The organism is Flavobacterium sp. 123, assembly GCF_003634825.1.
GTDB lineage: Bacteria > Bacteroidota > Bacteroidia > Flavobacteriales > Flavobacteriaceae > Flavobacterium.
Map to the genome: position 1 here is coordinate 115344 of NZ_RBXD01000001.1, position 57671 is coordinate 173014.

The 57671-nt window shown below is 32.7% G+C and carries 42 protein-coding genes, 1 tRNA gene and 1 pseudogene (1 of these 44 only partly in view); 28 read left to right on the forward strand and 16 right to left on the reverse strand.

The window, feature by feature from the left end; genetic code table 11:
- Positions 1-289: 289 nt before the first annotated feature.
- Both C8C88_RS00530 and C8C88_RS00535 read left to right on the forward strand, forming a co-directional pair.
- Positions 290-2017: an ATP-binding protein gene (locus tag C8C88_RS00530; protein WP_121336270.1), complete on the forward strand. Its 1728-nt coding sequence runs from the start codon at positions 290-292 to the stop codon at positions 2015-2017.
- A gap of 484 nt (positions 2018-2501) precedes the next feature.
- Positions 2502-3227, forward strand: coding sequence for a DUF4339 domain-containing protein (locus C8C88_RS00535; RefSeq protein ID WP_121336271.1), 726 nt, complete (start codon positions 2502-2504; stop codon positions 3225-3227).
- Between the two features lie 33 nt (positions 3228-3260).
- Here the strand turns inward: C8C88_RS00535 and C8C88_RS00540 are convergent, their stop codons facing one another.
- Positions 3261-4115: a DMT family transporter gene (locus tag C8C88_RS00540; RefSeq protein WP_121336272.1), complete on the reverse strand. Its 855-nt coding sequence runs from the start codon at positions 4113-4115 to the stop codon at positions 3261-3263.
- A 293-nt stretch (positions 4116-4408) separates the two neighbouring features.
- Between C8C88_RS00540 and C8C88_RS00550 the strand changes: the two genes are divergently transcribed.
- The 4 genes from C8C88_RS00550 (at position 4409) to C8C88_RS00565 (ending at position 12261) form a co-directional block, all read left to right on the forward strand.
- The gene (locus tag C8C88_RS00550) at positions 4409-7825 is read left to right on the forward strand and encodes a DUF2126 domain-containing protein (RefSeq protein ID WP_121336274.1); all 3417 of its coding nucleotides are present in this window, start codon (positions 4409-4411) and stop codon (positions 7823-7825) included.
- A gap of 74 nt (positions 7826-7899) precedes the next feature.
- Entirely contained in the window at positions 7900-10491 is a 2592-nt protein-coding gene (locus C8C88_RS00555) for a circularly permuted type 2 ATP-grasp protein (RefSeq protein WP_121336275.1), read from the forward strand.
- Positions 10481-11347 carry a transglutaminase family protein gene (locus tag C8C88_RS00560; protein WP_121336276.1) on the forward strand — a complete coding sequence of 289 codons (867 nt, stop codon included), beginning with the start codon at positions 10481-10483 and terminating at the stop codon, positions 11345-11347. The genes C8C88_RS00555 and C8C88_RS00560 overlap by 11 nt, the downstream gene beginning before the upstream one ends.
- Before the next feature lie 95 nt (positions 11348-11442).
- On the forward strand, positions 11443-12261 hold the full coding sequence (locus C8C88_RS00565; protein WP_121336277.1) for a protein-glutamine glutaminase family protein: 819 nt from the start codon (positions 11443-11445) through the stop codon (positions 12259-12261).
- A 69-nt stretch (positions 12262-12330) separates the two neighbouring features.
- Here the strand turns inward: C8C88_RS00565 and C8C88_RS00570 are convergent, their stop codons facing one another.
- From C8C88_RS00570 to C8C88_RS12895, 5 genes are all read right to left on the reverse strand, one after another.
- On the reverse strand, positions 12331-13788 hold the full coding sequence (locus C8C88_RS00570) for a magnesium chelatase (protein ID WP_121336278.1): 1458 nt from the start codon (positions 13786-13788) through the stop codon (positions 12331-12333).
- Positions 13789-13936: 148 nt separating this feature from the next.
- Entirely contained in the window at positions 13937-15055 is a 1119-nt protein-coding gene (locus C8C88_RS00575; protein ID WP_121336279.1) for a VWA domain-containing protein, read from the reverse strand.
- Between the two features lie 67 nt (positions 15056-15122).
- Positions 15123-15503, reverse strand: a complete 381-nt coding sequence (locus C8C88_RS00580) for a YchJ family protein (protein WP_121336280.1) — start codon at positions 15501-15503, stop codon at positions 15123-15125.
- 6 nt (positions 15504-15509) lie between these two features.
- Complete coding sequence (locus C8C88_RS00585) at positions 15510-15737, reverse strand: hypothetical protein (RefSeq protein ID WP_121336281.1); 228 nt, start codon at positions 15735-15737, stop codon at positions 15510-15512.
- A 15-nt stretch (positions 15738-15752) separates the two neighbouring features.
- Positions 15753-15902: a hypothetical protein gene (locus C8C88_RS12895; RefSeq protein WP_199711370.1), complete on the reverse strand. Its 150-nt coding sequence runs from the start codon at positions 15900-15902 to the stop codon at positions 15753-15755.
- Between the two features lie 259 nt (positions 15903-16161).
- On the opposite strand from C8C88_RS12895, the gene C8C88_RS00590 reads away from it, so the two are divergent.
- Positions 16162-19005: a PAS domain S-box protein gene (locus tag C8C88_RS00590; protein WP_158588977.1), complete on the forward strand. Its 2844-nt coding sequence runs from the start codon at positions 16162-16164 to the stop codon at positions 19003-19005.
- Complete coding sequence (locus C8C88_RS00595; protein ID WP_121336283.1) at positions 19002-19400, forward strand: response regulator; 399 nt, start codon at positions 19002-19004, stop codon at positions 19398-19400. The genes C8C88_RS00590 and C8C88_RS00595 overlap by 4 nt, the downstream gene beginning before the upstream one ends.
- A gap of 41 nt (positions 19401-19441) precedes the next feature.
- On the opposite strand, the gene C8C88_RS00600 is transcribed toward C8C88_RS00595, so the two are convergent.
- Positions 19442-19990 carry a hypothetical protein gene (locus tag C8C88_RS00600; RefSeq protein WP_121336284.1) on the reverse strand — a complete coding sequence of 183 codons (549 nt, stop codon included), beginning with the start codon at positions 19988-19990 and terminating at the stop codon, positions 19442-19444.
- A gap of 93 nt (positions 19991-20083) precedes the next feature.
- Between C8C88_RS00600 and C8C88_RS00605 the strand changes: the two genes are divergently transcribed.
- From C8C88_RS00605 to C8C88_RS00630, 5 genes and pseudogenes are all read left to right on the forward strand, one after another.
- Positions 20084-20332: a hypothetical protein gene (locus C8C88_RS00605; RefSeq protein WP_121336285.1), complete on the forward strand. Its 249-nt coding sequence runs from the start codon at positions 20084-20086 to the stop codon at positions 20330-20332.
- Positions 20333-20493: 161 nt separating this feature from the next.
- A complete protein-coding gene (locus tag C8C88_RS00610) occupies positions 20494-20934 on the forward strand; it encodes a KTSC domain-containing protein (protein WP_099715348.1) in 441 nt (146 codons plus the stop codon).
- A gap of 203 nt (positions 20935-21137) precedes the next feature.
- Positions 21138-21908 carry a DUF4369 domain-containing protein gene (locus tag C8C88_RS00615; protein WP_121336286.1) on the forward strand — a complete coding sequence of 257 codons (771 nt, stop codon included), beginning with the start codon at positions 21138-21140 and terminating at the stop codon, positions 21906-21908.
- 18 nt (positions 21909-21926) lie between these two features.
- Positions 21927-22313, forward strand: a pseudogene (locus tag C8C88_RS00620) (TlpA family protein disulfide reductase); the annotation flags it as partial.
- Between the two features lie 176 nt (positions 22314-22489).
- A tRNA-Tyr gene (locus C8C88_RS00630) sits at positions 22490-22570 on the forward strand.
- 58 nt (positions 22571-22628) lie between these two features.
- Here C8C88_RS00630 and C8C88_RS00635 read toward each other — a convergent pair.
- Positions 22629-23318: an SIMPL domain-containing protein gene (locus C8C88_RS00635; protein WP_121338512.1), complete on the reverse strand. Its 690-nt coding sequence runs from the start codon at positions 23316-23318 to the stop codon at positions 22629-22631.
- 52 nt (positions 23319-23370) lie between these two features.
- On the reverse strand, positions 23371-24009 hold the full coding sequence (locus C8C88_RS00640) for a rhomboid family intramembrane serine protease (RefSeq protein WP_121336289.1): 639 nt from the start codon (positions 24007-24009) through the stop codon (positions 23371-23373).
- 115 nt (positions 24010-24124) lie between these two features.
- Between C8C88_RS00640 and C8C88_RS00645 the strand changes: the two genes are divergently transcribed.
- The gene (locus C8C88_RS00645) at positions 24125-24994 is read left to right on the forward strand and encodes a lysophospholipid acyltransferase family protein (protein WP_121336290.1); all 870 of its coding nucleotides are present in this window, start codon (positions 24125-24127) and stop codon (positions 24992-24994) included.
- A 19-nt stretch (positions 24995-25013) separates the two neighbouring features.
- On the opposite strand, the gene C8C88_RS00650 is transcribed toward C8C88_RS00645, so the two are convergent.
- Both C8C88_RS00650 and glmM read right to left on the reverse strand, forming a co-directional pair.
- Complete coding sequence (locus C8C88_RS00650) at positions 25014-26501, reverse strand: aminotransferase class V-fold PLP-dependent enzyme (RefSeq protein WP_121336291.1); 1488 nt, start codon at positions 26499-26501, stop codon at positions 25014-25016.
- Positions 26502-26656: 155 nt separating this feature from the next.
- Positions 26657-28045, reverse strand: a complete 1389-nt coding sequence (gene glmM / locus C8C88_RS00655) for a phosphoglucosamine mutase (protein ID WP_121336292.1) — start codon at positions 28043-28045, stop codon at positions 26657-26659.
- A gap of 117 nt (positions 28046-28162) precedes the next feature.
- Between glmM and C8C88_RS00660 the strand changes: the two genes are divergently transcribed.
- From C8C88_RS00660 to C8C88_RS00710, 11 genes are all read left to right on the forward strand, one after another.
- A complete protein-coding gene (locus C8C88_RS00660) occupies positions 28163-28747 on the forward strand; it encodes an ACP phosphodiesterase (protein WP_121336293.1) in 585 nt (194 codons plus the stop codon).
- Complete coding sequence (gene ggt / locus C8C88_RS00665; RefSeq protein ID WP_121336294.1) at positions 28744-30426, forward strand: gamma-glutamyltransferase; 1683 nt, start codon at positions 28744-28746, stop codon at positions 30424-30426. The genes C8C88_RS00660 and ggt overlap by 4 nt, the downstream gene beginning before the upstream one ends.
- Before the next feature lie 9 nt (positions 30427-30435).
- On the forward strand, positions 30436-31104 hold the full coding sequence (locus tag C8C88_RS00670; protein WP_121336295.1) for a DNA alkylation repair protein: 669 nt from the start codon (positions 30436-30438) through the stop codon (positions 31102-31104).
- Positions 31105-31143: 39 nt separating this feature from the next.
- On the forward strand, positions 31144-32928 hold the full coding sequence (locus tag C8C88_RS00675; protein ID WP_121336296.1) for a chloride channel protein: 1785 nt from the start codon (positions 31144-31146) through the stop codon (positions 32926-32928).
- 88 nt (positions 32929-33016) lie between these two features.
- Entirely contained in the window at positions 33017-35848 is a 2832-nt protein-coding gene (uvrA, locus tag C8C88_RS00680) for an excinuclease ABC subunit UvrA (RefSeq protein ID WP_121336297.1), read from the forward strand.
- A 51-nt stretch (positions 35849-35899) separates the two neighbouring features.
- Positions 35900-36628, forward strand: coding sequence for a TIGR00730 family Rossman fold protein (locus tag C8C88_RS00685; protein ID WP_121336298.1), 729 nt, complete (start codon positions 35900-35902; stop codon positions 36626-36628).
- Between the two features lie 112 nt (positions 36629-36740).
- Positions 36741-39569 (forward strand): aminopeptidase, encoded by a 2829-nt coding sequence (locus tag C8C88_RS00690; RefSeq protein ID WP_370453774.1) that lies wholly within the window; start codon positions 36741-36743, stop codon positions 39567-39569.
- Between the two features lie 188 nt (positions 39570-39757).
- Positions 39758-42166, forward strand: coding sequence for a thiamine pyrophosphate-dependent enzyme (locus C8C88_RS00695; protein ID WP_121336299.1), 2409 nt, complete (start codon positions 39758-39760; stop codon positions 42164-42166).
- Positions 42167-42305: 139 nt separating this feature from the next.
- Entirely contained in the window at positions 42306-42983 is a 678-nt protein-coding gene (locus C8C88_RS00700; RefSeq protein ID WP_121336300.1) for a peptidoglycan DD-metalloendopeptidase family protein, read from the forward strand.
- A 5-nt stretch (positions 42984-42988) separates the two neighbouring features.
- On the forward strand, positions 42989-43480 hold the full coding sequence (locus C8C88_RS00705; RefSeq protein WP_121336301.1) for a hypothetical protein: 492 nt from the start codon (positions 42989-42991) through the stop codon (positions 43478-43480).
- A gap of 63 nt (positions 43481-43543) precedes the next feature.
- Positions 43544-44017, forward strand: coding sequence for a nuclear transport factor 2 family protein (locus C8C88_RS00710; RefSeq protein ID WP_121336302.1), 474 nt, complete (start codon positions 43544-43546; stop codon positions 44015-44017).
- 227 nt (positions 44018-44244) lie between these two features.
- On the opposite strand, the gene C8C88_RS00715 is transcribed toward C8C88_RS00710, so the two are convergent.
- The 5 genes from C8C88_RS00715 to C8C88_RS00735 all read right to left on the reverse strand — a co-directional run bounded on the left by C8C88_RS00715 (position 44245) and on the right by C8C88_RS00735 (position 55205).
- Positions 44245-44649: a cytochrome c gene (locus C8C88_RS00715; protein ID WP_121336303.1), complete on the reverse strand. Its 405-nt coding sequence runs from the start codon at positions 44647-44649 to the stop codon at positions 44245-44247.
- 168 nt (positions 44650-44817) lie between these two features.
- Positions 44818-45813, reverse strand: a complete 996-nt coding sequence (locus C8C88_RS00720; RefSeq protein WP_121336304.1) for a PorP/SprF family type IX secretion system membrane protein — start codon at positions 45811-45813, stop codon at positions 44818-44820.
- A gap of 11 nt (positions 45814-45824) precedes the next feature.
- A complete protein-coding gene (locus tag C8C88_RS00725) occupies positions 45825-53021 on the reverse strand; it encodes a PKD domain-containing protein (RefSeq protein WP_121336305.1) in 7197 nt (2398 codons plus the stop codon).
- Between the two features lie 242 nt (positions 53022-53263).
- Positions 53264-54844, reverse strand: a complete 1581-nt coding sequence (locus C8C88_RS00730; RefSeq protein WP_121336306.1) for an NADP-dependent glyceraldehyde-3-phosphate dehydrogenase — start codon at positions 54842-54844, stop codon at positions 53264-53266.
- A gap of 49 nt (positions 54845-54893) precedes the next feature.
- A complete protein-coding gene (locus tag C8C88_RS00735) occupies positions 54894-55205 on the reverse strand; it encodes a rhodanese-like domain-containing protein (protein ID WP_121336307.1) in 312 nt (103 codons plus the stop codon).
- Between the two features lie 294 nt (positions 55206-55499).
- Between C8C88_RS00735 and C8C88_RS00740 the strand changes: the two genes are divergently transcribed.
- From C8C88_RS00740 to C8C88_RS00750, 3 genes are all read left to right on the forward strand, one after another.
- Complete coding sequence (locus tag C8C88_RS00740; protein ID WP_121336308.1) at positions 55500-56126, forward strand: Crp/Fnr family transcriptional regulator; 627 nt, start codon at positions 55500-55502, stop codon at positions 56124-56126.
- 74 nt (positions 56127-56200) lie between these two features.
- Positions 56201-56989: a sulfite exporter TauE/SafE family protein gene (locus C8C88_RS00745; protein WP_121336309.1), complete on the forward strand. Its 789-nt coding sequence runs from the start codon at positions 56201-56203 to the stop codon at positions 56987-56989.
- An 82-nt stretch (positions 56990-57071) separates the two neighbouring features.
- Positions 57072-57671 carry the start of a rhodanese-like domain-containing protein gene (locus C8C88_RS00750; protein ID WP_121336310.1) on the forward strand. The gene runs 816 nt beyond the window's last position, so 600 of the gene's 1416 nt are visible here — the first part of the coding sequence; it begins with the start codon at positions 57072-57074; the stop codon falls past the right edge of the window.

Sequence of the window (57671 nt, forward strand, 5' to 3'; positions counted from 1 at the left end):
TTGTACCATTATTGCACCATACACGATAGCGAGGATTTGCAATCCGTGTCCACAATCAAATTCAAAACAAATCTAACAAAATAATAGCTAAATTATTATCTAAACCAGCATAGTTTCTTGCAGATTACTCAACTTTGCAGGCACGGATTGCAAATCCGTGCTATCTGGGAACAATAAAGTTACAGTGGTAGCGAGTGATCTAAATATTACTATACCATCCACTAAACCACGTTAAAAAATTAATGAAGTAGGTTTATTTTTATTTAATTAATTTCTGTAATTTCGGGAAATGAATCTCAATAAAGACCATTTCCCGATTTATATTTTAATAATAGTATTGTTTTTTACTTTGCAATCCTGCGAAAAAAAAATATTAAAAACACCCGAAAAAAAAAGTAATCTAAAAGAAATTGATCGTCTCATTGACCTTGGCGACTACTATTTAGAAAAAACAAAATACGATAGTGCCTTCTATTATCATAATAAGGCAAAGTTTCTTTGTAATCCTAGAACAGACAACACCCGAATTATTTATTCTTTGGAAAGAATGTCAGAAATCCAACAAAACCAGGGCGATTATTACGGAAGTGAGACCTCTATAACAGAAGCCATCCCGTACCTTAATAAAGCTATGGACGGAACATATGAATGTGGCATTTATACTTATCTTGGGATTATTAATCTGAGGCTATTTGATTACGAAAATGCACTTTATTTTTACAATAAGGCACTAAATTCAAAAATAGACGACGTTCGGAAATTAAAATTAAAACATAATATTGCAGTAGTGTACATGGCTAAGAAAGACTACAATCGAGCTATAAAGTTTCTTCTTCCCATGACTTTGAGAAAAAAAATTATAAATGATCCCGCATCATTTTCAAAAGTACTTGATAATTTAGGCTATTCTTACTTCAAAGTGGGGAATCCTAAAGGAATTGATTATTTGAACCGTGCCTTAAAAATAAAGGAACAAATAAAAGATGATTGGGGAATGGCAGCTAGTTATCTTCACCTTTCTAATTATTATAAAGAAAGTAATTTGAAATTATCAAATAAATATGCCCAACTTGGTTATGTTAAGGCTACTAAAGTGAATAGTATTGATGAGCGTTTAGAAGCATTAGCCGCATTAATACAAACCAGCACGGGAAATCAATCGAAGAACTATTCCGAAAAATACATTCAATTAAATGATAGTATTAATAAAGCAAGGCAAAAATCACGAAATCAATTTGCAAAAATAAAATATGATTCCAGAATAGCCAAAGAAGAAAATCTAAAACTAAAATCAAATAAAATTATAACCGAGCTTCAATTAGAACAACAAAAAAACAGAAATCAACTCTTGTATTTTCTTGTTGCTATAGGTATTACTATTACGGGATTCTTGTCCAATTATTTAATTACAAAAAACAAAAAAGACAAGATTAAAATCTCCTATGATACTGAAATTAGAATTGCAAAAAAACTACATGATGAACTAGCAAATGACGTTTTTCAGACAATGGCTTTTGCTGAAACACAGGATTTGTCTTCTAACCAGAACAAAAATGTAATGCTGAATAATTTATATGCAATCTATTCCAGAACACGAAATATTTCTAACGAGAATAACAGCATTGCTATTGGAAGTGAATTTATCAATGGATTTAAAGAAATGATTTCGGGATTTAATTCAAAAGAAGTGACTGTTTTAGTTAATGGAATGAATCTTATTGAATGGATGAAATTAGAAAGTAATAAAAAAATTGTTGTTTATAGGGTTGTTCAAGAACTACTAGTCAACATGCGAAAACACAGTAAATGTAGTTTAGTAGTATTAAGTTTTAAAAATAATAAAAATAAATTACAGATTGATTATAGTGATAACGGGATTGGAGCTACTTTAGATGAACAAAATTTGAGAAATGGACTACGTAACATAAAAAATCGTATTGAAGCGGTAAAAGGAAGCATTGCTTTTGACACTAACTCCCACAAAGGATTCAAAACAAGTTTTTCAATTCCAATTTAAGATTACCTACTTATATAGAAACCCTATCTGCTTTTATTTGGGTGCTTTTAACTCAAGTTTAATATAAAAACTAATTTACTTACTCGTTACATTTTTACTGCTTCTATCTTATTCATCAGGTGGTAGTTCGGATAGTTAAGCAATCACTTCGTTCGTCAGGTTAACTTGGCATTTTCTCAATTTGACGTCTTTCTTTTTTCTTTTTCAAAAGCATTATGTTTTTAAATTAAGATATAAACACTTATTATATAATATTATATTTGTATGAAATACTTATATCGATTACTAAGAAAAGCTCATTGAAAATAATTGTCTTTTCTTGTTCGGAAGTTTTTGTTTTTATATTTTTAGCTAGCTATTTCTTAACCAATATTAGTTAAATACTATAAAAACTATGGCAACTTCAAATATTGCATCGGAAAGTAAGTTATTTATGTATTTTTAAAATTATTTTAAAGCTTGAAAAAACTATCATAATCCAAAAATGAAAAAATATTTTCTACACCTCAACAACGAAACTATCGGCCCTTTTGCCCTTGAGGAATTAAAAGCTAATCATATAACTCCATCAACTCCAGTGTGGTTTGAAGGAATGGAAAACTGGCAATATGCAACTGATATTCCTGAATTAAAATCAGTCTTAATTGCAACTCCACCACCTATAAAATCGTTTAATGCGAATGCGACTCCTCCTGCAGCCAGAATAACACATGCTGAAAAACCTTCAACTATTTTAGGATTGTCAAAAAATGCTTTTTGGGGAAGTATTGTATTGTTACTTTTAACTATTGGAACCATAGCTTTTGATAACTATCAAGATACTCGTAGCGAAGAATTGGAACGTAAAAACAAAATAACAGAAAGAGAAAACCAACAGTTTTTACTGCAACAAAAAGAAATTGAAGAACAAAAAGCGCGTATTGCTCAAACTGAAAAAGCAGAAGCGGAACGACAGTTAAATGAACGCAAGCAAACTATCAACAGCCGACTTATTGAGATTAAATCCTTGCTTACTGAAAACAAAACCAATTTAGAAGAAGCCAAAAATAAATTAGTAAAAGCTAAAGATTTTAAAATTCTACGCACTAGCAACGAAAGAAATGAAGAAATTAATACGTTGCAAACACAAATTGATTTTTTGAAAGACGAAATCGTAAAACTAGAAGAAGAGTCAAATCAATTGAATTTAGAATTAGAAAGGATTAATTAAAATATCTGATCTTTTGGTTTAACCAAAAAAATATTAGACCGTTTGTGAGACTGCAATTAAAACTATTGCCAATAACGCAAATAGCAGTCCTAAATAATTCCAATTGGATAGTTTTTCCTTAAAAACCAATACTCCTACTACACTTCCTATTATAATTACACCCATATTCATTCCTGCAAAAACAGTTGATGGGTTTTGAGAAAATTCCTGATGCGCCTTGAGGTAAAAAAGAATATTACCAAAATTTACAATTCCTACCAAAGCTCCAAAAAGAATACTTTTAAGGTCAAATTTTACTTTCCTTAAAACTATTTCGTAAGCAACTACCAAAAACATTATGCTCATAGCAATTCCAAAAACAAAGAATAATGATGTCGTATAAGGCAAAGTTGTATAACTAGCAATTTGCTTAAAAAGAATATCAATAACCCCAAAACCAATAAAAACTACAACTGGGTATTTCCATTTATTTTTGGTGTTTTCTGAAGGCTTAGCAAGTATCAACAAAAGAGCTGGAAATCCAATTAGAAAAGCTATAATCTTAATTACGCTGAAATCTTCTTTGAATAAAAGCCAGGCTGCCAAGATTGGAATAAACAAAGAAAGCCGTTGCGCTGCATCTGTTTTTACAATTCCCATATGCTTTATGGAAGCCACTAAAAAAAGAAAAACTGTAGGCAATAAAACACCTAATGCTAAATAAATAAACCAAGGAGCATCTGATTGCAATTCGGTAAAATCTGGTTGAAAGGAAAAGTAACAAAGTATAAGAGCAAACACATAATTAGAAGCTACAATTTGGGTAGTACTACGTATATTTTTTCGTGCAATTTTAAAAAGAACACCAACAGTTACGCTACAAAAAATACTTAAAACTAGGTATAACATGACTTTATATTTATTGCGCTAAAGTACTATTTATATGTTTATTCAAAACTAGAAATAAAGCCAAATGAAGATGCTCCATTCAAGTTTTCATTTTTGTAAATCAAGTCTATGAGTATTGGGTTTTTTATGATTTTTATAAATTTTAAATTATTCGCAATTAAAAAGAGTAAAATTATCAAATTAAAGATATACAAATAAAAAACACTTGCATTATTATTATATAATTTCAATAAATAGTGATTTTTTTTCAATATTTGTACATAAGAAATAATCATAAAAATAATCCTAATACTATGTCTATAAAAATAGCCATTTCACACAAAACAACATATAAATTTGACCAAAGCGTTAAATTATTCCCTCACGTTTTTAGACTTCGTCCTGCTGTACATTCAAGAACTGCTATCGAGGGATATTCTTTTAAAATTAGTCCCGAGGATCATTTTATAAATTGGCAACAAGACCCTTTTGGAAATTATCAAGCTAGAGTTATTTTTCCTGATAAAATCAAGGAATTAAAAGTCGAGGTCGAAGTAATAGCAAAACTTCAGGTCATTAACCCATTCGATTATTTTGTAGAAGAATATGCTCAGAAGTATCCATTTAAATATGATAATTCACTCGAACAAGAATTAATTCCTTATTTAAAATTAAGCGAAGAAAGTCCCATATTCTTAAAATATATTGAAAGCATAAAAATAAATGATTCCATAGAAATAAATGATTTTTTAGTTTACCTCAATCAAAGTGTTTATAAAACGCTTACTTACAATCTGCGGATGGAAGTTGGTGTGCAAACACCCGAAGAAACATTAAGGATAAAAAGTGGGTCTTGCAGAGATTTTGCTTGGCTATTAATTCATATTTTACGACATTTTGGTTTAGCTGCACGATTTGTTTCTGGTTATATTGTACAATTAGCGCCCGATATAAAATCGCTTGACGGACCATCAGGACCCGAGAATGATTTTACCGATTTACATGCTTGGGTCGAAGTTTATCTTCCAGGAGCTGGTTGGATTGGATTAGATCCTACTTCGGGACTTTTCGCTAGCGAAGGACATATTCCATTATGCTGTACTCCTCATTATCAAAGCGCTGCACCTGTTACTGGTGCAACAGAAAAATGTGAAGTAAGTTTTGATTTCGAAAACAAAGTAACCCGCATTCATGAAGATCCAAGAGTAACTAAACCTTATTCTGACAGACAATGGGAAGATATAATGGCGGTAGGAAATGTTGTTGAAAACGATTTAATTCAAGGTGATGTAAGACTAACTATGGGTGGAGAACCGACCTTCATTTCTATTGATGATTTTGAGGGAGCCGAATGGAATACAGCTGCAGATGGACCACTAAAACGAAAACTAGCCTACGATTTATCACTTCGTTTAAAACAGCGATTTGCTCACGGAGGTTTACTACATTTTGGTCAAGGAAAATGGTATCCCGGAGAATTATTCCCGCGTTGGCAATATGGATTATACTGGAGAAAAGACGGATTTCCTTTGTGGAAAAATGATGCTTTAATAGCAAAAGAAGGAGAAACTCAATTTACTTTTCACGATGCTGAAAAATTCACTATCGAATTAACCAAATTTTTAGGAATTGATACTAAAAATATATTACCTACTTACGAAGATCCCATTTATTGGGCTCTTGAAGAAGGTAAACTTCCGGTGAATTTAGATCCAATGAAAGTGAATTTAAAAGATTCTATCGAAAGGCATAATCTTGCTAGGGTTCTAGAAAAAGGCTTGAATAATCCATCAGGATTTGTTTTGCCAATACAAAAAAATTACGCTCAGGATAATTGGGAAAGTTGTGCTTGGGAATTTAGACGAGGAAACTGCTTTTTAATTCCGGGAAATTCCCCAATTGGTTTGCGTTTACCATTAGATTCCTTGCCCGAGGTTTCCAAAAACAAGAGAGAAACGGTTGTAGATAGAAGTTTATTTGAAGATTTACCGGCTTTAGGAGATTGCTCGGAAAAAGTAAAAAATCGGTATGGAACTATTTCAAAGATTTATAAATCCGTTAAAAAAGTATTGTCTAAAAAAGAGGAAATAAAGAAAGAGGATTCCTTATTATTTGAAGTCGATACTTTCATTACAGCAATGTGCGTGCAAGAACGCGATGGAATGTTGTACATTTTTCTACCACCAACAGATTATTTAGAAGATTATGTAGACTTAATTACTTCGATCGAAATTACTGCCGAAAAATTACAAATGCCAGTACGAATTGAAGGTTATCAACCCAAAACGGATTACAGAGTCGAGAAAATGATGGTTACTCCAGACCCTGGTGTTATTGAAGTCAATGTGCATCCAGCTAAATCTTGGCAAGAAATCGTAGACAATACAACAGCTCTTTACGAAGAAGCCTTTTTATCTCGTTTAGGCACCGATAAATTTATGGTTGATGGTCGTCATACCGGAACTGGAGGAGGAAATCATGTAACATTAGGTGCCGAAAGACCTGAAGATAGTCCCCTATTGCGAAGACCTGATTTATTAAGAAGCTTAATTACCTATTGGCAACACCATCCTGTTTTAAGTTACCTCTTTGCCGGACCTTTTATCGGGCCAACCAGTCAAGCGCCACGTATTGACGAAGGTCGTGATGAGCGTCTTTATGAAATAGAAATTGCTTTTGATCAAATTCCAAAAGATAAAGAAGTTCCTTTTTGGATGGTAGATCGTATTTTTAGAAACCTATTGACAGATATTACCGGAAATACGCACCGTTCCGAGTTTTGTATTGATAAATTATATTCTCCGGATTCATCTACAGGACGTTTGGGAATATTAGAATTGAGGGCTTTTGATATGCCTCCTCACAAACATATGAACTTGGTGCAGAATTTATTAGTTCGTTCCTTGGTCGCAAAATTTTGGAAAGATCCATATGAAAAAAAACTGGTGCGTTGGGGAACGGAATTGCATGATAAATTCCTGTTGCCACATTTTGCTTATTTGGATATGATTGACGTGGTTAATGATTTAAAAGATGCTGGATATAATTTTGATATTTCATGGTTTGATCCTTTCTTCGAATTTAGATATCCGCATCATGGAAACGTGACCATTGATAATATTCAATTAGAAATTCGTTTAGGAATAGAGCCTTGGCATGTACTTGGCGAAGAACAATCTAGTTCTGGAACTTCTCGATTTGTAGATTCTTCATTAGAACGCTTGCAGGTAAAAGTTTCTGGAATCGTACCCGACCGTCATATTTTATTATGCAAAGGCTGCCGAATTCCGTTAAGGAGCACCGGTACTAAAGGAGAATTTGTAGCAGGTATTCGATACAAAGCATGGAACCCACCATCTGCATTGCATCCTAATATTGGAATAGATGTACCTCTAGTTTTTGACTTAGTCGATACTTGGAATAATAAAGTAATTGGCGGTTGTACCTATTTTGTAACGCATCCTGGTGGAAGAAGTTTTGATAGTTTCCCAGTGAATAGTTTTGAAGCAGAATCAAGAAAAATAAGTCGCTTTTGGGATTTTGGTCACACCCCTTCTTCAGGACTTGAGGATGTAGAAAAAGAGAAAGAAATGATTGCAAATAATTCGGCTACTTCTCGTTTTCTGGTAGAATCAAAATCAAATCTTAAACTTGACACACCTTTAGAGCTTATTGATCCAGAATACCCTTATACTTTAGATTTAAGACATTATTGGAAAGCAAAAGAATAGAATAATTACATTGTTGTTCGCTTTAAAAACCTTTATTTTGCAAACCTTAAATCCATTTCATACACTATTAACAAATGATTCAAGATATTTCATTGGGACTGCTTAACACCTATAAAGAGACTATCAATTCATACGATGAAGTTTTAGACCAAAACGGACAAGTAAAGCCGTATTGGCAAGGGCTTTTTGATACTTTAGAATCCGTAGGAATTGAAGGATTGGAGTTGCGCAATCAGGAAATCATAAAAAAATTAAAGGAAAATGGTGTTACCTATAATGTTTATGATTCAAATAGTGAATCCAATCGAGCGTGGAAACTAGACCCAATTCCGTTTCTAATTCACCAATCGGAATGGGAAACAATTGAAAAAGGACTTAAACAAAGAGCGCATTTGCTGGATTTGATTTTAAAAGATATCTATGGCCCACAATTACTAATTAAAAATGCCATCATTCCTGCCGAATTAATTTATGATAATTCTGGTTTTCTGTTGCCTTGTTTTGATATAAAACAAAAACATGACAAACAATTACTGACGTATGCCGTGGATTTAGCCCGTGGTCCTGACGGAAAAATGTGGTTGTTAGACAATAGAACACAATCGCCGTCCGGTTCTGGATATGCGCTGGAAAACCGAATCGTAATGAGTAAGGTTTTCCCAGAACTCAATAAAAAAACATACCGAAGCAGGCTCTCACCTTACTTCAGTCAGTTGCAACAAACCGTTGACACGCTGGGCACTAATACTAACGAAAACCCAAATGTAGTCTTCCTGACTCCCGGTCCCGGAAACGAAACTTATTTTGAACATGTTTATCTTTCATCGTATTTGGGATATACTTTGGTACAAGGAAACGATTTATTAGTTCGAGATGGTTTTGTATGGCTAAAATCAATCGATCAACTCGAACGTGTTGATGTTATTATAAAAAGATTGGATGACGAATGGTGTGATCCGCTTGAATTGCGAAGAGATTCTTTGCTGGGTATTCCCGGTTTATTACAAGTGATTCGTTTGGGAAATGTAGCTGTTTTAAATCCTCCTGGAACCAGTGTTTTAGAAAATTACGGACTTATGGCTTTCATGCAAAATGCCTGTAAATTTTTACTCAAAGAACCTTTATTGATGCCTTCTGTAGCTACCTGGTGGTGCGGACAAGCAAAAGAGTTGCAATATGTTTTAGAACATTTACCACAATTAATTATAAAAAAAACCAATCGAAAACAAGGTTTCCGATCTATTTATGGGCGGTTGTTAAATGAAGAACAATTAGAAGACCTGAAAAAGCTGATTCAAAAAAGCCCCAAAGATTTTGTAGCCCAAGAAGAAGTGAGTTTGTCGACCACTCCTTCTTTCATAAACGGAAAAATAGAACCCCGATATGCCGCCATGAGAGCATTTTTAGTCTCAGACGGTGACGAATATAAAGTAATGCAAGGTGGCTTAACGCGAAGTTCTGCCGTAAAAGGAAAGTTTGAAATATCCAATCAATTGGGTGGAATTTCAAAAGACACTTGGATTATAACCGATACGCCTACCGAATACCAAGAGAAAACAGTAGAACGCAAAAATGCCATCAATCAACTCAACAATTCGTTGACTAGCCGAAATGCTGAAAACTTGTTTTGGGTGGGACGCATGTGCGAAAGAACGATGGCGCTCAGAAGTTTTCTGAAAATCATACTGAACCGACTCAACGAAAACGTGACGACCAAAGGAAATAAACAACCTGATTTTCTAATTGTTTTATTAAAATCGCTTACACATCTCACCCAAACGTATCCAGGATTTGTGGGTAAAATAGCCAAGGATCAAGAAGAAGTTGATACGGAAGCCGTTTTAGAAAATCCAATTGCGGAATTACTTCTTTTGATTAACGATTCCAGAAAATCGGGTTCTGTCTGTTACAACGTTCAAGCTTTATTGAACACCATCAATCAGGTGAGCGAAAAATGGAATCATGATACGCGTCGTATTATTAATTTAGTCGAAGACAGTCTCATTTCTCTTAAAAACACGAATACCAGCAACATCAATCAGGTGAATCATGCTTTAGACAAATTGCATATTCGATTGTTTTCCTTTTATGGAAATATCTATGAAACGCTTCCTCGTGATAATGGTTTTTACTTATTAGAAACCGGAAAAAATGTGGAACGAATTCTATCGCTGATTTCGGTTTTTCGATCTACTTTCAATTTCAAAAAGAATCATGATGAAGAAATTGTTTTAATGGAAGCGATTTTAGAAAACCACCATCTTTTAGCGCAATACCGAAATATTTACAAGTCACATTGGAGTTTAAAAGCGGTTATTAATATGGTCTTTTTAGAAAAAAACCTGCCTTATACGTTATCGTATTTATTAGATACGCTGTCGTATTACTTATCGAAATTACCAAAAACAATGGAACCAAATCGATTGAGTATTGCTGAAAAATCAGTTTTGGAAGCCAGTACAATAATCAAATTAATCGATGCCGAACGTTTGATACAAGTACAGGAAGAAACCCAATTTCGTCCTGAATTAGACCAAACCCTTTCACAAGTATTTGAACTTATTTCTAATGTTTCAAATAACTTGGCAAGCTTGTATTTTAATCATTCTGTGATGCAACATTCTATTTTAAATACTCTTGAAACTATTGATTCTGATGAAATATAAATTAAAACATCAAACCATTTATACCTACGTAAATGCGGTTCATAATTACCAAAGTATTGTGTGCTTACAACCGCAGAATTCTGCGAAACAAACATGCAGTAACTTCAAAATAGAGATTGAACCTAAACCTGCAAAAATTTATAGTCGGAAGGATTTTTTCGGAAATACTTTGCATTATTTTTCGCTTCATGAATCGCATAAATCACTGAAAGTTCTAGTATCTAGCGACATTGAAGTTCTTAATGATATTATTCAGCCTTTAAATCCGATTAGCTGTGAAGACGCACGGAAAAAATTCCAAACAGATCATGCGCTCAAAATTGAAGTCTTACAATATCAATTGCCAAGCCAGTTCATACAATGGGACGAGGAAATAATTGCTTTTGCGCAAAGTTGTCTCCTTCCTGATATTTCGCTTTTCGAAGGGATTTTAAATTTAATCAAAAAAATATACACCGAATTCCAATTCAAATCTGGTTCAACAAATATCAATACTCCACTAAAAACGGTTTTAAAAGAGAGAAAGGGAGTTTGTCAAGATTTTTCACATTTGGCGATTGCTAGTTTGAGAAGTGTTGGTATTCCTGCTCGATACGTAAGTGGCTATATTGAAACTTTACCGCCAAAAGGCAAAGTAAAACTTGAAGGTTCTGATGCGTCACACGCATGGATCTCAGTCTATATTCCAGAAATGGGTTGGTGTGAATTTGACCCAACTAACAATATGATTCCGCAACAAAGACATATTGTAACTGCTTATGGAAGAGATTTTGCTGATGTATCCCCGCTTAAAGGAATCATTTTTAGTTCCGGAGAACATAAAGTAAAAGTTGAAGTTGATGTAATTCCAGTCTAATAATTTTTAAAAAACAAACTCATAAAAAAAAGCACCCCCTACTAACGGCTCGAAAAGCATCGATTATAGATCAGAATACAGCAAATGCTTTATTTATGGAAATTATGGAATCAGAAATACCGCTTGGTTATCAACAAGCTAATTGCCATAATATTTCGCATTACATAAGTTTGCTATTTGAATCTAAAGGGTATTCTTGTGCCAAAATTTGGGCATTTGCGCCTGTAATTTACTCCGTATCTAGTTCAAAATTAATTTCGTTTACAGATAAAAAAAAACTATCTCCAAACGGAAAAATTGACTGGGGTTATCATGTTGCTCCAATATTACAAGTCAAAATTGGAAATAAAGTTCGCAAAATGGTTATTGACCCAAGCCTGTTCCCGAGAGGTCCTGTTCGATATAGAACTTGGTTAGGAAAACTCAAAACCAGAAAACTTATTTATCTGATTATGGATTCTGATTGGTATTTATTTAATTCCTCAATTATTCCTAATTCTCAGTTCCAAATTAATTCTGATGAGGATTTACATCATCTAAATAAACCAAATCTAAAATTACCTGAATCCTTTTCTAATAAATTAATTACTGATTTTTTCAAATATGAAGAAGATTGCAAAAATAATCATTGGGTAGAAAAAGGACTTGCTATCAATGAAACCGCAATTGAGTTCTACAATACCGAAATCAAACCCATACTCAGTTTGGGTTCACAAAAAGAATTAATAAATGATTATAAAAATTTAGTGGGAAATGTTTTCAATTTTGAAACCATATTTAGAGATGAAATGTGGAATTACGAAATGAATATGGAATTTCAAAATAAGCACCAAATCATAATTGCAAAATACCGAGTAATTTATGCTTCTAATGTTTTGAAATGGCAAGAATCTTTGGCGAAATTAAATAAATAGTATAGTCGAGACATGCTTTTTATAAGAAATAAAAAAGGTTTAGAAATTAATCTAAACCTTTTTTAATATTTACAATTTATTGATAAAACTACCGTAAATATCTTTGAATTGATATCCTTCAGAAAAACGATCTTTGCTCAATTTTTTATATTCAACTAGCCCCCAAAGAATAAATTCTTTCATAAAAAACGTATCTTCTTTTTTAATTTCTGGCTGGTATTTTTTGATTAAAACCTCTAGAGGTACAATACTTCCTAAGATTTTTTGGTACTCCTCATCAGAACAATCATCTAATAATTCAAATCCGCTTTCCGCAAAAAACCATTCGACAATATCCGTATAAGGATTTTTCTCTCCTTGTTTTTCTAATTTTTCAATTTTCGGAAAATAAGCTGGGAAGAACGTATGAATGGCGTCGCCAATTAAATGCTGTGCTACAAGAGCTGCACCTTCCTGTTCTCCTTCATAAACTAATTCCACTTTACCTGTAATAGAAGGAATTATTCCCATGAAATCAGACAATCGTAAAGTAGTTTTATCTTCTCCTGATTTCAAGGCACGACGTTCAGCTGTACTTAATAAATTTTCAAAAGCAGTAATACTTAATCGCGCACTTACTCCGCTTTTATGATCAATAAATTCACTTTCTCTAGCTTCAAAACTAATTTGTTCCAATAAATCTTTTGCCAATGAAGGAACATAAACTAAATCACTTTGCAATACATCTAGCTTAGCTTCCTGCTCCGTAATTGTTCTAGCGATTTTTATAGTTTCTGGATAATGTGTCAGAATTTGGGAACCAATTCTATCTTTTAATGGTGTTACAATACTTCCACGGTTGGTATAATCTTCTGGATTTGCAGTGAATACAAATTGCATGTCAAGTGGCATTCTGATTTTAAATCCTCTGATTTGAATATCTCCTTCTTGCAGGATATTGAATAACGCAACTTGAATTCGAGCTTGCAAATCTGGCAATTCATTGATAACAAAAATACAACGATTCGCTCTTGGAATCATCCCAAAATGGATGACGCGATCGTCTGCATAGGATAGTTTTAAATTGGCAGCTTTTATAGGATCTACATCACCTATCAAATCTGCAACAGTAACATCTGGAGTAGCTAATTTTTCATAAAAACGATCGCTTCGATGCAACCAAGAAATCGGAGTGTCATCCCCTTTTGCAGCAATAATTTCTTTAGCAAATCGCGAAATAGGTTTCAAAGGATCATCATTAATTTCTGAACCGCTCACATACGGAATGTATTCATCTAGCAATTCAATCATTTTTCGAGCCAATCGAGTTTTGGCTTGACCACGAAGACCTAATAAATTGATATTATGACGGGATAAAATAGCGCGTTCTAATTCAGGAATTACGGTATTTTCAAAGCCATAAACGCCTTCAAAAGTTTTGATTCCTGATTTTATTTTTTCTCTAAGGTTAGCCCGCAATTCATCCTTAATACTTTTACTTTCGTAACCCGCTTTTTTTAATTCGCCAAGTGTGTGTATGTTGTTCATCTATTTTTTTTATTGAAATTGTTATTGCTATTGACATTGATATTGTTTATTGCAGTTTGCGTTAGGGATAGAAGTGGAAATCCATTTTTTCTTTTTTCAGAAAAAAAGATTGAAACGAATAGCCCGACCCTTGTGGGAACGCCCAAAACTATTTTATTCTTTTCTTTCTGTTAGTTTCATAATCCTCAAAAATCATTTCACCTAAACCTTTCAAACCGGTATAAAATGCTTTTCCTTGATTTGCCTCAGTAAATCTATTTACAAATTTTTGTAAATAAGGATCATTTGCAATCATGAACGTAGTTATAGGAATATGTAATTTTCGAGCTTGTTGCGCTTGAGTATAACATTTGTCTACAATATATTCATCAAGACCATTGCTATTCATATAATAAGAACCATCTTTTTCACGAACACAGCTAGGTTTACCATCTGTAATCATGAAAATTTGTTTGTTTGTATTTCTCTTTCTACGAAGCAAATCCATAGCCAGTTGTAATCCCGCAACCGTATTAGTGTGGTAAGGTCCGACTTTTAAATACGGTAAATCACTGATAGATATTGTCCAAGCATCATTTCCAAAAACTAAAATATTTAAAGTATCTTTTGGATAGCGCGTTGTAATTAATTCAGCTAAAGCCATTGCGACTTTTTTGGCAGGTGTAATTCGGTCTTCTCCATACAAAATCATACTGTGACTTATATCAATCATCAATACAGTACTCATTTGGGATTTATACTGGGTTTCTTCAACAACCAAATCATTTTCTGTAAGTATAAAATCAGCAACACCATTATTGATTTGGGCATTACGCAAGCTTTCGGTCAAAGAAATTCGTTCCAATCCATCACCAAAATGAAATTCACGGAATTCGCCCGTATGTTCATCTCCGTTTCCTACATGTTTTGTTTTGTGATTTCCAGTTCCAGAACGTTTTAGATTTCCAAAAATAGTGTCCAATGCTTGTTGTCTAATCGCACGTTCAGTCTTGGCAGTAATTCCAATTCCTGAAGTTCCATCGTCTTTCAGTTCTTCACGGATATAGCCTTTTTTCTTTAAATCTTCAATGAAATCATCAATGGTGTAGTGTTCATCCGTGAGTTTATATTCTTTATCTAATTCACGCAACCAATCAATAGCTTCATCAAAATCTCCTGAAGTATGTGTGATTAATTCTTTGAAAATACCAAAGAGTTTGTCAAACGGAGACTGGAATGGCGCTTCGTATTGCTTGAAATAAAATCCTTTTCTATTATCTTTTTCCATAGAAAATAAATTTACATCATTTTAAAATGTAGTTCAAACAAACGTTTATTAATTTTTAGTTAAAAACTCAATAAAATGATCCATCTACATAAAACCAACTTCCGTTTTCGAAGACAAAAGTGGAGTCTTCATGATGAATTTGGTTATTTCCGTTGCTATCTATAAAATAGGCCTTGAATTCTACGGTGTTTTCTGTAGCCTTAATAATTTCTAGTTTCAACCATTTATTGCTTACCGACCAATTCAAAATATCAGATTTCAAATGGTATTTTCTTTCTGAAACATGAGTAGTTTCAACTAAATAATCGACGGCATGAGTAACATAAGCAACATATCTGGAACGCATCAAAGCTTCCGCAGTTGGCGCTTTTTTGGTTCTATTTACAAAAGGCTCACAACAGTCTAAGCTATTTTTTTGTGAACCACAGTAGCATTTATTTTGTGCCATTTCAAATTAAATTTGACCGTCAAGTGCAATAATTTTTTGATGCAATTGATTCAACAATACTTGATATTTACTAATTTCAATTAAATCTTCATCATCTTCAAGAAAATCAAGTAATTCATCTAATTCTTCACTTACTTCAACTAATTTATTGTTTGCTTCTTTTCCGTTTCTATTCGCAATCAAATCAATTATTTCTTGAACCCCTTTTTTGAGATCTGTAAATTTATCTTCCATATTTAATTGTATTTATTATTGCTCTGAAGCTTTACTATCATTAAACTTTTTCGCTATTTGTTTTAATTTTTCCTTACGAAGAATTTCTGCTTGCTTGACTTTATCCTGCGCTTTGTGCAATTTATCGTTATGCTTTTTAATATTTCTTTCGTTATTTCTGCCCATAATTAACTTTGTTATTCTTCTTAGAGTTTTGACAAAGATAAAAATTAGTTTAGCTATTCCCTTGTTATTAAAGAGAAAACGATGGGTTTAAGAAATTCTTCAAAATGAGTTTTAAATAATTCTTTAAAATTGATAGTTAATTTAAATAAAAATAGTTAATTTTAAAATTATAATCGAAAATGAAATACAGATAATTTAAAATAAACGTATATTATCCATACAACTCGCTTAGCCCCGAAGCCTATCAAAACAATAAATGATGACTAAAAATAAATGGTCAAATTTCGTAAATTGGTTTGTAATTAGACCTAAGACTTCCGGTTTCTTAATATTCCTTGTATTAAGTGTAGCTATTATTTTAATTAGCGTGCAACGCTATTATATTCTTAGAGAAGAACAAGAAACCGAGATGAATTTTGTTTTAAAGGATATTCATCAAAAAATTGAACAATCGCTCAAAAACTGTTATGTAACCACAACTGCCCTTGCACTAACTATTAATGATGAAGGGGTTCCTAAAAATTTTGATGTAGTAAGCAAACAATTACTAGAATCAAATCATATTGTAAGTATTGTACAATTAGTGCCAAACGGGGTTATCAAGTATATCTATCCGTTAAAAGGTAATGAAGCCGCGCTAGGTTTAGACATTCTTAGTTCAAAATCCCTTAAAGATGAAGCGTGGAAAGCGGTTAAGACCAAAAAAATCTATTTTGCAGGCCCTTTAAACCTAAAACAAGGAGGCTTTGGAATTGTTGGCAGACTTCCTGTTTACAATAATGACAATAAATTTTGGGGGTTTTCAGCCGTGGTAATAAAATTTAGTTCTTTACTAAAAGCTTCTGGAACTGAGACAATAGACAAATCTAAATATTCGTTTCAATTTTCGAAGATAAATCCAGAGACAAAGACTGAAGAGTTTCTTATTACTAATAAATTTGACACTACTAAAAATAATTTTGTATCCTATCAAATGCCCGATAGTGATTGGAAAATTTATTTGATTTCAAAAAAGTCTTATTTTAATAATGCTCTAATCTTATTACCTGGCATATTAGGGTTGATTTTAGCAATTCTATTTGGTATTTTAACAACAAAACTTATTGAAAAACCAAAAGAATTACAATTATTGGTGAACAATCAATCATCAACAATTTTAAAAAACGAAATGAAATTTAAGGCTATTTTTGATCAAGCCACAGTAGGTTTCGCCATTATTGGAGCCGATTCTGGAAATTTTATTGAAGTAAATAGTAAGTTGTGTAGCATGTTAGGGTATACACAAGAAGAGTTTATAGATAAACATTTTTCGCTTTTTACCCATCCTGATGATATCAGTAAAAGCATTCAGAATTTAAAGAACTTACGAGAAGGAAAAGTCAGAGAATATTCGGCTGAAAAGCGTTATATAGCAAAATCTGGGAAAGTTATTTGGGTTAACATAACCGTTTCGCCACTCTGGAAAACAAATGAAGCCCCAAGTACTAATATTGTTTTTATAAAAGATATAACCTTGCGTAAAAAAGCGCAGTTTTTAATTGAAAAAAGCGAAACTCGTTTTAGAACTCTCTTTGATAGTTCTCCTCTTCCGTTATGGGAACAAGATTTATCTGGAGTTAAAAAGCATTTGTTTGATTTAAATTTAATGCACAAAGACCCCGAAATTGTATATGACTTTTTTGATAAAAATCCAGATGAAATAAATCGTTGCGTTTCATTAACAAAAATAATCGATGTTAATTATGAATGTCTAAACCTTCTTAAAGTTCAAGACAAAACCACGTTTTTTGAGAACCTTGCACAACTAATCGGTAATGATACCGTTGAATCCATTAAACAACAATTAGTTGCCATTTCTCAAGATGCGAAACAATTTAGTATTGATACTAGAATACGAATTGCAAACGGAGAATATCGTGATATCAACTTAAGATGGAATGTAATTCAAGGCTATGAAGACACATTAAAAAGAGTTATTCTCTCAACCCAAGACATTACGGACCGTAAGGCCTCTGAAAAAACAATTCTCGATTCACAAACAAGAACTAAATCTTTAATTAATGCCATCGATGGTATAGTTTGGGAATATGATATTTATACTCAAAACTTTACTTTTATAAGCCAAAAGGTTCAAGATATATTAGGCTATAAAGCCAAAGAATGGTTGAAAACACCTTATTTTTGGGAAAACCATATCCATCCTGATGATAAAGATTGGGTTATTGAGTTTTGTAATCCTTCCCGAATGGATAATTCAAACCGTGATTTTGAGTATAGAATGATTTCTAAAACGGGGAAAATTGTTTGGATACGAGATATTGTCAATTTTGTTTTTGAAAATAATGTTCCCGTTAGTTTACGTGGAATTATGATTGATATCACAAAAAATAAAGAATCCGAAAATGACTTAAACAGCTCCTTTCAATTAGTAACAGAGCAAAACAAACGTTTATTGAATTTCTCCTATATTGTTTCACACAATTTGAGATCACATACCAGTAACATTGAATCTATTACAAGTTTAATGGATTCATCTGAATCAGAGGAAGAAAGAGAACAAATGATGCAATTGTTAAAATCCGTTTCCAATTCACTTAGCGAAACTATGGATCATCTAAATGAAGTCATCAATATAAATACGAATATAGATTTAGTTACAAAACCATTAAACTTAAATCAATATATCCTAAATACGGAAACACTGCTGTGTGAACAAATACAATTACACGAAGTGACAATTGTTTCAGATATTCCAGAAGATTTAGATATTAATTATAATCCAGCCTACTTAGAAAGTATTCTTTATAATTTAATTTCAAATGCTATTCGATATAGGCATCCACAAAGAAAACCTATAATCGCAATCAAATGGTATAAAGAAAAAGAAACAAATATTATTGAAATTGAAGACAATGGAATTGGAATTGACTTAAAAAGAAATGGTGATAAAATTTTTGGAATGTACAAAACATTCACTGTAAATCCAGATTCTAGAGGAATTGGATTATTTATTACCAGAAACCAAATCGAAGCTATGGGAGGACACATTACTGTTGAAAGTGAACCCAACAAAGGGACAACATTTAAAATCTATATGAAATGAAAAAGAAGATAATCTGGGTTGTAGATGACGATGCTATTTATCAAATAATTATAAATAAGATAATACAGAAATCCGATATTTTTTCAGAAAGTGCTTCATTCAAAAATGGGAAAGAAGCTATTAATGCATTGAAAAATTCCATAACTGATGTTGATTCAATTCCTGATATAATCTTATTAGATATCAATATGCCCGTAATGGATGGATGGGAATTTATGGAAGAAATGAAAATGATTAAATCACAAATCAACAAAAAAATCATCACCTACATTGTAAGTTCTTCAATTGCAATTGAAGACAAAAACAAATCTAAAAAATTTGCAGATATTTTTGGATACATTTCCAAACCTGTTTCTGTAAATGATCTATTATCAATTGCTTCAAAAGAAGAATAACAAATAATAATGGCAATATAACATATTGAAATTTCGATACGTTATATTGCTATTTCTCTTTTTATTTGTTCTAATGTTTTGTCCGTAAAAACAAGCTGCTCAACTATTTCTTTTCTTAAAACATCAATATCTTCATAATCAAAATGTTTAGCCCAAGAGGTTAAACCAAGAATGTTTCGGATTTGTTTTATACGTTTTGTAGTTTCAAAACTCGTCCTCAGAATTGCTCGATTATCATACTTTGGATTGTTTTTATGTTGATAATTTACTGTATTATTGATGTAATTTGGTTCAATATAATACAACTTATCTAAAGCATTGTCAGGGTAAAAAGAAGTCCATTCAGCAAAACCTAATTTGATTTTAGATTCCGTTTCTGGCTCTAAAGGTTCTAATCGCCACTTACTATTAGCTAGTCGTCCCCAATGATTTGATAACCTATACATTCCTTTTTTTGTATAATAATAGGTACTGCCGGATTTACTTTGATATTGAATAACTAATCCTTCAATAGCATGCAACTTTTCTTCTTGAAATATGCAAAAAGTGTTTTTAAAAGAATTAGGACTGGGACGAAATATTTTTTCCATAAAAAACAAAGATAATCAGAAACTGCAAAACTTCATAAAACAAACAATAATTGATTAACTTTGCAACTTCAAATTTTATAAATAAAACAGATTATGTCCAAATCATTACAAGAAAAAATGTTGCAAAAAGGAGTTTATACCGGAATCATGGAGAAAGATGAAAACGGAAATTATTTTTGTGGAGAATATCTTTTGGATTTTAAAATGGCTCAAGCTAATCACACTGTAGGAGACTGGATTACTATAAAATCTATCATTGAAAACCCAAGTGATATTAGTTATAACAAATACCCTAAAAAATCAAAAAACTTCGATAAGGCCAACAATAAGCCTCAACAATAATTGATTTTTAATTTTCTGGTTGAATAAAAAGTGTCATTATTTGAATATTTTTTGGTGATAAACCAAAAAGTTAAAAAAAAGTGTACCTTTGCAAAAAATTTGTCGATTCTGAAATTAAATAATTTTAAATTCATACTAAAAGACAAGTAGTTACCTTATTTATGAAAAAAATAGTTGAATACCGCAAACTGCTAAATGTAGACAAAACTGCAGAGCTTAAAGATTTAAAAACAATTTACCGCAACGCGATGAAAGAAGCGCATCCTGATAAATTTCAAGGAGATGAAGACGGTTTGAAAGCTGCAGAAGAAAATAGTAAAAAAATTATTGAAGCTTACCATTTCTTGGTTAGTATCAATCCTGAAACTATAAAACAAAATTTACCTGAATACACAGAAACAATTTCAACTTCAACAATTACAGATTATAAATTTGTTGAAGGAAGATTAATTATTAACTTTTCAAACGGAAGTGTTTACGAATACATCAGTGTTCCTAAAGCAACTTATGTGAAAATGGTTAATGCTGATTCTCCAGGAAGATTTGCAAAAAGACATATCCTTAATTCTTTTACTTGGAGAAAAACAATCAACCAAGACTAGATTTAATCTTTATACAAAAACTCAAAAGCACTCTCAAAAAGGGTGCTTTTGTTTTATATACAAAAGTAAAGTGATGAAAAAACACTTTATACGCATTCTTAACCTTAAAAACTAAAACAATAACAAAAATTTAAGTCGTAAAATTATTGATACTTTATAATTTTAAATACTTTTGCAGACTTAAATCAATTAACTAATTTATAATGAAAAAAATAATTTTATTACTTTCTGCTACTGTTGTATTATTTTCTTGTAGCAAAGTTGGCAAAGATGAATACATCATTTCAGGTACTGCAACAGGAATTGAAAATGGTAAAACAGTAGTCTTGGAAACTCAAGACGAAAACGGAATGGGATTAGTACCAAAAGATACTGTGAAGGTTGAAAATGGTAAATTTGAAATGAAAGGAAAAATTACTGAGCCTGCATTTTATTTCATACAATTAGAAGGAGCTCAAGGAAAAATTCCTTTGATTCTAGAAAACGGTGAAGTTACTATAGCGGTTAATAAAGATAGTATCCAAAAATCAAAAGTTTCAGGAACTTACAATAATGACGAATATGTTACTTTTAACAATGAAATCATTAAAGTTCAAAAGAAATTAATGGATTTTCAAACTAGCAACACACAATTAATGAATACAGCACAACAAACTAAAGATACTGCTGTAATCAATAAATTGATGAAAGAATTTACTAAAATTCAACAAGAAGTTGGTAATGCTTCAAAAGCTAAATACTTAACCTATGCTGAAACTCACCCAAAATCATATATTAGTGTATTAATCATTCAAGGAATGCTTAACGATCCTAGTACTGATATGAAAAAAGCGGAGTCTTTATACAACAGTCTTGAAGAAGCTGTGAAAAACACTAAACCAGGAAAAGCAATAAAAACAAAATTAGCTGAATTGAAAACACCATCAGTTGGAGCTAGTCCAGTTGCACCAGCTGCACCAGGAGCTGCTAACTGAAGAGCTGACTTTTCTGCACCAAATCCTCAAGGAAAAATAATTTCCTTAAAAGAAAGTTTAGGAAAAGTTACAATAGTTGATTTTTGGGCATCATGGTGTGGTCCATGTCGAAAAGAAAATCCAAATGTTGTTGCTATTTATAAAGAGTTACACTCTAAAGGTCTTAATATTATTGGAGTTTCTTTAGATAAAGATGCCAAAGAATGGAAAGAAGCTATAGCTAAAGATAAATTGACTTGGAATCAGGTTTCAAATTTAAAATTTTGGGATGAACCGATTGCTGCACAATATAAAGTAGAATCAATCCCTGCAACTTTTATACTTGATGCATCAGGTAGAGTAGTCGCAAAAGATTTAAGAGGCGAAGAGTTGAGAGCTAAAATTATTGAACTTTTAGCTAAATAAACCGATTCTTTTGTAGAAATAAAAAAAATCTCCCTTGTGGAGATTTTTTTATTTTATTCAATACCAACAAATTAAAAATAATACTAAAATTAAGTTCCAATTTAGTTTGGAAACAACAAAACAGTTTTTATATTTGCAACCGCTTACCACAATTGAGGTAACAACAACAAAGCTTTGGGGAGATACTCAAGCGGCCAACGAGGGCAGACTGTAAATCTGCTGTGTGAACTTCGCAGGTTCGAATCCTGCTCTCCCCACAAAAAAAGTCCCGATAATTTATCGGGACTTTTTTATTTATAAATCTGTCTGTTCTTTTTATTCTAAAATAAAACTTACACTCACATTAGCCGTGATATTAATTTCACCTATTGCAAGTGTTTCTCTTGGGGCAGCTTCTCTATCCATTGCCATCGTTTTCATTGCTGCATATACTGGTTGTGGATAATAGGTTTGTGAATTATCTGATATTGTCATGGCTCTACCCACTTTTTGTCCTAATACAGAAACATAATCCTCTGCTTTTAACTTTGCCTCTTTCATCGCTAATTTTCTTGCTTCTGATTGATATTGGGCTAATTTAGAAGATTGAAATATAACATTGTCAATTCTATTAATTCCTTGGTCAACTAAGCCTTCCATTAACTCATCATATTTAGACAAATCTTTTAAGAGAATCTCAATGGTTTGAGTCGCATTATAGCTGTGCTTCTTTTTTTCATAATCGTATTCCGGATTCAATGAAACACGTTGAGTTTTATAATCTGCAGGAGACAAATTCATTTTTTTAATAAATTTCAAAACAGATTCTATTTTTTGATCGTTTAGTTTTTTTACATCCACAGCACTATTGCCTTTTGTTTCTGTAGATACTGAAATTGCTGCTTGATCTGGGACCACTTTTACTTTACCTTCACCTGCAACACTAATTTGGGGGATTTGTTTCACTTCTTGCGCATAAGTTACTGTTAGAAACAGCATAGCTAAAACTAATACTACTTTTTTCATTGGAATCATATATTTAATTATTTATAGAAATTATCTTTCAAAAGTTGTGCCATTATAGTTTTCCCGTTTTCTCCATCACAAAAAGAATCACAATTGGAATAGCCAATAAAACCACCATTAAAGTATGATTGACAAACAATTGAGGGTCTTTAATAAGCGTAATCAAATACCCGCCTATTGCGCCTCCAAAATGAGCCGTATGTCCAATATTATCATTCTTAGCCTTCATGCCATAAATAGAATATAACAAATAGAGTATTCCAAAAAGATACGCAGGTATTGGAATGATAAAAAAGATTCCCAACATCATATCTGGTTGCAATAATATAGCAGAATACAAAACTCCAGTTACTGCACCTGATGCCCCAACTGCTCTATATCCATAATCATTTTTATGAAATACCATTGTTAGCAAACTCCCGAAAATTAAACTTCCAAAATAAATTAATCCAAAAGAAAAATTGCCTAAATAACTCGACACAACTGGCGCGAAAAACCAAAGCGTAAGCATATTAAAAATTAAATGGGTTAAATCTGCATGAAGAAAACCCGAAGAAATCATACGGATTTGTTCTCCTGAACGAATGCTACCTACATGAAATTCATATTTTCTAAAAAAAGACAAATCATTAAAACCTTTATAGCTAATTAGAACATTTATAGCAATTATGGCTATCAAAATAGTATTCATACAATTCATTTATGGTGAATGGTAAAGATAGTAAATCTCGAAGTTTGATGTAGTTCGCATGCAAAATTTATATCATTGTTGCTTTTTGAGTTATATTTGCATAAAAAAATACTGCATGCAATTTCTTGTTTTCATTATTGCCTTTCCGTTTCTGTGGATAATTTCTATCCTACCATTTCGCCTTTTTTATTGGTTCTCCGATTTTGTTTATCTAATCATCTATTATATTATTGGCTACCGTAAAAAAACGGTTCGCTACAATTTAGCTTTAGCTTTCCCAAACTTGAGTGCTAAGGAGCGTCTTGTTATTGAAAAAAAATCCTACCACCATTTATGTGATATGTTTTTGGAAATGATAAAAACGATGACTATTTCACCCAAAGAAATGAATAAAAGATTTGTAATTACTAATCTTGAAGTTGTAAAAGAATTTGAAAAAAAGGGAAAAAGCACCATTCTATTAGCTTCCCATTATGCAAGCTGGGAGTGGTTATTATCACTTAACGAAAAAACAAGTTTCAAAGGGATTGGGGTTTATAAAAAAATAACCAATAAATATTTTGATAAATTAATCCGAGACATTCGCTCTAAATACAAAGCCGAATTAGTAGAAACTAAAAGAGCAATTCCTTTGATGGCTGAAAACCAAGAAAAAGGAATACTTTGCATGTATGGTTTAGCCAGCGACCAATCTCCAAAACTAAACAGAGCTTTTCATTGGGACAAATTTATGGGCGTTGAAGTTCCAGTTCATACAGGTGCTGAAATGCTTGCTAAAAGATATGATTTGACCGTTCTTTTTGTAAAAGTAAAAAAGATAAAAAGAGGTTTTTACGAAGCTACATTCGTACCAATAACTGATGATGCCAGATCAATTCCTGATTTTGAAATTACCAATATCTTTTTACGTGAAGTAGAAAAACAAATTTTTGAAGCTCCTGAATATTATTTCTGGACGCACAAAAGATGGAAACACAGAAGGTAATTTATCCCAAATTAGTTCCCTAAACTAGAAACCATTTTTTCACTAAATCATCTTCGAATGGTGTTGCTTGTTTGTGAACAAATTCATTAGTTTCTTTATTATAATCATAATCCAAAGCCCAAGTTTTATGATTTTCAGCTAATGCTTTAATGCCATTGCAAACAAATTCAATTTCTGCATTTGTAGTAGTTGGATGAATCGACATTCTAATCCAACCCGGTTTTCGGATTAAATCTCCTAAACTTATTTCGTCTATCAATTGATGTGAAGTTTCTTGGTCAACATGCAAAAGAAAGTGCCCATAAGTTCCCGCACAACTGCATCCTCCACGTGTTTGAATTCCAAATTTATCGTTTAGTAATTTTACCCCAAGATTGAAATGCAAATCTTCTACAAAAAAAGAAATCACTCCCAATCGATCTCGATGTTGACCTGCTAGAATTTTAATATTAGAAACATTTCCTAATGCTGAAAAAACATAATCTACGATTTCGTGTTCCCGTTTCAAAATATTTTCAATTCCCATTTTCTCTTTCAACTGAATCGCCAAGGCCGTTTTTATAACTTGAAGAAATCCTGGTGTACCTCCATCTTCTCGATCTTCAATATTGTCAATATACTTATGCTCTCCCCAAGGATTTGTCCAAGAAACGGTACCGCCACCAGGACAATCAGGAATCATATTATTGTATAATTTTTTATTAAAAACTAAAACTCCAGAAGTTCCAGGTCCACCTAAAAACTTATGTGGTGAAAAGAAAATAGCATCTAAATACGATTCGGAATCTTCAGGATGCATGTCTATTTTTACATACGGACCTGAACAGGCAAAATCCACAAAGCAAACGCCGTTATGGTTGTGCATTAATTTTGCAGCTTGATGATAAGGCGTTCTAATTCCTGTAACATTTGAACAGGAAGTTATAGAAGCAATTTTCAGCGCTCTATCTTTATATTTATCTAATAAAAGAGCTAGATTTTCTAAACTAAACAAGCCATCTTCATCAGATGGTATCACTTCCACATCAGCAATAGTTTCCAACCAAGATGTTTGATTAGAATGATGTTCCATGTGAGAAATAAAAACAATCGGTTTTTTTTCGGTTGGAAGATGCATAAACTCATTCAAATTTTCAGGAATTTTCAATCCCAAAATACGTTGAAATTTATTGACAACTCCAGTCATTCCAGTTCCATCAGTAATCAGGACATCATCAATAGCGGCATTAACATGTTGTTTAATTATACCTCTAGCTTTATGATATGCCTTAGTCATTGCTGTTCCTGAAACCGTCGTTTCAGTATGTGTATTGGCCACAAAAGGACCAAACTCATTCATTAATTTTTCTTCAATAGGACGGTACAAACGACCACTTGCTGTCCAATCGGTGTAAATTATTTTTTTTTGTCCATAAGGAGTTGGAAACTCTTGATTAACGCCTATAATATTATTACGGAATTGTTCAAAATAATTTTCTAATTGAGTTGGAGTAGCTTCGGGGGTCATTTTTGTTTTATTTTACTTCAAAGATATTGTTTTTTTGATGGATTGAAAAATTAGATTCTGTAAATATTTAGCTTCAAAAGAATGTTGATTTTATAAAAAAACAAACCCCTTCAAAATAGGAATGAAGGGGTTTGGGTTTTAAACAGAAAAAAGCTTTAAATTCCTGCTATTGCTTTAATTTCATCAATTATTCTTAATGCCAAAGAATCTGCTTTTTCTTGTGAAGAAGCTTCTGTATAAATACGAATAATTGGTTCTGTATTTGATTTTCTTAAATGAACCCAATTTTCAGCAAAATCAATTTTAACTCCATCGATTGTTGTAATATCTTCATTTTTATATTTTTCAGTCATTGCCACAAGAATCGCATCAACATCAATTTGTGGGGTCAATTCAATTTTATTTTTACTCATATAATACTCCGGATATGAGGCACGCAAAGCCGAAACTGAGATTTTTTTGTTTGCCAAATGAGTCAAAAACAGCGCCACTCCTACCAAACTATCACGACCATAATGCAATTCTGGGTAGATAATCCCTCCATTTCCTTCACCACCAATTACAGCATTATTCTTTTTCATCAAATCAACAACATTAACCTCTCCTACTGCACTCGCTTCGTAACTTCCTTTATGTGTATTTGTCACATCGCGCAAAGCACGTGAAGATGACATATTCGAAACCGTATTTCCAGGAGTTTTACTCAATACATAATCCGCACAAGCAACTAATGTATATTCTTCGCCAAACATTTCTCCGTCTTCACAAATGAAAGCCAAACGATCTACATCTGGATCAACTACAATTCCTAAATCAGCTTTTTCTTTAACAACTAATTCTGAAATATCTGTTAAATGTTCTTTTAGAGGTTCTGGATTATGTGGAAAATGTCCATTTGGTTCGCAATATAATTTCACTACTTCAACACCCATCAATTCTAATAATTTCGGAATAATAATTCCTCCTGAAGAATTCACGCCATCAACAACTACTTTGAATTTTGCTTTTTTGACAGCATCAACATCAACTAATGCTAAATTTAAGACTTCATCAATATGAATATCCATATAAGCATCATTTAACATAATAGCACCCAGAGAATCCACGTCTGAAAAATCAAAAGCTTCTGCTTCTGCAATTTGGAGTATCTTCTCGCCTTCAATTCCGTTTAAGAATTCTCCTTTTTCGTTCAATAACTTTAAAGCATTCCATTGTTTTGGATTATGAGATGCTGTTAAGATTATTCCGCCTTCGGCTTTTTCTAAAGGAACAGCAACTTCAACTGTTGGTGTTGTTGAAAGTCCTAAATCAATTACATCTATTCCAAGGCCAATTAAAGTATTTACAACTAAGTTATGAATCATTGGACCCGAAATACGAGCATCACGACCTATAACCACAGTCAGTTTTTCTTTTCCTGTATAATTTTTTAACCAAGTACCATAAGCCGAAGCAAATTTTACTGCATCAACTGGAGTAAGATTATCCCCTACTTTGCCTCCAATAGTTCCTCTAATTCCAGATATTGATTTTATTAAAGTCATTTTTATTATTTTAATTGTGGATTATAAATTTTAAATTGCTCACAAATATAATAATTGACAAATTATAAAAGTCATTTAGAATTCAAAATTCATCATTAAAATACCTAATTTAGTCAAATGAATTTTCTAGCACATATCTATCTTTCTGGTGATAACGATTTGATTAAAATCGGCAATTTTATGGCTGATGGCATTCGTGGGAAACAATATGAAACCTTTCCATTGGATATCCAAAAAGGAATTGTTCTTCATCGTGCGATTGACACCTATACTGATGCACATCCTGTTTTTAGACAAAGTACGAAACGTTTACACACCAACTATCATCATTATGCTGGGGTCATTGTAGATGTCTTCTACGATCACTTTCTGGCGAAAAATTGGAACTTATATTCTAATGAAAAACTTGAAGATTTTGTAGCTCGTTTTTATCAATCATTAGACAAAAATATTGCTGTTCTAAGTGATAAAACAAGAAATTTTATGCCGTATATGATTCAACACAATTGGCTTGTAAGTTATCAAACCGTTGAGGGAATTACTAAAATACTCACGCAAATGGATTCTAGAACTAATAATCAATCAAAAATGCGGTTTGCAAATACGGAACTTGTAAAATTTTATTCTGAATTTGAGAATGAGTTCACATTATTTTTTAAAGACATTCAAAACATATCATCAGAAAAATTAAAACAATTATGAAAAAAACTATACTAATCCTTTCTATTTCTTTGCTTTTTTCATTTACAAATTATTCAATCGCACAAACTGGTTTAATTGCACAAAAAGGAATGGTCGTTTCTGCTCGAGAAGAAGCTTCAAAAATAGGTGTCGAAATCATAAAAAAGGGTGGAAATGCCTTTGATGCAATGGTTGCAACTGAATTAGCTTTGGCAGTAGCCTACCCCTATGCTGGAAATATTGGCGGAGGTGGTTTTATGGTTTTCAGAAAAGCAAATGGTGAGGTTGGCTCTTTAGATTATCGCGAAAAAGCTCCTCTAGCCGCAACAAAGGATATGTTTTTAGACAAAAACAAAAATGTTATAAAAGGCAAAAGTACAGAGACTCCTCTTGCTATTGGTGTTCCTGGTACAATAGCTGGAGTATTTGCAGTTCATAAAAAATACGGCTCTTTACCAATGTCTGAAATTATGAAACCCGTAATTGCATTAGCAGAGAAAGGAGTTGTTGTAACCCAAAAACAAGAAAAAAGATTACACGATTATCGCGATTTAATTATAAAAGCTAATGGTCTAAAAACAAAATTTGCAACAGTTTACAAACAGAATGACACCATCAAATATCCAGAACTAGCTGAAACTTTAAAAAGAATTTCTAAAAATGGCAGCGATGAATTTTATAAAGGCAAAACCGCTAAAATATTAGTCAAATACCTTCAGAAAAATGGCGCTATAATCACGCTAAAAGATTTAGCGAAATACGAAGCAAAATGGAGATCTCCGTTGCGTTTTGACTACAAAGATTTAAATATAATTTCGATGTCTCCTCCCAGTAGCGGTGGAATTTGCTTAGCCGAAATCATGAAAATGATTGCTCCCTTTGACCTCTCTAAAATGGGACATAATTCCTCAGATGCTATTCAAGTAATTGTTGAAGCAGAAAGAAGAGCCTATGCCGATAGAAGTTTTTATTTAGGAGATCCTGATTTTGTAAAAATCCCTTTAAAAGCATTAATTGCGGATGATTATTTAAAACAAAGAATGTCGAATTTTAGTTTTGATAAAGCAACCTTATCATCCGATATCAAAGAAGGAAAAGTTTCCTATAATGAAAGCACCGAAACAACACATTACTCCATAATAGATTCCTTTGGCAATGCTATAGCAGCAACCACAACTATTAATGACGGTTACGGATCTAAATATTATTGTGATGAATTAGGTTTTTTCTTAAACAACGAAATGGATGATTTCAGTGCAAAACCTGGTGAACCGAATATGTTTGGTTTAGTTGGAAATGAAGCCAATAGTATCGCTCCTCAAAAAAGAATGTTGAGCTCAATGACACCCACAATTGTTGAGAAAAATGGAAAACTATTCATGGTGGTTGGTTCGCCGGGTGGTTCAACGATTATTACTTCTGTTTTACAAACCATATTAAATGTATATGAATATGGAATGAGTATGCAAGAATCCGTGAATGCTCCTCGTTTTCATCATCAATGGCTACCAGATTTGATTACTTTTGAACCCAATACATTTGAACCTAAAACTATTGAAACACTAAAAACGAAAGGCTATCTTATCAACGAAAAAACAACTCCTGTTATTGGTAAAGTTGACGCTATATTGGTTCTGCCAAATAATAACTTAGAAGGCGGAGCGGATTTTAGAGGAGATGATAAAGCCAGCGGATTTTAAAAAATAAATATGAGCTTCATACTTTCATTAGAAAACTCTTATGCCGAAAAAAGGAATCCTGAAAACGCCTTTTTCATGGCGAAATACATGAAAAATAATTTTCTTTTTTTTGGAATAAAAACGGACGACAGACGAAAAATTTTTAAGGAAATATGGAGAGAAAATCAAACGGAAGTTTCCTTACATGCTACAGAAATTGCTTTGGAATTATATTTAAAACCAGAACGAGAGCTTCATTACTGTGCAATAGAAATTCTACTAAAATCACTCAAAAAAAGCTATAAAAAACAAGATATTAAGCTAATTGAAAAATTAATCCTAACCAACTCCTGGTGGGATAGTGTTGACACCATTGCTAAATATATTTTAGGGCAATATTTATTAGAATTGCCTTTAGAAACAAAAAACACAGTCAATCGCTTTTCCAATTCAGAGAATATGTGGCTTAACCGAAGTGCCATTTTATTTCAGTTGGGGTATAAAGAAAAAACTAATTTTGTTTTACTAAAGGAAATCTGTGAAAAACATCAAAATTCAAAGGAGTTTTTTATTCAAAAAGCCATTGGATGGGCGTTGCGCGAATATGCAAAAACAAATCCTGAGGCCGTTAAAAACTATATTGATAACAGTAATTTAAAACCTTTAAGCAAAAAAGAAGGCTTAAAAAATATAAGATAATTAATATAATAGTAATTTAGCACGCTCATAAAACAAGTCATGTTCAAAAAATTTATTTACAAATTAGAAGGCATCATTGCTTGGTCGCAAACTAAAATAACTCAAAAGCAATTTATCTTTTTATCTGCTGTTTTGGTAGGTATTTCGGCTGCTTTTGCGGTAATTGTATTAAAGACTTTTGCGCACTGGGTTTTCATGTTTGCTACTTATGTAAGTCGGATTTTAAAGTTTGGATTCTTAAATAGCCTTTTGCCAATAATTGGAATTTTACTGACTGTTTTTGTAATCAAACGTTTTTTAGGAGGTACAATTCAAAAAGGAACTTCACAAATTTTATATGTTGTTGCAAAAAAAGCGAGTATCATTCCTAGAAAACAAATGTATGCTCAAATCATCACAAGTTCCCTTACTGTTGGTTTAGGAGGATCTGCTGGTTTAGAAAGCCCAATTGTAATTACAGGTGCTGCTTTTGGTTCTAATTACGCTCAAAAATACAAGTTAAGTTATAAAGACAGAACGCTCTTAATTGGTTGTGGAGTTGCAGCAGGTATAGCCGCAGCTTTCAATGCACCCATTGCAGGAGTATTATTTGCTATCGAAGTTTTATTAGTTGATGTAAGTATTTCTGCTTTTACGCCTATCATGATTGCCGCTGCAACAGGCGCATTAGTATCTGTAATCGTTCTGGATGAAACTATTTTATTGTCGTTTAGACAACAACAGGTTTTTAATTATCATAACATCCCATTTTATGTTTTACTGGGCGTATTTACTGGATTTATAGCTGTTTACTATTCTAGAAATTTTCAGAGAGCAGAACATTTTTTCGGACATTTAAAACTCCGACCTTATAAAAAAGCATTGTTTGGTTCTTCCATTTTAGCCATTCTTATTTTTATTTTTCCAACATTATTTGGAGAAGGATATGAAAGTATTAAAATTCTTTCCGAAAATGATCCCGGGCAATTATTGGAAGACACCTTGTTTAGCAGTTTTAGAAATAACAGTTGGGCACTTTTACTATTTGTAGGTTGCACCATGATGATAAAAGCATTTGCAACAGGAATTACACTGGGAAGCGGAGGAAATGGAGGAAACTTTGCACCTTCCTTATTTTTGGGTTCTTATGTTGGTTTTTTCTTTTCTAAATTTCTAAATCTAACTGGATTCACTAAACTGCCAATCAGCAATTTCACCATGGTTGGAATGGCAGGAATACTAAGTGGTTTATTTCACGCGCCATTAACTGGAATTTTCTTAATTGCAGAAATTACAGGAGGTTACGATCTAATGATTCCGCTGATGATTGTTTCGTCGATTAGTTTTGCGATTTCAAAACGTTTTGAAAAACATTCCTTAGATGTTAAGAATTTAGCAAAAAAAGGGCATGCTTTTACTAGCAATAAAGACACGAATATTCTTTCTACATTAGACACAAATTCTATTATTCAAACGGATTATTTAACGGTTACACCAAATGAAAACCTGGAAAAATTAGTCGATTTAATTTCTCATTCTAATCAAGTTATTTTTGCTGTTGTTGATACAGAAAATCATTTGTTAGGCATTGTCCATTTTAATGATATTCGAGAAATAATTTTTAATACCTATCGGGTTAAATATACTTTGGTCAAAGAAATCATGACGGAACCTGTAGAAACAATTTATCCTGATGACAGCATGGAACTTGTTATGAATAAATTCGAAAAATCAAGAAAAGCATTCTTACCTGTTCTTAAAAACGACAAATATTTTGGTTTTATCTCTAAATCTGTAGCATTAGAAGCATACAGAACCAAACTGAAATCAATGACAATAGAATAAGTTCAACTTCTGATTTTAACATAAACTTCTAAACTGTTGTATCGAAAGAATAAATCAAAATGGTAACTTTGCTTTTTTGCAAAAAACTATGTTAGACAAAGACAATACAATTGAGGTTCAAGGTGCCAGAGTACACAATCTAAAAAACATCGATATTTCTATTCCTCGCGAAAAACTGGTAGTAATTACTGGTCTTTCGGGTTCTGGGAAATCTTCTTTAGCTTTCGATACTATTTACGCCGAAGGGCAACGCCGTTATGTGGAAACTTTTTCTGCATATGCAAGACAATTTCTTGGCGGACTAGAACGTCCTGATGTGGATAAAATTGATGGTCTTTCGCCTGTAATTGCTATTGAACAAAAAACAACCAGCAAAAGTCCTCGCTCAACAGTAGGAACAATAACCGAAATATACGATTTTCTGCGTTTACTTTATGCTCGTGCAGCTGATGCTTATAGCTACAATACGGGTGAAAAAATGGTTTCTTACTCTGATGAGCAAATCAAAGAGTTGATTATTCAAGATTTCTCAGGAAAACGAATTAATATTCTGGCGCCGATTATCAGGGCTAGAAAAGGACATTACGCAGAACTTTTTCAACAAATAACCAAACAAGGATTTTTAAAAGTCCGTGTAAATGGTGAAATTCAGGACTTAATTTCAGGAATGAAATTAGACCGTTATAAAACTCACGATATAGAAATTGTTGTAGACAGAATGGTTGTTGAGGATACCACTGACAATCAAAAACGTCTTTCTGAAAGCATCAATACGGCTATGCATCATGGCGAAAACGTACTAATCGTTTTAGATCAAGACACTAATGAAATTCGCTATTTCAGTAGAAATTTAATGTGTCCAACAACTGGTATTTCCTATCAAAATCCAGAACCCAACTTATTTTCTTTCAATTCACCAAAAGGAGCTTGTAATGATTGTAATGGCTTGGGAACTATCAACGAAATCAATATTAAAAAGATTATTCCAAATCCAAAATTATCGATTAAAAATGGTGGTTTTGCCCCTTTGGGAGAATACAAATCTTCTTGGATTTTCAAACAATTGGAAATTATTGGAGAAAAGTATGGTTTCAAATTAACAGATGCCGTTGAAACTATTTCGGAAGAAGCGATGGAAATGATTCTGAATGGTGGAAAAGAGAAATTTGTAATTAATTCAAAAGATTTAGGTGTCGCTCGAGAATATAAAATCGACTTTGAAGGAATTTCACATTTTATCAAAAACCAACATGATGAAAGTGGCTCTACTTCAATAAAACGATGGGCAAAGGAATTTATGGACGAAGTAAAATGTCCTGTTTGCGAAGGTTCACGTTTGAAAAAAGAAGCATTGTTTTTCAAAGTCAATGAAAAAAACATTGCTGAATTGTGCAATATGGACATTTCAGATTTGACAGTTTGGTTCAAAGAATTAGAAAATCATTTATCAGATAAACAAAAACGCATTGCCACCGAAGTAGTCAAAGAAATCAAAGATCGTTTGAACTTTTTGATGAATGTTGGTTTGAATTATTTGGCGTTAAGCCGAAGCTCAAAATCACTTTCGGGTGGTGAGGCACAGCGCATCCGATTAGCAACCCAAATTGGTTCTCAACTCGTAGGTGTGCTCTATATTCTTGACGAACCAAGCATTGGTTTACATCAAAGAGACAATGAAAAACTGATTCATTCATTGGAACAATTACGTGACATTGGTAATTCTGTGATTGTTGTTGAACATGATAAAGACATGATTGAACGTGCGGATTATGTTATTGATATTGGTCCAAAAGCGGGTAAATATGGTGGTGAAATAATTAGCGAAGGAACTCCTGCCGAAATTCTGGCCTCACACACCATGACGGCGCAGTATTTAAACGGAGAAATGAAAATCGAAGTTCCTGCAAAACGCCGCGAAGGAAATGGAAAATTTCTAAAACTTACTGGCGCTACAGGAAATAACCTAAAAAATGTTTCGATAGAATTGCCTTTGGGAAAAATGATTTGTGTAACGGGTGTTTCTGGAAGTGGAAAATCAACCTTAATCAACGAAACACTATATCCTATTCTGAATGCTTATTATTTTAATGGCGTAAAGAAACCACAGCCTTACAAAAAAATTGAAGGTTTGGAACATATTGATAAAGTAATTGATATTGACCAAAGCCCTATTGGACGAACTCCGCGCTCAAATCCAGCAACCTATACGGAAGTTTTCACCGAAATCCGAAATCTATTTACCATGACTTCTGAAAGTATGATTCGTGGATATAAAGCAGGACGTTTCAGCTTTAATGTGAAAGGTGGGCGTTGTGAAACCTGCGAAGGATCTGGTGTACGAACGATTGAAATGAACTTTCTGCCAGATGTATATGTTGAATGTGAAACCTGTCAAGGAAAGCGTTTTAACAGAGAAACATTAGAAATTAGATACAAAGGAAAATCGATTTCGGATGTATTGAATATGACTATTGACGAAGCGGTTCCGTTTTTTGAAAATATCCCTAAAATTTATCGAAAAGTAAAAACACTTCAAGATGTTGGTTTGGGATATATCACGTTGGGACAACAAAGTACGACACTTTCTGGTGGTGAAGCACAACGTATCAAACTGGCTGGAGAATTGTCAAAAAAAGATACTGGAAATACTTTTTATATTCTTGATGAACCTACAACAGGTTTGCACTTTGAAGACATCAGAGTATTGATGGATGTAATTAACAAACTCGTTGATAAAGGCAATACTATTTTGATTATAGAGCATAATATGGATGTAATTAAACTAGCCGATTATATTATAGATATTGGTCCTGAAGGCGGCAAAGGTGGTGGCCAACTTGTTGCTAAGGGGACACCTGAAGAAATTATAAAAATAAAAAAGAGCTATACCGCAGAGTTTTTGAAAAAAGAATTACTTTAGTTTTTAGATAAAGTAAATGACTAGAAATAGCTCCAAAAAAATATAAAAAGAATGAGATTAGAAGATTTTGATAACGATGAAGATAAAGTAATCCAAGACAAATTAAAGCGTAAAACTTGGAATGAAATCAGAACTAATGATAGCTGGGCGATTTTCAAGATTATGTCTGAATTTGTTAATGGTTATGAAAATATGGGACGAATAGGTCCTTGTGTTACCATATTTGGCTCTGCTAGAACAAAGCCAAATGACCATTATTATTTACTTGCCGAAAAAATTGCATACAAAATCAGTAAAGCTGGATATGGTGTAATCACTGGAGGTGGACCTGGAATAATGGAAGCGGGAAACAAAGGTGCGCATTTAGGCGGAGGTGCTTCGGTGGGACTGAATATTGAATTGCCTTTTGAACAACATTTCAATCCTTATATTGACCATGATAAGAATCTAAACTTTGATTACTTTTTTGTCAGAAAAGTGATGTTTGTCAAATATTCGCAGGGATTTGTTGTCATGCCTGGAGGTTTTGGAACTATGGATGAATTATTTGAAGCTATGACTTTGATTCAAACCAAAAAAATTGGAAAATTCCCAATTATATTAGTAGGTTCGAGCTTTTGGTCTGGATTAGTTACTTGGATAAAAACAGTTTTAGTAGAAAGAGAACATACGGTAAGTGCCGCTGATTTAGATTTATTTGTAATTGTAGATACTGAAGAAGAAGTAGTTGCTGTTTTAGATAAATTCTATAAAAAATACGATTTAAGTCCGAATTTCTAAATAACAAAAATGGCTTCAAAATATTTTATTTTTTGAAGCCATTTTTACAAAAAAGCATTCTTTTTCTAGGCAATAAACCGTATATTGGTTTCGTTTTTAAATTTAAAATTTCTTGAAATCAATATCTAAAATAGCGCTCTTTTTTATTGTCTTATTAGTATCTGCACAACTGTTTGCTCAGCATCATTCTCAACTAACTGTTGAAGCAAATCCAGTCACTAAAGTACTTAATGTCCAGCAAGAAATCACGTTTTTCAACACAACAAACGACACCTTATCGTCTATTGTTTTGAATGATTGGAACAATGCGTATTCAGATAAAAATACGCCTTTAGGAAGACGATTTTCAGATGAATTTTATAGGGGTTTTCACCTTGCAAAGGAAGAAGAACGTGGCGGAACAAAAAATTTAACCATCATATCTTCTGATAAATCATTTCTTTCTTGGGAAAGAACGAAAAAAAATCCAGATTATATTGAGGTTCAATTGAGAGAAAAATTGGCTCCAAAACAAAAAATCACTTTATATCTTACTTATTTTTCGAAAATTCCAAGTGACAAATTTACTAAATATGGGTTTTCATCTGCTGGGAGTATGAACCTCAAAAACTGGTTTCTAATGCCTGCCCGCTATGAAAATCATAATTTCATCAAATATAGCAATAACAATTTAGACGATATTGCTAATGCAACTTGTGATTTTGATTTGGATATAAAAATTCCAAAAGACTTCAAGTTGGTCACAGATTTGAATGACGAAACTCAAACTGATAATAAGTCGTTTTCAGTTTATAAATTAACGGGGAAAAACAGAACAGATTTTAGTCTTTTTATAGAACCAAAATCAAGTTTTTACAGCTATAAAAACGATTCTTTAGAAGTTCTAACAGATATCAAAAACAATAAATTATCAGATCCACAAAAAGCTATTGTAGTAAATCGAATTGTTGCTTTTACAAACGGTTTGATTGGAAAATATCCTCACGAAAAAATCATCGTTTCAGAAGCTGATTATGAGCGAAATCCTTTTTATGGTTTAAATCAATTGCCTTCTTTTATTAGTCCATTTTCGGATGAATTCATGTTTGAAGTTAAGTTCTTGAAAACGTACTTGAACGCTTATCTAAAAAATAGTCTTCGATTAGATCATAGAAAAGACAATTGGATTTATGATGGAATTCAAGTCTACACCATGATGAAATACATTGAGGAAAACCATCCTCAAAGCAAAATGCTTGGTAGTGCATCTGGCATTGGTATATTAAAAACATATAATCTAACTAACCTAGATTTTAATGAGCAATACAGCTATTTTTATATGCTCATGGCTCGAAAAAATTTAGACCAACCTCTAGGAAGTCCTAAAACAGCATTAATCAAATTTAACGAACAAATTGCCAGTAAATACCGTGCTGGTTTGAGCTTTCGTTTTTTAGATAATTATTTACAACAAAACGCCGTAACCAATAGCATTCGCCAATTTTATTCGGAAAATTTAAACCAACAAGTTTCAAGATCCGATTTTGAAATGGCATTAAAATCAAATACCGATAAGAATATTGACTGGTTCTTTACAACCATAATTGATTCAAGGGAAATCATTGATTATAAGTTTTCGAAGGTTTCAAAAACAAAAGAAAGTATCACTTTTTCAATAAAAAACAGAACTGAAATCCCCATTCCTATTCCAATTTATGGAATCAAAAAAGGCACTGTGGTTTTCAAAGAATGGCTAGATATCAAAGAATGTGACAGTACTTTTACATTAGCTCGAAAAAATGCTGATAAAATAATTTTAAATTATAAAAATGAAGTTCCTGAATATAATTTAAGGAATAACTGGAAAAAATTAGAGGGCTTTTTCCCTAATAATCGACCAATAAAATTTGCTTTTCTGAAAGATTTAGAAGATCCTTATTACAATCAGATTTTATATGTTCCATCACTAACGTATAATTATTATGATGGTATTTCTCCTGGATTAAGGCTTCATAATAAAACTATTTTAGAGAAACCTTTTATATTTGATGTCAATCCTGCCTACTCAACTAAATCAAATAACCTATCCGGTTCTGCCCTATTTGTTGTCAATGAAAATTACAGAAACAGCAATTTATTTAGTGTAAGATATTCATTATCGGGATCTTATTTTCATTATGCGCCAGATGCTGCTTATTTGAGAATAAACCCAATGGCGCAATTACGAATCAGAGAAGAAAATTTCAGAGATAATAGAAAACAATTGATTCTCTTACGACAAGTTATGGTTAACAGAGAGAAAAGCAACATCGTTTTTGACAATTCAACCGAAAATTATTCTGTATTTAACATCAAATATTTCAATACTCGAACAGAAATTATCAATCATTTCAATTTTATATCAGATGTTCAAATTTCAGGTAAATTCGGAAAACTAGCTGCTGAAATGGAGTATAGAAAATTATTTGAAAACAATCGCCAAATTAATTTACGTTTCTATGCGGGAAGTTTCTTGTACAACAATACCAACTCCAATTATTTCAGTTTTGCATTAGACAGACCTACAGATTATCTTTTTGATTACAACTATTATGGACGCTCTGAAAGTACTGGTTTTTTTAGTCAACAATTCATTCAAGCCGAAGGTGGTTTTAAATCTAAATTAAACACGCCTTATGCAAATCAATGGATTACAACATTAAACGGAAGTTTTAATATTTGGAATTGGATTGAAGTATATGGCGATCTTGGTTTATTGAAAAATAAATATCAAAATGAAAAGTTTGTTTACGATAGCGGAATTCGATTAAATCTAGTTACAGACTATTTTGAATTGTATTTGCCCGTTTATTCCAATAACGGATGGGAAATAGCCCAAAAGAATTACAATGAAAAAATACGCTTTGTAGTTACATTTTCGCCAAAAACATTAATCAATCTTTTTAATAGAAAATGGCTTTAATATAGTATCAAAAATCACTATATATTATATTATTATTGCTAAAATCGTTTTTTTGATAAATTTAATTTAAAAAAATAAGTAGTTTACAGCAAATTGATTGTAAATAATAAAATTGTATTTTGTTTAATGAATTATGAAAATAGCCAGTTTTTAAGTAAATTTGCCGAACTAAGTGATCCTTTTCAATTATGATAAAAGAAAAAACCAATTCTACATTGACATTTGAAGATTTCAAAACCGAAGTATTGAATGACTACAAAATTGCAATAACAAGCAGAGAATGTAGCCTATTAGGTCGAAAGGAAGTATTAACAGGAAAGGCTAAATTTGGAATTTTTGGCGATGGTAAAGAGGTTCCACAGCTTGCTATGGCAAAATCATTCAAAAATGGTGATTTCCGTTCCGGCTATTATCGCGATCAAACATTCATGATGGCTATTGGCGAATTAACTATTGAACAGTTTTTCGCAGGATTATATGGTCATACAGATATAGAAAAAGAACCTATGTCAGCGGGAAGACAAATGGGAGGCCATTTTGTAACCCATAGTTTAAATGAAGATGGGACTTGGAAGGACTTAACAAAACAAAAAAATTCAAGTGCAGATATATCTCCTACAGCGGCACAAATGCCAAGATTATTAGGATTAGCACAAGCATCAAAAATATACAGACAAGTTTCAGGAATAACAAATGCTTCTAATTTTTCAATAGAGGGAAATGAGATTGCATGGGGAACAATTGGAAACGCAAGTACCTCCGAAGGGGTTTTCTTTGAAACTATCAATGCTGCAGGAGTCTTGCAAGTGCCATTAGTAATGAGTGTTTGGGATGATGAATATGGAATTTCTGTTCATGCTAAACACCAAACCACAAAAGAAAGTATTTCGGAGATTCTAAAAGGATATCAAAGAGAAGAAAACACAAATGGCTTCGAAATTCTTACCGTAAAAGGATGGGATTATGTGGATTTAATAGCAACTTATGAAAAAGCCGCTACTATTGCACGAGAAAACCATGTGCCTGTTTTAATTCATGTAAACCAATTGACACAGCCGCAAGGACATTCAAGTTCTGGTTCACATGAAAGATATAAAAACGGAGAACGATTAGCTTGGGAAAAAGATTTTGATTGTATTCGTCAAATGAAATTATGGATGATTGCAATTAATATTGCTTCACCAGAAGAACTTGATGAAATAGATTCAGCAGCCAAAAAAGAAGTCTTAGAAGGTAAAAAAGCAGCTTGGAAGTCTTTTATTGACCCAATCGTTGAAGAACAAAAAGAGCTTGTCTCCTTGTTAGAAAAAATAGCAATTACAAGTAAAAATAAAGATCTAATTTTAAAGTTTACTGCTAATTTAAACAACATAAAAGATCCATTAAAAAAAGAAATTCTTGTTACTGCACGTAAAGTTTTAAGATTGCTAATTAATGAAAATGGAAAAACAGAATTAGCTAACTGGATAAAAAATTATACAGCAAAAACACAACAAAAATTCAGTAGTAATTTATTTTCTGAATCTGAATCGAATGTGTTTTCTGTAAAAAAGGTATTGCCTAAATATGCTGAAAACGCTAAGGAAGATACTGATGGACGTATGATAATACGCGATAACTTTGATGCTCTTTTTACTAAATATCCTGAAACATTAGTATTTGGTGAAGATGCAGGAAACATTGGTGATGTAAACCAAGGTTTAGAAGGTATGCAAGAAAAATATGGCGCTCTTCGCGTGGCTGATGTAGGAATTCGTGAAGCAACTATTTTGGGACAAGGAATAGGAATGGCATTACGAGGTCTTCGCCCAATTGCTGAAATTCAATATTTAGACTATCTATTATACGCAATACAAATCATGAGCGATGATTTGGCTACCTTACAATACAGAACTGTTGGAAAACAAAAAGCACCACTAATTATTCGTACCAGAGGGCATCGTTTAGAAGGTATTTGGCATTCTGGCTCTCCAATGGGAATGATCATTAACGCTATAAGAGGTATACACGTTTTAGTTCCTAGAAACATGACACAAGCGGCAGGATTTTATAATGCCCTTTTAGAATGTGATGAACCTGCTCTAGTTATAGAATGTTTAAATGGATACCGATTAAAAGAAAAAATGCCACTTAATTTTGGAGAATTTAAAACTCCAATCGGTGTTGTTGAAACTCTAAAAGAAGGAGCTGATATCACATTAGTTTCCTACGGTTCCACTTTACGATTGGTACAACAAGCAGCAAAAGAACTTCAAGAAATAGGAATTGATTGCGAAATCATTGATGTACAATCGCTACTTCCATTTGATATCAATCATGATATTGTAAAAAGTATTGCTAAAACAAATCGATTATTAGTAATTGATGAAGATGTTCCTGGTGGAGCTTCGGCATATATTTTACAACAAATAATCGAACAACAAAATGGATATGAGCATTTAGATAGTAAACCGCAAACATTAACTTCAAAAGCGCACAGACCTGCTTATGGAACTGATGGTGATTATTTTTCAAAACCATCAACTGAGGATATATTTGAAAAAGTCTATGCGATGATGAATGAAGTTAACCCTTCAAAATTTCCGGATTTATATTAAAAAATAATTTTATACGTAAAAAAGGATGCTATTATAAGCATCCTTTTTTTATTGATTGCAGGCTCTAAAACAGAATACCTGCAATAAACCTTAATTGTCATCAAATTTATTTTAAATTTAGCACTATAAATAAGCACTTATGGAAACTTTAGAAAACCTCTTGAAAGAGATTCAAAATGTAAAAGTAATAGATGATTCTATATCGTATACTGAATATATTCCTTTAGATTTATCTGTTTCCAATATTGAATTATCAAAATTAGCCATTGATGATGCAACTATCTTTGAGGAATTTATCGAAGAAAAATTGCTTAAAAATAAAGCAAAGGTTGCTTTTGGAGGTTATAATGAAGAGCGAAATCTATATAAAAGAAGCACGGTTTTTAATGATAATCAAACAGAAGAACGGAACATCCATATTGGTTTAGATTTATGGATTAAGGCGGGCACACCTGTATTAGCAGCTTTAGACGGGACAGTTCATAGTTTCAATTACAATAATAATTTAGGCGATTATGGACCAACAATTCTATTAAAACACAGCATAAAAGACCAATCTTTTTATACTTTATACGGTCATTTATCGTTAGAAAGTATTGCAAATATTGAAGTCGGTAGTTTTTTTACAAAAGGGCAACAATTAGCAACTCTAGGAGATGCTAGTGTAAATGGTAATTATGCACCACATTTACATTTTCAGATTATAAAAGATATAGCAACAAATATCGGTGATTATCCCGGCGTTTGTAGCAAAAAAGACTTGAATTATTATTTAGAAAACTGCCCTAATCCAAATCTATTACTAAAAATAAAATAAGCATTATGAAAAAACTAAGCCCCCTTTTAATACTGCTCTTTCTCTTTCTCTCTAGCTGTAAATCCAAAACTGCAGTTTCAATTCCAGATGATCCTAGTCCCGAAAAAGTTGAAATAATAAAATTACCCGTATCCGAAGTTAGCGAGGCAAAAAAAACAAAAGCCTATGAGTTAGGAAAAAGAGTCTTGATGACCTGTAACACATCGAAATTTAAGCCTTTTAACGAAAGTGAAGCAACTCCTTCGGTAATTAAAAATACTACTTTAGAACGATTAACAAAAACCTGCACAAAATTCAGACAGTTTTACGGTACTTTTAAAGATCTTAATTTAATTGAAGTTTATAAAGACCCGGCTACAGCAACAACTATTTTTAGATTTAAGGCTTTATATACTAAAAAAATAGCCAACAAAGAGTTACGCGTGTTTATGAATGAAGAAGAAAAAGTATCAGCCATAAAATCTATGGATTGGATGGATTCATTAAGCAAAATGTAAGTATCAACTTTCGATTGAATTTTAAAATTAGTACTCCTAAAAAACCCATTTATATCTAACAAAATGACTGAAAACGAAAAAATTCTTATAAAATTCTATACCGCATTTAAAAATTATGATGCAAAAACGATGCGTTCTTGTTACCATCCCAACATCAATTTCTATGATCCCGCTTTTGGCACTCTTAAAGGACATTCTGTTTCTCAAATGTGGGAAATGCTACTAAAAAACAGTAAAGGAAATATGAAAATTGAATTTTCAGATATAAAAGCAGATGAATTTCAAGGTTCAATAAAATGGATTGCAAATTATAATTTCAGTAAAACCAATAGACCTGTAACAAATATCATCCATTCTAAATTCAATTTTAAAGACGGTTTAATTATAAAACAAGTAGATGATTTTGATATCTGGAAATGGTCCAAACAAGCATTCGGAATAACTGGTTTTTTATTAGGTTGGACTGGTTATTTTCAGAAAAAAATACGAGACAAAGCTCTTTTGTCATTAAAAAAATATCAATCAACTCTCAAATAAGAAATTTTAGTCAAACTATAAAAGGATTGAAAGAGTTGATTTTATTCCGTTTCGCCAATTAGATAAACAGGAATAGTAACTTTTGAATTATTGCAGTTTAATTAAAATCTAAAAAACACTTTTGACAAATACAAAAAAACAAAAACTCCAAACCGTATTAACAGGTTTGGAGTTTTATTCAATATAATAAAAATTAAAAACAAGACTTTTGAAAACGTATAGCTCGACTATTTTTTTGATCCTAAAACTCTAATATAATTTACCAATTTCCAGCGTTGGTCCTCGGTTAATAATTCTTCGTAAGTTGCCATTGGGGATTTTCCATTTGTAATTTTCCAAAAAATAGCTCCATCAGTTTCATTTACAACTTTTAAGGCTAAAAAATTTGCAGGTTTAGTCTCTAATGTTAAACCGGCTTCCCCATTCCCCTTCCCTTCTTCCCCATGACAAAGGACACACATTTGGTTGAATATTTTCTTACCATCAGCAGTTGCTTTTTCATTGCCTAAAAAAGGATTTTTTAAACTATTAGAATGCTCTGGCGCAACCCATGAACTAGTTTGAGCTCTGCTTGAATTACTTACAAGGACTAGCAATGTAACTATAACTAAAAACAAACATTTATTTTTCATAGCTTTAAAGATTTAGGTTTGTCTGTCAAAGTTATTTTATTAGCTGATTATAAATAATGATAATTATCAGCATTTGGCTAAAAAAATTATATTATTTTTAAGACATTGTCAGTTTTTGCTAAAAATATGTTTTTCAGAACAGCATTGGATAATACATTCTGTTCCAAATCAATAGTAATTGGGGCAGCCAAGACATTTCACTTTCAAATCAAATTGATAAGTCACCGAAAGCTCATATATTCCACCAGTTCTTCCAATTTTAGATGTATTGAAGTCATAAGAATATCCGAATTTAAAATGTTCATATTGCAATCCTCCGAAAGCATTTATAGAGGTCAAAAAGTGACTATTAACACTCTTTTTTCCGGGATTAGTAGCAGCAGTCAACCCAAAAAATAATTTCTTAAAAACAAGTCCTGCTCCTAAATCAAATCGACTGTATTCTCCTTGGTGCATATAGTTAGAAGTTAACAACATTCTAGTTTCATATGGCAAATAAGTGATGTCAATATAATCCGTTAAAAGAAATTCATAACCTGCATTAGCCGAAAAAAACATTTCCAAAGGAACATTCCCATTCGCAGCAAAAGATATATTTGGTTTGTTTATATGCTTCATAGCCGCACCAAACCAAGCATTTTCATTATTAAAAAGCATCCCAATAGAAAAATCAAAGAAATTTACTTTGTCATTTAATAAAAGGGGATCAACACTGGAGGTATTTATTGTACCTTGTCCTATATTGATTTGGTCCTCTAAAATAATATTTTGAAAACCAAATGATTTGTTACCAAAACCAATTTCAATAGCGGGTCTGAAAAACCAATCCTCATTCAATTGAACCCGATATGCGTAATTTAAATTAGCCTGAGAAAAATTATAGTCAGTAAATTTCTCTCTATGGTTTAAAACACTAACTCCTATTCCACTATTGGCATTTTCTAGCCAAGTATTTATAAATCCAAAATCACTATCAACTCTAAAATCTAAATCTGGCCATTGTGTCCTATGTAATATCCCAGCATTAGTAGTTTCTAGAAAACCGGTAAATCCGGGATTCAAAGTTTCTGGAACCATAAAATATTGAGTAAAAATAGGATCTTGTGCCTTTACCGAAAAAGGAAGATTAAACAAAATTATAAATACTATTACTTTTATTTTCATTTTGATTTTCCTTATTTTATTAATGTAAAAGGGCCATTTTCATTAATAATTCCTCCATAAAAAGTGGACGCTTTTACCTTATAATAATAGTTTCCGTTTTCAGATTCCTTTCCCTTAATTTTGCCATCCCAACCACGAAGAGTTTCTCCTATTTCTGTATATATCAATTCACCCCAAGTATCGTATACATCTAATTGTATTGATGTTATACCAATAAAAACAGGTTTAAAAGTTTCATTAATACCATCGTCATTAGGTGTAAAACCATTTGGAGTGATTAGCTTATATCCTTTATCAATTTTTAAGGTTATTGTATATTTATACTCACATCCAAAAGCATAGGCAACTGTTTGAGTAACCACATAATTACCTTCTTTTACAAACGTATGAATTGGATTTTCTTCATTAGAAACACTTCCATCTCCAAAATCCCAAACAATCGTTTCGTAATCACCTGTAGCGGTATTAGCAAACTGAATAGGATCTTGTATTGAATAACTTCCATAAGTGGTATTTGCATAAGAACTTGATGTGAAAGAAGTACCTCCTATTTTTGGTACATCAATATTAAGTGTCTTGTTTGCAGAACATCCCAAAGCATCAGTAACCATAAGAATGACTACCCCATTTTGATCAGTTTCCATTACCGTTTTATCAATCCCACTAACTGTTCCGCTCGACCAATCATAAATAAAAGGCGGAACACCTCCGGATGCTAATGCTATATTTTTTAGAGAAACTGTTTTTACATTACAATCAAAAATTAGTTGCGTACTTACATCAATTGAAATAGGATCAGGTCTTGTAATAACATATTGTTTTGTTTGAACACATCCCCTTGAGTCAGTTACTGTAACCATATAATTCCCTCCAGGTACATTATTTAAATCTTCTGTAACCGAACCATTATTCCAAACGTATGAATAAGGAGCGGTACCTCCAGAAACTAGTAAATTAATAGCTCCTGAATTAGCATTTGAACAATCAAGAGCATTGGTAATATTAGCCCCTACGACTAACGGCTGTGGCTCTTGAATAATAAATGTCTTAGTTATAACACAAGGTTTTCCATCAGTAATTGTAGCTATATAAGTACCTGGTCCTAAATTATTCCTAGTCAAACCAGAAGTACTTCCATCGTTCCATACTAATTTTACAGGACTAAGGCCTCCAACTAAATTAAGGTTAATACTCGCGTCTTTGGCTCCAAAACAGGATATTTGTTTCACTATTGGGTTAACTGAAAACACGGGTGGATTCGGGATATTAACTGTAATTTTTTTCTCGCAACCACTAGCATCTGTAACCGTAATTACATAATCTCCAGCTGATAAATTATCTTGAAAGGTTCCTGTTGCCATGGTGTCCCAAACTGTTTGATAGGGACTAATTCCTCCAGAAATTGTCAAATCAATTGAAGCATCATTTCCTCCATAACAGATAATTGGGCTTGTTGCTGCTACAATACTGATTTCTAACGGTTGTGTAATTGTTACTGGTAATAGATTTACAGAGCAACCTGAATTATCGGTAACTTTTAGACTATACGTTCCTGCTAAAATAGCTATCAAATTGGGAATAGAACTTGTAAAACCATTTGGTCCAGTCCAAGCATATGTATAGGGAGCATTTCCTCCAACAACATTAGTAGTTATTGCACCTGAAGCATCTCCAAAACACAATATATTGGTCTGGCTTACTAAATTTAACGCTAAAATTGGCGGTTCTACAATAGTAAATATAGCGGTTTTTGGCACACAATTATTAGCATCCGAAACTGTAACTTCATATACTCCTGGTCCTAGATTAGATAAATCTTCGGTGGTTTCGTAAGCAGTTCCATTTTTCGTCCAAGCGAAAGTGTAATTTGGAGTTCCGCCTGTTATTGTAATTGCAATAGAACCATTGGCATTGCCAAAACAGCTAATATCCTTTTTTAAATCAGTGGTAATTAAGATATCATTTGGTTCAGTAATAGTTATTATTTGAATTTTTGAACAATTATTAGCATCCGTTACTGTAACAGCATATTTTCCTGCGCTCAAACCTGTGGCGGTAGCTGTTGTATTTATAGGGATTGTATTCCAGGAATAACTTAGCGTCCCATTTCCTCCACTGGCTAATATTGTTGCTGCACCAGTATTATCTCCAAAACAAGTTACATTTGTTTGCGAGCTTATTGAAGTTATAATACCATTTGGTTCCGTTATTGTAACTTGTTTGGTTATAGAACAGTTATTTTCGTCTGAAATGGTAACAGTATATATTCCCGCTTTCAGGTTTGTTGCAGTACTAGAATTTTGTATTGGAATAGTATCCCAAGAATACGAATAAGATCCTACACCGCCAGTGGTAAAAACTGTAGCCGAACCTGTGTTATCTCCGGCACATAAAACATTGGTTTGATTAATTGTTGCGGTTACTCCTACTGGCTCTGTAATAGTAATTGAACTTGAAGTACTACAACCATTAAAATCAGTAACCGAAACAGTGTAAGTCCCTGCTGTTAATTCTGTGGCTGTTGCCAAGTTTTGTATTGGACTTGTATTCCAAGAATATGAATAAGGAGCGGTTCCGCCTGTTGCCAAAACGGTTGCGTTTCCATTATTTCCTCCTGAACAACTAACATTATTAGAATTAGATATTGATGAAGAAAGTCCAAGTAAGGGCTGAGTTATAGTTACTGAATGGGTGTTAAAACAACCGTTTACGTCTGTCACCGTTACCACATAAGTTCCTACTGCAAGTCCTGTCGCTTTAGCTGCGGTTTGAACTGAAATTGTGTTCCAAGAATAAGCATATGGTGCAGTGCCACCAGTTACGGAAACCGTTGCTGTGCCGTCATTTTCGCCAAAACAACTAACATTTGTTTGTACTCCTGAAATTACTATTTCGTTAGGTTGTGTTATAATTACTTGTTCCGTTTTCGAACAATTATTCTCATCTTGCACAGTAACCGTATATGTTCCTGCTTTTAATCCATTGGCTGTAGCCAAAGTTTGAACTGGATTTGTATTCCAAGAATAGGTCAAAACTCCAACTCCACCACTAGCCGTAATGGTCGCGGAACCGTTATTTCCTCCAAAACATGTCAAATTAGTTTGCGAACTTATAGCAGCAGTAAGTCCTGTTGCTGGTTGTGAAATAGTTACGGATTGATTTTTGCTGCACCCTTTGGCATCGGTAATGGTAACGGTATAAGTTCCTGCTGACAGTCCTGAACCTACGGAACTAGTCTGAACTGGAATTGTATTCCAAGAATATAAATAGGGTGCGGTTCCGCCTGTTGCCAAAATAGTGGCACTTCCTGTATTGCTTCCAAAACAGCTTACGTCAGTTTGCGCACTTATTGAAGAATCTAAAACCGCTGATGGCTGATTTATAGTTACTGACTTTGCTTTCGAACATCCTTTACTATCTGTAATTGTAACAATATAAGTTCCTGCTAATAATCCGGAAGCAGTTGCTAATGTTTGAACTGGACTTGTATTCCAAGAATATGAATAAGGAGCTGTTCCGCCTGTTGTCAAAACTGTAGCACTTCCTGTATTGCTTCCAAAACAGCTTACGTCAGTTTGCGCACTTATTGATGCATCTAGAACCATCGGTTGTGTAATAGTAATTGTTTGAGATTTTTTACAACTATTAGCATCGGTAACGGTTACTGTATATGTTCCTACTGAAAGTCCTATAGCTTTAGCTGTGGTTTGAACTGGAATTGTGTTCCAAGAATAAGCATATGGTGTAGTTCCTGCTGTGGCTGTAGCTGTGGCCGTTCCATCACTATCTCCAAAACAACTAACATTTGTTTGTGATGTTGTAATTACTATTTCGTTGGGTTGCGTTATAATTACTTGTTCCGTTTTCGAACAATTATTCTCGTCTTTCACAGTAACTGTATATGTTCCTGCTTTTAATCCATTGGCTGTAGCCAAAGTTTGAACTGGATTTGTATTCCAAGAATAAGTCAAACCTCCAACTCCACCACTAGCCGTAACGGTAGCGGAGCCATTATTACCTCCAAAACATGTCAAATTAGTTTGCGAACTTATAGCAGCAGTAAGTCCTGTTGCTGGTTGTGAAATAGTTACGGATTGATTTTTGCTACAACCTTTAGCATCGGTAATGGTAACGGTATAAGTTCCTGCAATTAATCCAACAGCGGTAGGAGATGTCTGAACTGGAATTGTATTCCAAGAATATAAATAGGGTGCTGTTCCGCCCGTGACTGAAACAGTGGCACTTCCTGTATTGCTTCCAAAACAACTTACGTTAGTTTGCGCACTTATTGAAGAATCTAAAACCGCTGATGGCTGATTTATAGTTACTGACTGTGTTTTCGAACATCCTTTACTATCTGTAATTGTAACAATATAAGTTCCTGCTAATAATACGGAAGCGGTTGCTGATGTTTGAACTGGACTTGTATTCCAAGAATAAGTATATGGTGCAGTTCCTCCTGTTGCCAAAACTGTAGCACTTCCGTTGGAACCTCCAAAACAGCTTACGTCAGTTTGCGCACTTATTGATGCATTTAGAACCATCGGTTGTGTAATCGTAATTGTTTGAGAGTTGGTACAACTACTAGCATCGGTAACGGTTACCGTATATGTTCCTTCTGCAAGTCCTGTAGCTGTTGCTGAGTTTTGAACTGGTGTAGTATCCCAAGAATAAGTATATGGTGTAGTTCCTGCTGTGGCTGTGGCTGTGGCCGTTCCATCACTTTCGCCAAAACAACTAACATTTGTTTGTGATGTTGTAATTACTATTTGTGAACTTACATTAATTATTACTATAAAAGGCATTCCTGGACAGTCTCCGCTGGATGGCGTAACTATATAAGTTGCAGTCTGGACAGCATTGGTTGGATTTGTTAATGTACCATTTATTGTTGTCTGATTTGTTCCTGATTGTCCGCCTGTAATTCCACCTGTGACAACTGGCGCTCCCCAAGAAAAAGTAGTTCCCGAAGGGATAACATTTCCTGCTGTTAAAACTGATGGAGTTATTATAAATGATGAGCTATTACAAATAGATTTAGTTTCATTTTGTATAATGGGTATTGGATTAATTGTAAATGTATTACTGATTGCAGAAGTTGTTCCGCACTCGTTTTTAACATCTAATTTAATAGAATAATTACCCGGTATAGCATAACTAACCATGGGAGGTGTAACACTTGTTGAAGTAGATGGCGTACCACCAGTAAAAGTCCATAAATATTCTAATGCTGAGTTTGGTGTTGTAGAACAACTATTAACTAAAACCGATGGAGTTATCGGGCTATTGACACAATTAGTAGCAATCGCATTTACAACTACTATTGGTGGTTGCTTTACTGTTATCGTTTGAGCTGCTGATGTAAAAGATCCGCAGGAATTAGTAGCCGTTAATGTTATCGAATATATTCCTGGATTTTCAAAACTAAAAACCGGACTAGCAGAGGTACTTGAACCACTGATATAATTGTATGATGACGTTGTCCCACAATTAGCTGCCGTATAAGTAACATCCCATAAATAAGTGGTATCACAAGAATTTGTCGTATCAGTTGTATTGGTTGTACTAACTGATAATGGGCCGCAACCGTCTGTTGTGCTTAAGGTAAATATAGGTACTGGTGGAGCTTCAACACAAATAGTTTTTACTATTTCATCAATTTCACACGAGTTTCCGGTTTTCAAGGTGATTGTATATGTTCCTGGTACACTAAAAACTGGACATATTGAATTTGTCCCAAAAGTCCATGTACTCGTATTTTCAGAACCATTATTATCACTTCCTAATGTCCCACTATTTAGTGTAAATCCTGTTAACGGAGAAATTGACCAAACTATTTTGGGATTTACACAAGATGAATTAGTTGCAGTTGCTCCTCCTGTTGATGAATCTGTAAAACATACTTGAGTATTTGTACAAACTTTAGTTTGTGGCAATGTAAAATTTGCTACTGGAGGTTCTGAAACACGAATTGGGATAACATATCCAAAAGATACATCACAAGGATTAGACGCTTTTATAGTTGCCGAAAATGAATTTTGTAGACCACTACTCGTAACTCCGCAAGAAGACTTCAAAAATGTATGAGTAATACTTGCGGGTGGTGGATGATTAAAAGTAGTTGAATCTGAACCATCATTAAATGTAATTGTATAAATAGTTCCTGGTGGATTATTTTCTGTACCAGTAATTGGAAATGTAAGTGGTGATGATATACATATATTAGTATTACCTGGATTACCAATACCTACAGCTGGATTATTACCTACAAATACTTTATATATTCTAGTTGTTACACATCCATCTTGACCAGTGACAGTATAAGTTAAGGTCCAAAGTCCAACAGAATATGTATGAGAAGTTGCTGAAAATGTTGTTGCGGTAAAATTAGGTGTGGTATCTCCCCAATCAATAACGCAATTTGTATCTGTAGAACTTGTAATTGAAGTGTTTATAAAATCAATTTGAGAAATATCATTCGTACAAACTTTAAAAATTGGAAAGCCATTAAAAGTATCAGAATCTACATTTGAATTCAAAGTAGCACCCGGACTTTTTATAGAAATAGTTTTAGTTATTGAATTTACACAACCATTAGTATTAGTTATTTTTAAAGTTACATTAAATGATTGCGTTGTGTTTCCATTTGTATTATTAAAAACATAAGAAGGATTTTGTAATACAGAAGTACTTCCATCTCCAAAATCCCAAGCATAAGTATAAGTTCCTGAACCAGTGACATTAGAATTAAACTGAACTGCAGTTCCTGAACAAGAATTATCATTCGTAAATGTAAAATTCACAACTGGTAAAGAGGAAACCGTTATAGTAGTAGAACTTGTTTGAGACTGAGTAGCTCCAGAACTATCCTTAACACTTACTAATTTATACTCAAAACTACCAACTACATTTGTTGGCGCATTCAATGTTACACTATTTCCAATAGATTGGGAAGTAATGATATCTAGTCCACCATTAATTTTGTAAGTAAACGTATACGGTGCAACTCCTCCACTTCCGGTAAAAGTTACTATTGGCTGAGTTTCATTACTACAAACAGCAGAATTACTAGTTGTTATAGTAGCCGTTGGCAATACAAAAGCACCCAATTTTATTTTCTCTACCGCTAAATAATGATAATTATTGTTTGCAATTAATATATTAACTGGAATTATTAAAATAAAAATAAGCGTATATAATTGTTTCATAATTATCTAAAATAATTTGGCTTTATTCTTTAATCTTTAAAAAAACCACACAAATATATAGCATTGGATAATCATAGCTCAACTATAAAACGACTGACTGATACGTTTTACTTTTGATTGAAAAAATATAACCAATAATTTAAAAAATAATTGCAAAGCATCATTTTTTTATAATTAGTATACAAAAAAACCGCCTATTTCATTTGAAAAAGGCGGCCATTTATTTTAAATTAAAACCTGAATTACAAAATATAATCGGTGTTAATGAAATTTGATTCTTTACTATTTAACAATTCTTGTAGAATGTTATTATTGTATTCATTATCCTTAGAAGCTACAAAAGTTCTAATTGAGAAGGAACGCAAAGCATCATGAATACTCAATGTTCCTACAGCAGAATCCTTTCTTCCTGTAAAAGGGAATACATCAGGTCCTCTTTGACAAGAACTGTTTAAGTTAACTCTACAAACTAAGTTTACTAATGTATCAATAAGTGGAGCGATAGTTTTGATGTCTTTACCAAACAAACTCACTTGTTGACCATAGTTTGATTCAGCCATATCATTCAAAGGCTCTTGAATATCTTTGAAAGTTAAAACAGGTACAACTGGTCCAAATTGCTCTTCGTGATATACACGCATGTCTTTATTTATAGGAAACAAAACAGCTGGGAAGATAAAATTATCAGAATGTTGTCCTCCTTTTGCATTAATCACTTTTGCTCCTTTACTTGTAGCATCATCAATTAATTCTTGTATGTAAGCTGGTTTCTCTTTTTCTGGTAATGGAGTAAGCATCACTCCTTTTTCCCATGGATTTCCATAAGCCAAAGCATCAACTTTAGCGGCAAAACGCTTGTTAAATTCTTCAGCAATAGATTCGTGTACGTATAAAATTTTCAATGCAGTACAACGTTGTCCATTAAAAGATAAAGAACCTGCAATACATTCTTGGATAGCCAAATCTAAATCAGCATCTGGTAAAATAATAGCTGGATTTTTTGCTTCTAATCCTAAAACTAAACGCAATCTATTTTTATTAGGGTGTTGATCTTGTAATGCAATAGCTGATTTACTATTTCCAATCAAAGCTAAAATATCAACTTTTCCTGATTTCATAACTGGCGAAGCTACTTCACGACCTCTACCATATAAGATATTAATAGCTCCTTTTGGGAAACTACTTCTGAAAGCTTCTAATAAAGGTGAAATCAATAAAACTCCGTGTTTCGCTGGTTTGAAAATTACAGGATTTCCCATGATTAATGCTGGAATAAGCAACGAAAATGTTTCATTCAATGGATAATTGTATGGTCCTAAACACAATACAACACCTAGAGGTCCTCTACGAACCATCGCATGTATTCCTTGAACTTTAGAAAAATGAGCACTACGACTGTTTAATTCTTTTAAACTTTCGATAGTATCGTAAATATATTCTACTGTTCTATCAAATTCTTTTTCTGAATCTCCTAATGATTTTCCAATTTCCCACATCAATAGTTTTACTACTTCTGCACGAGTTGTTTTCATTTGAGTTACAAAATTCTCCATACATTTAATACGGTCTACCACTTTCATGGTTGGCCATAAACCTTGTCCATTTTTAAACGCAGCATCGGCAGCAGCAACCGCTTCAAGAGCTTCCGTTTCTCCCATAAAAGGAATTGAACCTAATAAAGTAGGTTGGTAATTTTCTGTTGAAGAGATGGTAGAAAATACAGGTGTAGTTTCTCCAGTCCATTTTTTCAATTCACCGTTTACTAAATAAGTATCTTGAATAAGTAAATCGTTAATTTGATATTCTTGAGGTATTGTATTCATTTTAATATTTTATATTTTTCAAATAATTAAGTTCGGATGACGATTGTATTTAAGGAGCAACAATATCTCCATTCCATTCTATAATCCCACCTAACAAATTATAGGCGTTTTCAAAACCTAATTCATTCATGATTTCGCACGCTTTAGCACTTCTTGCTCCAGAACGGCAATACACATAATAATTTTTATTTTTATCCAATGATTCTAATTCACTAATAAAACCTTGACCCATATGAATATCAATATTTATGGCATTTTCTATAATTCCATCATTATATTCATCTTCAGTTCTCACATCAAGTATTACCGAATTTTCGTCGGCCTCGTATTGAGAAATCCAATCTTCTTGTGTTAAATTCATAGTCTATTTTTTTTGTAAAAATACAATGTTTTTGCCTAACAATACAGTTCGAATTTGTTAATTAGATAATATTTCAAAGAAAACGTTTTCGCATAATAGTAATTAACAACAAATTACGAATTTGGTAAATAACCCTCAAAATAAATCAATAAATACCTAATATTTATTGCCTAAACTATTTTTAATTCATGTTTTATGCTAATTCATTCATTAAAAAAATCAAATAAACTAATAAAATTTACCGTACTTTTACACTGATTTATTTAAAATTCAACCCTATCAAAGACTATAAAAATGCACAGTCAAATAAAGAAAATATTCCCTTCTTTTTCTAACGAATTAATTGCTGAAATTGAAGCAAATGACTCCATAAAATCTTTTGAATCTGGTAGTACAATCATGCGAACGGGTCAATATATAAAAAATACTGTTTTAGTTACTAAAGGTCAGATCAAAGTATATCGTGAAGGCGAAGATGGCGGGGAGTTTTTTATGTATTATTTACAACCAGGTCAGGCTTGTGCTATTTCAATGGTGTGTGCCACTAAAAATGAAAAAAGCCAAATTATGGCAAAAGTAGTTGAAGATGCCGAATTAATAATGGTTCCTTTATCCTTAATGGATACTTGGATGATGAAACACCGCAGCTGGTATGAATTTGTAATCCACACCTACCGCAGTCGTTTTGAAGAAGTGCTAGAAGTAATTGACAGCATAGCCTTTAGAGCAATGGATGAACGTTTAGAATTTTATTTAAAACGCCATAAAGACGCTTGTGGATGTAAAGATTTGAAATTATCTCATCAAGAAATTGCATCAGAATTGAACACCTCAAGAGAAGTTATATCCCGTTTACTCAAAAAAATGGAACAACGGAATCTACTTAAATTACACCGCAATCATATCGAACTGTTAAAATAATAGCCTGTTAGTGTGATAAAAGTTACTGTAATTTATTTTTTTACAACTGATCTTTGCAGTAAATTTTTAAACAGATGGAATATTTAGGCTATTTTGCTTCTATAATTATTGGACTTTCTCTTGGACTTGTTGGAGGTGGTGGATCCATTTTGACGATTCCTATTTTGGTTTATTTATTCAAAGTAGAGCCAGAACTGGCCACAAGTTATTCTTTATTCATAGTAGGTTCTACCGCATTATTTGGCTGTTTAAGCCATTATAAAATGGGGAATCTAAAAATCAAATCGGCGCTTTATTTTGCTATTCCTTCTGTTTTTTCAATTTTGATTATTCGAGAAGTGATTTTTCCTAAAATTACAGAAACACTCTTTTCAATTGCGAATTTTCAAGTTTCAAAAAATTTCATGATTATGGTTGTTTTTTCAATACTCATGATAACATCGGCAATTTCTATGATTAGAAAAACAAGTCCAAAGCTTAAACTTATAAAAACTAATTATCTTCAACTCTCTATAATAGGTTTCGTTGTAGGAATCGTAACTGGTTTTCTAGGTGCTGGAGGTGGTTTTTTAATAATTCCAGCCTTACTTTTCTTTGCTAATTTACCTATGAAACAAGCTGTTGGAACGTCATTACTCATCATCTTCATAAACTCAAGCATCGGTTTTGGAGGAGATTTGTACATTGGAACACCTATTAATTATCCTTTTTTACTTACCATAACTTGTTTTGCATTTATCGGAATGATTATAGGAACTAAACTTTCAAAGAAAATAGACGGAAACAAGCTAAAACCTATATTTGGTTGGTTTGTTTTAATAATGGGAATCTATATAATTTCTAAAGAAATTTTCTTAAATTAGATGCATTAAGTAACTAATATTAAAGTCTTTATAAAAAAAGACCAAATTATCTTTATCTCTCAAAATTAAAAAGCAAAGAATCATGCAGATAGAACAAATATATACTGGTTGTTTAGCACAAGGTGCTTATTATATCACTTCAGATGGCGAGGCTGCAATTATTGACCCACTTCGTGAAGTACAGCCTTATTTAGATCGGTTGGAACGCGATAAAGTGAAGTTAAAATATATTTTTGAAACGCATTTTCATGCTGATTTTGTTTCAGGTCACATTGATTTAAGTAAAAAAACAAATGCTAAAATTGTGTATGGACCAACTGCTAAACCCGAATTTAAAGCTATTGTTGCCGAAGATAATCAAGTATTTGAAATTGGTAAAATCAAACTAAAAGTACTGCATACCCCAGGTCATACTATGGAAAGTACAACTTATCTATTGGTAGATGAAAAAGGCAAAGAGCATGCGATTTTCTCTGGTGACACATTGTTTATTGGTGATGTAGGAAGACCTGATTTAGCTCAAAAAGCGGCTTCAATGACTAAAGAGGAATTAGCGGCTACTTTATACCATTCCTTAAGGAACAAAATAATGACTCTTCCTGATGATGTTATCGTATATCCTGCGCATGGAGCAGGAAGCGCTTGCGGAAAAAACATGAGCAAGGAAACCATTTCAACCATC

Excerpts from the sequence above, each read along its gene's own strand:
- C8C88_RS00535 (WP_121336271.1), top strand. The coding sequence starts at position 2,502 with ATGAAAAAATATTTTCTACACCTCAACAACGAAACTATCGGCCCTTTT.
- glmM (WP_121336292.1), bottom strand. The coding sequence starts at position 28,045 with ATGACTTTAATAAAATCAATATCTGGAATTAGAGGAACTATTGGAGGC.
- C8C88_RS00530 (WP_121336270.1), top strand. The coding sequence starts at position 290 with ATGAATCTCAATAAAGACCATTTCCCGATTTATATTTTAATAATAGTA.
- C8C88_RS00700 (WP_121336300.1), top strand. The coding sequence starts at position 42,306 with ATGGAAACTTTAGAAAACCTCTTGAAAGAGATTCAAAATGTAAAAGTA.
- C8C88_RS00720 (WP_121336304.1), bottom strand. The coding sequence starts at position 45,813 with ATGAAAATAAAAGTAATAGTATTTATAATTTTGTTTAATCTTCCTTTT.
- C8C88_RS00570 (WP_121336278.1), bottom strand. The coding sequence starts at position 13,788 with ATGAACAACATACACACACTTGGCGAATTAAAAAAAGCGGGTTACGAA.
- C8C88_RS00610 (WP_099715348.1), top strand. The coding sequence starts at position 20,494 with ATGAAAAAAATAGTTGAATACCGCAAACTGCTAAATGTAGACAAAACT.
- C8C88_RS00710 (WP_121336302.1), top strand. The coding sequence starts at position 43,544 with ATGACTGAAAACGAAAAAATTCTTATAAAATTCTATACCGCATTTAAA.
- C8C88_RS12895 (WP_199711370.1), bottom strand. The coding sequence starts at position 15,902 with ATGGGCAGAAATAACGAAAGAAATATTAAAAAGCATAACGATAAATTG.
- C8C88_RS00560 (WP_121336276.1), top strand. The coding sequence starts at position 10,481 with ATGAAATATAAATTAAAACATCAAACCATTTATACCTACGTAAATGCG.
- C8C88_RS00575 (WP_121336279.1), bottom strand. The coding sequence starts at position 15,055 with ATGGAAAAAGATAATAGAAAAGGATTTTATTTCAAGCAATACGAAGCG.
- C8C88_RS00740 (WP_121336308.1), top strand. The coding sequence starts at position 55,500 with ATGCACAGTCAAATAAAGAAAATATTCCCTTCTTTTTCTAACGAATTA.
- C8C88_RS00645 (WP_121336290.1), top strand. The coding sequence starts at position 24,125 with ATGCAATTTCTTGTTTTCATTATTGCCTTTCCGTTTCTGTGGATAATT.
- C8C88_RS00555 (WP_121336275.1), top strand. The coding sequence starts at position 7,900 with ATGATTCAAGATATTTCATTGGGACTGCTTAACACCTATAAAGAGACT.
- C8C88_RS00715 (WP_121336303.1), bottom strand. The coding sequence starts at position 44,649 with ATGAAAAATAAATGTTTGTTTTTAGTTATAGTTACATTGCTAGTCCTT.
- ggt (WP_121336294.1), top strand. The coding sequence starts at position 28,744 with ATGAAAAAAACTATACTAATCCTTTCTATTTCTTTGCTTTTTTCATTT.
- C8C88_RS00685 (WP_121336298.1), top strand. The coding sequence starts at position 35,900 with ATGAGATTAGAAGATTTTGATAACGATGAAGATAAAGTAATCCAAGAC.
- C8C88_RS00660 (WP_121336293.1), top strand. The coding sequence starts at position 28,163 with ATGAATTTTCTAGCACATATCTATCTTTCTGGTGATAACGATTTGATT.
- C8C88_RS00605 (WP_121336285.1), top strand. The coding sequence starts at position 20,084 with ATGTCCAAATCATTACAAGAAAAAATGTTGCAAAAAGGAGTTTATACC.
- C8C88_RS00615 (WP_121336286.1), top strand. The coding sequence starts at position 21,138 with ATGAAAAAAATAATTTTATTACTTTCTGCTACTGTTGTATTATTTTCT.
- C8C88_RS00585 (WP_121336281.1), bottom strand. The coding sequence starts at position 15,737 with ATGGAAGATAAATTTACAGATCTCAAAAAAGGGGTTCAAGAAATAATT.
- uvrA (WP_121336297.1), top strand. The coding sequence starts at position 33,017 with ATGTTAGACAAAGACAATACAATTGAGGTTCAAGGTGCCAGAGTACAC.
- C8C88_RS00550 (WP_121336274.1), top strand. The coding sequence starts at position 4,409 with ATGTCTATAAAAATAGCCATTTCACACAAAACAACATATAAATTTGAC.
- C8C88_RS00590 (WP_158588977.1), top strand. The coding sequence starts at position 16,162 with ATGACTAAAAATAAATGGTCAAATTTCGTAAATTGGTTTGTAATTAGA.
- C8C88_RS00600 (WP_121336284.1), bottom strand. The coding sequence starts at position 19,990 with ATGGAAAAAATATTTCGTCCCAGTCCTAATTCTTTTAAAAACACTTTT.
- C8C88_RS00640 (WP_121336289.1), bottom strand. The coding sequence starts at position 24,009 with ATGAATACTATTTTGATAGCCATAATTGCTATAAATGTTCTAATTAGC.
- C8C88_RS00745 (WP_121336309.1), top strand. The coding sequence starts at position 56,201 with ATGGAATATTTAGGCTATTTTGCTTCTATAATTATTGGACTTTCTCTT.
- C8C88_RS00580 (WP_121336280.1), bottom strand. The coding sequence starts at position 15,503 with ATGGCACAAAATAAATGCTACTGTGGTTCACAAAAAAATAGCTTAGAC.
- C8C88_RS00565 (WP_121336277.1), top strand. The coding sequence starts at position 11,443 with ATGGAAATTATGGAATCAGAAATACCGCTTGGTTATCAACAAGCTAAT.
- C8C88_RS00725 (WP_121336305.1), bottom strand. The coding sequence starts at position 53,021 with ATGAAACAATTATATACGCTTATTTTTATTTTAATAATTCCAGTTAAT.
- C8C88_RS00650 (WP_121336291.1), bottom strand. The coding sequence starts at position 26,501 with ATGACCCCCGAAGCTACTCCAACTCAATTAGAAAATTATTTTGAACAA.
- C8C88_RS00670 (WP_121336295.1), top strand. The coding sequence starts at position 30,436 with ATGAGCTTCATACTTTCATTAGAAAACTCTTATGCCGAAAAAAGGAAT.
- C8C88_RS00635 (WP_121338512.1), bottom strand. The coding sequence starts at position 23,318 with ATGAAAAAAGTAGTATTAGTTTTAGCTATGCTGTTTCTAACAGTAACT.
- C8C88_RS00595 (WP_121336283.1), top strand. The coding sequence starts at position 19,002 with ATGAAAAAGAAGATAATCTGGGTTGTAGATGACGATGCTATTTATCAA.
- C8C88_RS00695 (WP_121336299.1), top strand. The coding sequence starts at position 39,758 with ATGATAAAAGAAAAAACCAATTCTACATTGACATTTGAAGATTTCAAA.
- C8C88_RS00540 (WP_121336272.1), bottom strand. The coding sequence starts at position 4,115 with ATGTTATACCTAGTTTTAAGTATTTTTTGTAGCGTAACTGTTGGTGTT.
- C8C88_RS00735 (WP_121336307.1), bottom strand. The coding sequence starts at position 55,205 with ATGAATTTAACACAAGAAGATTGGATTTCTCAATACGAGGCCGACGAA.
- C8C88_RS00675 (WP_121336296.1), top strand. The coding sequence starts at position 31,144 with ATGTTCAAAAAATTTATTTACAAATTAGAAGGCATCATTGCTTGGTCG.
- C8C88_RS00730 (WP_121336306.1), bottom strand. The coding sequence starts at position 54,844 with ATGAATACAATACCTCAAGAATATCAAATTAACGATTTACTTATTCAA.
- C8C88_RS00705 (WP_121336301.1), top strand. The coding sequence starts at position 42,989 with ATGAAAAAACTAAGCCCCCTTTTAATACTGCTCTTTCTCTTTCTCTCT.